Here is a 56023-nt window from a genome sequence, read left to right on the forward strand (position 1 = left end):
CAGCTGCTGCTGTACCCGATCCTCCGCATCACCTGGCCGGACGGGCGGCCGATCTTCCCCGGCCTCAGCGAGAAGCCGGAGAAGACCGCCGCGACCAAGATCCCGAAGAAGCTCGACGAGGCGCTGCCCGACCTTGAGAAGATCCTGGGAGGGCGCTGATGACCAGGCGGCTGACGATCAACCTGGTGGCCTTCGGCGTCCTCGCCGTGGTCATGGTCGTGTGGGCGTTCAACAACGTCGTCCGGTTCGACTTCATCGACCGGCCGTACCACATCACCGCGGAGTTCGAGTCCTCGCCGGGCCTGCACCCGAACTTCGAGGTCGACTACCTCGGGCTGCGGATCGGCAAGATCGACTCGGTGAGGCTGGAGAAGGACAAGGTCGTCGTCCGGCTGGACATCGACCGCGGGGTGAAGATCCCGCAGGGCGTCACCGCCGCCGCGGCGCGCAAGTCCGCGGTCGGCGAGCCGGTCGTCGAGCTGACGCCGGGCGCCGGGAAGGCGGACGCGCCGCCGATGCGGCCCGGCTCGGTCATCCCGGTGTCGCAGACGTCCGTCCCGCCGAAGTACGGCGACCTGTTCGGCGCGGTCATCGACTCGCTGAAGGCGATCAACCCCGACGACGCCAAGGTGCTCACCCATGAGCTGGCCGAGGGCTGGTCGGGCCGCGCGGACTCGCTCCGGCAGATCATCAACGGCGGCGACGACCTCACCAAGACGTTCGCGGAGAACACCGAGCTGCTCGACGGGCTGACCAAGGACCTCGGCCGGATCACCGAGGTGCTGAACCGGAACCGCGGGTCGCTCGGCGCCGGCATCGACAATCTGGCCGCGCTGACCGCGGCGCTCAGCCAGGTCCGCGGGCAGATCGCCGAGCTGCGCGACCGGGGCCCCGACCTGCTCGACACCGTCAACGGGCTGCTCGGCCGCACCGAGGCCGACTTCGGCTGCGCCGTCGACATGCTCGGCAACTGGGGCATCAGCAGGTACAACCCCGGCTATCTGAAGGACCTGAACAAGACGCTGGGGCGGGCGCCGGAGCTGAAGACCGTCCTCGACAACGTGATCGGGATCGACCAGGGCAAGCCCGTCCTGAACGTCGTCTTCCAGGTCACGCTGAACACCCCGGCGACGCTGGAGTACAAGTACCCGCTGCCGCAGCCGGCGGTGAACAAGGTCCCGACCTGCCCGGGCGGGCGGATGCCGGCGGTGACCAAGCAGAAGCCGTACCGGGCCAAGAACCCGGGCGAGACGATCCCGACGCACGACCCGGCGCTGGACCGGCAGGACGTGCAGGCCAGGAAGGCCGCGAACAACAGCGACGACTCTTCCGGCGGGCCGCCGGTGTGGCTAGTGTACGTTCCCCCGGTCATCGCCCTGCTGGTGCTGATCAGGGTCATGATGGGCTCGGTGCCCGTGGTGTCCCGCCTGGGCCGGCTGCGCCGGCGCAAAGACTGAGTCGGCCGCGCCGGCGCAAGGACTGAGCCAACCCGAGGAGCTACCGAAGTGACAGCCAAGACCGGCAAGGACCAGGCCGACCGGGCCGAGGAGGTCGAGGCGGTCCCGGCCGAGGAGCGGGCGGAGACCCAGGCGGAGAACGGGAAGGCGGCGGCGCGGCCGGCGCGGCCCGCCGCCAGGCGCAAGCGCCGGGTGCGGGTCATCGAGGTCATCGACGACGAAGATCTGGACGAGGTGCTGGAGGCCCTCGACGCCGAGGACGCGGCGGACGAGGAGGCGGACGAGGCCGCGGAGGAGCCCCCGGCCCGCCCGGCCGGGCCCGCTGCGAAGCCGGTCGTGAAGCCGGTCGCGAAGCCGGTCGCGAAGGCGGCTCCGCAGGCGGCTCCGCAGGCCGCGAAGCCGCGTCCGGCCCGCCTCGACCCCCCGGAGACGGCCGCCGACGAGGAGGCGCCGGCGAAGGCTCCGGCCTGGGTTCCCGCCGCGGCGGAGGGGCGGGGCTTCGCGCTCCCCCTCGTGCCGACGGTGGTGCTGGCCGTCCTGGTCGTCGTGCTGGCGGGCCTCGCGACCTGGCAGGGGACGACCGCTCACTCCCTGTCGTCGAAGCAGGACGAGCGCGAGGCCATCAGCAAGGTCGTCACCGACTACGGCAACGTCGCCTACAACTACAACGCCACGAACTACCAGACGCAGACCGACAAGGCGCTGAAGCTGATGGCCGGCGACCTGGAGGAGGACTACAAGAAGAACACGGTCCCCACCCTCGCCAGCGCCTTCCAGGCCGATTCCCAGGTTGCGCTGACCTCCAAGACCAACCAGGTGTTCGTCGGCAGCGTCAACGGCAGGTTCGCCACGGCGGTGGTCATGATGGACATGGCGCTGAAGACCAAGGACGGCGCCATCAACCAGCCGGCGACGCTGGTACGGCTGTCCCTGAGCAAGGTGGACGGCGAGTGGAAGATCACCCAGCAGTACCCGTCCGGCGTCAACGACCAGAACAAGAACCAGCGGCAGGGGCAGCTGCCGAGCGTCCCGAGCGGCGGCGCGTCGGAGACGCCGAAGCCGGGCAAGAGCGAGAAGCCGAAGAACTGACGTCCCGCGAGCGGCCCGCACGGAGGCGTGCGGGCCGACTCGGCGTCCTGCGCTAACGCGAGTAGTGCTCGACGACGAGCTGCTCGTCGCAGCGGACGGGGATCTCCCCGCGCTCGGGGATCCGGACGAGCCGCGCGGCGAGGGCGTCGTGCCGGACGTCCAGATAGGGCGGGACGGTCTCCGCGTGCCCGCCGGCCGCGGCGATCTGGAACGCGTCCATGCCGCGGCTGCGCTCGGCGATCGTGATGACGTCGCCGGGGCGGAGCCGGTAGGACGGGCGGTCGACGCGGCGGCCGTTCACCAGGACGTGCCGGTGCACGACGAACTGCCGCGCCTGGTAGACGGTGCGGGCGAACCCGGCGCGCAGGACGAGTGCGTCCAGCCGGCGCTCCAGGTCGGCGAGGAGCTCCTCGCCGGTCTTGCCGCCGGCCTTGGCGGCCCTGGCGAAGGCGTTGCGGAGCTGCGCCTCGCGGATGTTGTACTGCGCGCGGAGCCGCTGCTTCTCGCGGAGCCGCACCTTGTAGTCGCTCTCCTGCTTGCGGGCGCGGCCGTGCACGCCGGGCGGGTAGGGGCGGGCCTCGAAGTACTTGACGCTCTTCGGCGTCAGCGGGATGCCGAGGGCCCGCGACAACCGCACTTTGGGCCGGGGGTTGTTCATCACTCTCCTCAGTGGTTAGGTAAGGCTAAGTTAGGTAAGCCTAACCTTCAACGTCAAGGAGGCAGGGGTGCGGCGAGCGGAGACCACCGTGCGGGGACCGGGGGCGGCGGAACGGGCCAGGACCCTCGCGTACGGCATCGCGGACGGCGCGCTCGCCGTGCCGGGCGTCTCGGACACCCCCGTACCGGCGCACACCACCGGCCGCGGCGGCAGGCCGCTGCTGCTCGTCCCCTCGTCCGCGCCGGCCGCCGCGGCGGACGACGTCCCCGCCACCCTGCGGATCTCCGACGTCGCGCCCGTCCCGTTCGCCGACCGGCTGCGCGGCCGGGCCTGGCTGCACGGCTGGCTCTCCCGGGTGCCGGAGGCCGGGCTGCGCGCCGCCGCGCTGCGGCTCTCGCGCGTCCACCCGCGTCCCGAACTGCTCGGCGTGGGGGACGGCGAGTGGACGATCCTCGCCCTGGAGGTCGCCCAGGTCGAGATCGACGACGCGTGGGGGAGCGCCACCCTCGAACCGGAGGAGTACGCCGCCGCCGCGCCGGACCCGTTCGTCGCGATCGAGGCCGGCGTCCTCACCCACCTGGACTCGGCCCACCGCGACGAGCTGACCGCGCTGCTGCCGGACTCGGTCCCCGCCGGTCCCGTCCGGCCGCTGGCGCTCGACCGGTACGGGATGTGGGTACGCTGCACTCCGCCGGCCCCGGAACCGCCGTCCTCGTTCGACGTGCGCGTCGCGTTCGCCGAGCCGGTAAGTGATCTCCACGGTCTCCGCCGCGTCTGCCGGCGGCTGTTCGCCGACGCGGCCCGGGGCTGACCCGTACGTACGTAGGCCCCCGCACCCCGGCGCGGACCCGCAATTGGCGGTGATCTCCCGGATGGTGCGGAGGGGGTCCGCCGGGTGATGCTCGGGTCTCCGGCCGAGGGACGCCGAAACGGCCCCTCTGTCGGGACGATCCCGATCGCCGGCCGGCCCTCGCGGGGTGGGCGGGCCGGTGGCGGGAACCGTACCGGCAGGGGGCCGGCGCCCCCGGCCGGGCCGGTGGTCCGGCGCCGCGTAGCACCAGACGGGGGGCGTGGTCCGGGCCACTGGTCGCAATTGGCCGTTCCGGGTCCCCGAATCCCGCCGCAGGCTGGAGACATGACCGGACACCATCCGCAGACCCGGGCCGTCCATCCGCCGGTGATCGCTCCCGAGGGGAGCCGGCCGATGGCGGTCCCCATCTACCAGGGCCACCTGTTCGCCTTCGACGCCGCCGCCGACCTGGCCGCCGCCTTCTCCGGCCCGGACGAGGCGTTCTTCTACGCGCGCATGGGCAACCCGACCGTCCGCTCCCTGGAGCGGGCCGTCGCCGAACTCGAAGGCGGGGCCGGGGCGTTCGCCACCTCCTCCGGCATGGGCGCGATCAACGCGGTGCTGATGGCGATGCTCCGCGCCGGCGACCACGTCATCGCGCAGACCGCCCTCTACGGCGGCACCTACGCGCTGCTCAACGACCTCGCCGACCGCTGGGGCGTCGACGTCACGTTCGTCACGGGCGACGACCCCGCCGAGGTGCGGGACGCCCTGCGCCCCGACACCCGCATCCTCTACCTGGAGACGGTCGCCAACCCCACCACGCACGTGACGGATCTGCCCGCCTTCACCGAGGCCGTCCGCGGCGCGGACGTGCTGACCGTGGTCGACAACACCTTCGCGCCGCTGCTCTGCAAGCCGATCGAGCACGGCGCCGACGTCGTCGTCCACTCCACGACCAAGTACCTCAGCGGGCACGGCGACGTCATCGGGGGCATCGCCGTCTTCGCCGACCCCGACGTCCACCACCGGGTCTGGCACCACGCCCTCGACCTGGGCTGCACCGCCGACGCGTTCGCGGCGTGGCTGACCGTCCGCGGCATGGCGACCATGCCCATGCGCGTCGCCCGGCAGAGCGCCACGGCCCTCGACCTGGCGCGGCGCCTGGCCGGGCACCCGTCCGTCACCCGCGTCCACTACCCGGGCCTGCCCGGCCACCCGCAGCACGAGGTCGCCCGCCGGCTCCTCCCGGACGGCGCCGGCGGCGTCCTCGCCTTCGAGCTGGCCGGCGGGCGGGACGCGGGCCGGGTCTTCTCCGAGGCGGTCGAGCTGATCTCCCTGGGGCCGTCCCTGGGCAACATCGCCACCCTGGTCATGCACCCGGCGAGCACGTCCCACCGCCAGATGGACGCGGCCACCCTGGCCGCCGCCGGCATAGCCGAGGGCCTGGTCCGCCTCTCCGTCGGCCTGGAGGACCCGGACGACCTCTGGGCCGACATGACCCAGGCCCTGGACAAGGCGGCCTAGAGGTAGAAGCCCGTCGCCGCGGTCTCGGCGTTCTCGCTCCGCGGACGCTGCTCGCCCTTGCGCAGCGCGACCAGTTCGGCGAGGGTGGCGCCGTCGGACGCGACGTCCGCCGGCGGGACTCCGGAGCCGTCCAGCCAGGTGAGGGCCTCGTCGCGGGTGAGGCGGCCGACCTCGATCTGCGCCAGGCAGCGCCCGGGGCGGACGACGGCCGGGTGCAGCCTGGCGAGGTCCTCGTTGGTGGTGATCGCCACGAGGACGTCGCGGCCCTGGCCGAGCATTCCGTCGGTGAGGTTGAGCAGGCGGGACAGGCCCTGGCCGGTCGACTGCTTGGCCTCGCCGCGGATCAGCTCGTCGCAGTCCTCCAGGATGAGGAGCCGCCACCGGCGGTTCTCGTCCTCGTCGTCGCCGACCGCGACCTCCATGAGGTAGCTGGGGGTGCCGAAGAGGGCCTCCGGGTCGAGGACGCAGTCGGCCTGGCACCAGTCGCCCCACGCGCGGGCGAGGGCCCGCAGCGCGGTGGTCTTGCCGGTGCCGGGCGGGCCGTGCAGGAGCAGCAGCCGGCCCGCGACCTCGTCGCGGGTGAGGTTCATCACCGCGTCGAGCGCCTCGGCGACGGGCGCGGTGTAGTTGCGCCGGATGTCGTCCCACGAGTCGGCGGTGATCGCGCGCTCGCTGCGGACGGGGCCGTGCGAGCCCATGTGCCAGAAGCCCATCTCGACGCTGGTCTCGTCGGTCTTCGGCGGCTCGGTCGCGTCCTTGACGCACGCCTCCAGGACCGACTCGGCCAGCTCGTCGGTGACGGCGGACACCGCGACGTAGGCGATGCCGCTCTTCCAGCGGTTCGTCAGCAGCGTCCAGCCGTCGCCCTCGGCGAGCACCGATTCCTTGCCCTTCTCGCGCGCGACCCGCACGAGGCGGGCGCCGTCCGGGCGCAGCGGCGCGTCGGCCTTGACGTGCTCCAGCCGCGTCGACCGCGACCAGGGCTGCTCGCCGGACGCGAACGGGCGCAGCGACAGCACGTCCATCACGTCGGCGGGCGAGTTGTCGTCGGACAGGTTGAAGACCACGGGCAGCGCGGCGTCGGCCCCCGGCGCCTCCGGGGGTTCGATCAGATGCAGGACCTCGTGCGTCCTCTCCTGCGGCATGGTCATGCCCAGCATGATCACGCGCGGTGACGGACGCCGTCCAACGAATTACGCGCCGGACTCGCGGGCCGCCCTGCGCGCCTCGGCCTCTTCGAGGTCGAGCTTCTCGGCCTCCTCGGGGGTCGGCGCGGTGCCGCCGAGGTAGGCGGGCTGCCACCAGGTCTCGTCCGAGCGCGGCACCTCGGGGTACTCGCGCTGCGCCTTCTCCAGCAGCTCGGACATGCGCGCGCGCAGCTCCCGGGTGACCGCGTCGTAGTCGTCGCCGCGCTTGGGGTACATGGGCTCGCCGACGAGGATCGTGACCGGGACGTTCCGCTGCCACAGCCGGCGCTTGCGCCCCTTGGTCCACATGCGCTGCGGGCCCCAGATCGCGACCGGGATGAGCGGCACCTTGGCCGCGACCGCCATCCGCACCGCACCGCTCTTGATCTCCTTGACGGTGAACGACCGGCTGATCGTCGCCTCCGCGAACACCCCGACGATCTCGCCGCTCTTGAGCGCCTTCAGCGCGGCGGCGTAGGACGAGGCGCCCGCGTTCCGGTCGACCGGGATGTGGCGCATCCCACGCATCAGCGGCCCCGCGACCCGGTTGTCGAAGATCTCCTTCTTCGCCATGAACCGCACCAGCCGCTTGGCGGGGTGGGCGGCGAGGCCGGCGAAGATGAAGTCGAGGTAGCTCACGTGGTTGCTGACGAGCACCGCGCCACCGGTGCTGGGGATCTGGTCGGTCCCCTCCAGACGGAACTTGATGTTCAGGACCTTGAACACACCGACAGCCGTCTTGATCACCGGTGGGTACACGAGTTCGCGCATGTAGGCACCGTACTTGAGGCGCTCATGATCAGCGAGTGTGCGGCGGGGATCGCGATGGATCACACAACGGGCCCGAACTCTGAGAAGGTTGGGGGTGACGTGATCCGCCGACGGCTGAGGGAGGATGAGCTTTCATGGAACCGTTGGACGCGGCGGCGGACGTGCACGCGCTCATCCGCGACGTGCTGCCCGCCTTGGCGCCCAGCGCCTGGTTCGACCCAGGCACGTCGGAGGTGGTGCTGCCCGTCGGTCGGTCCGAGGCGCGGGCCTCCAGTTGGACGGTCCTGGAGCGGTGCGCCCGCGAGCCGCGCTCGGCATGGCCCCGCGTGGTGGACGAGTGGGTCCGCGAGGTCGGCGACCGCGCGTTCCTCGCGATCGGCGAGATGGAGCTGTTCGGCGACGTCAGGGAACTCTTGCGGCTGCGCATAGTGCCGAAGCTCGCGCCCCGCGACCGGGAGGGCCTCGTCGTCGTCCCCGCCGGCGACCACTTCGACGCGATGGTGATGATCGAGCACCCGCGGTACGGCGGCCCGCTCACCAAGGCCCGCGCCGGCCTGCTCGGCCTGCACAAGCTCGGCTACGTGATGACGAACACCCACGACCGGGAGCTGGCGGACGTCTCGGTCCACGACCAGCCGCTCCTGCCGGGCCGCAACGTCCGGGTCGTCGGCAAGCCCGGCAGCCGGTACGTGTCGGCGCTGCTCAGCGAGGTCGACCAGTTCCTCCCGTGGCCGAACGAGCACGGCGCCCTGGTCGGCGTCCCGTGCCACAGCACGCTGCTGCTGTACCCGATCACGTCCACGGCCGTCCGCGAGGTGCTCCCCGTGTTCGCGGACGTGGTGCGTGAGATGCACGACGCCGCCGACGACCCGTGCGCGCCGGGCGTCTACTGGAGCCACGGCGAGCGCCGCCTGACCCCGCTCCCCGCCGACGCCCCGACGGAGGGCACCGGCGAGTTCGCCACCCTCCTCCGCCACCTCCCCGAAGAGTAGAGCCCCACCACACCCCCCCGGACGAGCACGGTTCACCCCCTCTTGGACTGGCCCCGGAAGCCGGGCGCGGACCACGGGCATGCGCCAAGGGGGTTCCAGGAGGTCGCTCCATGAAACAAATGCCGACGCCTCTTGGACGAGAACAATTCACACGCTCTTGGACCAGACCCGAGCCGCAGCACCAACCGAAGCGACAGGCACGGGCAGGCACGCGGAGGGCGCTCTAGCGCCCGGAGCGGGCATGCCCGGCGACGCAGGCGACCGCAGCGACGCCACACACGCCCGTCACAGGCACGACAGACCGCAACAAAGGAGCGAGGATCGCCTGCGTCGCTAACGGGGGTTCCAGGGGGTCGCCCCCCTGGGAGTTAGCGTCGCCCCCCTGGGAGTTACGGCAGTTTCCAGTCCACCGGGGGCGCGCCCTGCTGTTCGAGGAGCTGGTTGGCTCGGGAGAAGGGGCGGGAGCCGAAGAAGCCGCGGTCGGCCGAGTAGGGGCTCGGGTGCGGTGACTCGATGCAGGGGACGCCGCCGAGCAGCGGTTTGAGGTTGCGGGCGTCGCGGCCCCACAGGATGGCGACGAGCGGGCGGCCGCGGGCGGCGAGCGCGCGGATGGCCTGCTCGGTCACTTCCTCCCAGCCTTTGTTGCGGTGCGAGCCGGGCTTGCCGGGCATGACGGTGAGTGATCTGTTGAGCAGGCAGACGCCGTTCTCGGCCCACGGGGTGAGGTCGCCGTTGGACGGTTCGGGGTGGCCGAGGTCGCTGCAGTATTCGCGGAAGATGTTGACGAGGCTCGCGGGCAGGGGCCGGACGTCGGGCGCCACGGAGAAGCTGAGGCCGACCGGGTGCCCGGGCGTCGGGTAGGGGTCCTGGCCGACGATGAGGACGCGGACGTCGTCGAACGGCTGGGTGAACGCGCGGAGGATGAGGTCGCCGGCGGGGAGGTAGCGGCGGCCGGCGGCGACTTCGGCGCGCAGCCAGTCGCCCGCGGCGGCGATCGTCCCGGCGACCGGCTGCAGCGCGGTGGCCCAGCCCGCTTCGACGATCTCCGAGAGTGGTCGTGCCGTCATGGCGCACCACCCTAGTCCGGTGATCACGTCTGCGCCGGTGGTTAGCCCCGTCAGTCCGCTTTGTGTAGTTTTCTGACCTCATGAGGCCGGTGATGGTGAAATTCTTGTCCAGCGGGGCCCAAAAACGCCGCATGAACTGGGTGAAACGCCCCGTTAAATCCCTGTTGCTTCCTTCTGGCCCGCGTTGACCTGCCGCCGCCCAGCGCATAACTCCTAGAGGCAGGGCAGGCGACAGGACGAGCGGACGGGACGAGAGCATGAGCCAGCTGAGCACCGTGGACGCGACATTCCTCCACGCCGAGACCGGTACCACCCGCGCCCACATCGCCGGGCTGGGCATCGTCGACGCCGGGTCGTGCCCCGGCGGCCGGCTCACCGTCCCGCTCGTCGCCGGGCTGGTCCGCGACCGCGCGCATCTCGCGGCGCGTCCGCTGCGGCAGCGGCTCGTCCAGGTGCCGCTCGGCCTGGACCACCCCTACTGGGAGGACGATCCGGACTTCGAGCCAGAACGGCACATCACCGAGATCGGGCTTCCCGCGCCGGGCACCGAACGCCAGCTCGCCGACATCGTCGGGATGCTGCACGAGCAGCCGCTCGACCTCACCCGCCCGCTCTGGGAGCTGGTGCTGATCCAGGGCCTGCACGGCGGGCTGACCGCCGTCTACGTGAAGGTGCACCACGCCGCGGTGGACGGCGTGATGGCCGCCGAGACGCTCGCCGCGCTGCTCGACCTGACGCCCGAGCCGCGGGACGTGCCCGCCGACGAGGAGGCCCCCGCCCGCGCCCCCGGCGTGCTCGACATGGTCGGGACCGGGCTGCTGCGGGCCGCGCTGCACCCCGTCCGGTCGGCGGTGTCGATGGCGCGCACCGCCCCCTACCTGGACGATGTGCCCGGCCTGTCGTCCATCCCGGGCATGGGGCTGGTGTCGGCGGCCGTGCAGGGCGCGCTGCGCCGCCCGGGGACGCCGCGGGCGCCCCGGATGAGCGCGCCGCCGACCCCGTTCAACCTGCCGATCGGCCGCCGCCGCTCCGTCGCCTTCGGTGAGCTGCCGCTCGCCGCGGTCAAGGAGATCCGGCGGGGCCTCGGCGGCAGCGTGAACGACGTCGTCATGGCGCTGTGCGCGACGGCGCTGCGGCAGTGGCTCGACAAGCGCGGCGACCTGCCGGACCGCCCGCTGGTCACGGCCGTCCCGGTGTCGCTGCGGCGCGGCGGCGCGGCGGCCGAGCCGGGCAACCAGCTCTCGCTCATGACGGCGCCGCTCGCCACGCACGTCCCGGACCCGGCCGAGCGGTACGCCGCCGTCCGGCGCGACATGGACGTCGCCAAGCGCCGGTTCACCCGCTCGTCGGGCGCCTGGGTGCGGGACGTGACCGGCCTGCTGCCCGCGCCGCTCGCCGGCGCGGTGACCAGGCTCGCGCTGCAGGCCGCGCCCGCCTTCTCGGTGCGCCCGGTCAACCTGATGATCTCGAACGTGCCCGGCCCGCAGATCCCGCTGTACCTGTGCGGGGCGAAGGTGCTCGGCTACTACCCGATCTCCGTCGTGACGGACGTGAGCGGCGGCCTGAACATCACCGTCTTCTCCTACGCCGGCAAGGTCCACGTCGGGATCGTGGCGTGCCGCGACCTCATCCCCGACCCGTCCGAGATCGTGGACCACCTCGTGGACGCGCTGGACGAGCTGAAGGCGCTCAGCCGCGAGTGAGGCCGAGGGCCTCCCGGTGCCGCCGCGCGAGCGCCAGCGCGGCGGCGCCCGCCGGCTGCACGGGCCGCGGGACGGGCCCGGCGAGCGGCGCCATGGACACCGTGCCCTCCTCGTTGACCGCGACCAGGCCGCCGAACAGGTCCCCGAACACGTCGTCGTCCATGACGACGGCCGTGAGGAGGTCGAGCGCGAACGTCAGCGGGTCGACGCCGAGCCCGAGGAAGTACGCCCGCAGCCGGCCCTCGTCGCGGGCGGCGGTCATCGCCCGGTGGAAGGGCCATTCCTCCTGGACGAAGCCGTCGCCGTAGTCCTCGCCCTTTCCGAGGAACTCCTCGGCGTACTCGCGGACCATGCACTGCCACAGGTCGGGCGCCTCGCCGCGGAGCGGCTGGAAGACGCCGACGGGCATCACCTGGTGGAGCCCGCCGGCGTGCGCGACCTTCGCCGGGTCGCGCCAGTGCAGGACGTACGAGCCGGACGCCGTCGCGGTCAGCGTCGTGACCGCGCACAGGGCGGGGCGGCGGGCGAGGTCGCACGGGTCGCCGATCCGGGTGCGCAGCGGCAGGCCCTCCGTCCCGGCGGCCAGCTCGTGCGCGACGCACTCGCCCACGTTCACGCCGTCGAAGTAGCGCGCGGGCCCGAACCGCAGGACGGGGAGTGCGACGTCGAGGAGCCGGTAGGACGGGCGGTCCTCGAAGACCTTCGGCGGCGCGAGCGCGGCCATGGCCTCGGCGTACGTCCGGTACCCGTCCGGGAGACCGCCGGCGGGGCCGGCGACGGCGGGCGGGGCGGGCCGCTCGTCCCATTCCAGCCGGAGGCCGGTGAGCGGGACCGGCGCGTCCGGCACCCAGCCGTCACGGCACAGCAGCGGCGTCCCCGCGACGCGCCCGGCGTCCGGATAGAGCGCGCTCGCCGCCTCTCCCAGCCGCGCCCGCTCTTCGTTCAGCGCCGCCCGCGCCGCGCGCCACGCCCGCTCGTCCACCCCGCCCAGCCTAGGCGCCCGGCGATCGCCGCTCGCCGGCTCAGGCGGCGGCGAGCTTGCGGGCGACGTCCTGCTCGATGAGGTCGGCGTTGACCATCGCGGCGGCCATCGAGCCGGCCGAGGCCGCCATGATGACCTGGCCGGCGGGGGAGACGACGTTGCCCGCGGCCCACACGCCCGGGACGCTGGTCCGGCCGGTCTCGTCCACCTTCACGAAGCCGCTGTCGGCGATCTCGGCGCCGAGGTCGGTCAGCGGGCCGTCCTTGGCCGCCCACTCCGGCGCGACGAAGACGGCGTCGCAGGGCAGCGTGGAGCCGTCCGCCAGCTCGAAGCCGGTGACGCGGTCGTTCTCGACGACGAGGCGCCGCGCCTCGCCCTCCACGACGCGGACGCCGCGCGCGTCCAGGCGGGCCGCGTCGTCGCCTGCCGGGGCCTTCGCCGCGAGGAACGTCACGTCCGGCGACCACTGCCGCAGCAGCGACGCCTGGTGGACGGAGTTCGGCGACGTCGCCAGCACGACGAGCCGCCGGTCGCGGACCTCCCACCCGTGGCAGTACGGGCACATCTGCACTTCGCGGCCCCACCGGTCCTGGAGGCCGGGAACGTCCGGCAGGACGTCGGCCACGCCCGTGGTGACCAGCAGCCGCCGGCCGCGCAGGACGGTCCCGTCCGCGAGCGTGAGGGCGAAGCCCTCCTCGGCGTCCCCGGCCGCGTGCTCGACGGTCCCGGAGATGATCTCGCCGCCGTAGCCGCGCACCTCGGTGCGGCCGATCTCCAGCAGGCGGGCGGGCGGCAGGCCGTCCCGGGTGAGGAAGCCCTGCATGTGCTCGGCCCGCGCGTTGCGGGGCTCGCCCGCGTCGACCACGGTGACGCGGCGGCGGGCGCGGGACAGGACGAGCGCGGCGCTCAGCCCGGCGGGCCCGCCCCCGATGATCAGTACGTCTCGTTCGATGTTCTCGGTCATGCCGCGAGGATGCGCGGCGGGTCCCGAGATTGACAAACTTCTTTGCCGAACCTGCAATTGGGGGATGGAGACGACCGAGCAGGTGCTCGCCGGAGTGGGCCCGCGGCTCCGGCGGCTCCGGCAGGAGCGCGACATCACCCTCACCGCGCTCGCCGAGGCCACCGGCATCTCGGTGAGCACGCTGTCGCGGCTGGAGTCGGGCAAGCGGCGGCCGAGCCTGGAGCTGCTGCTGCCGCTGGCGCAGGCCCACGGGGTGCCGCTGGACGAGCTGGTCGGCGCGCCCGCCGTCGGCGACCCGCGGATCAGGCCGCGCCCGCAGAAGATGGGCGACATGACCGTGCTGCCGCTGACCAGGCGCCCCGGCGGGGTGCAGGCGTTCAAGATGCTCGTCCCGGAGCGGCGGTGGACGAACGAGCCGCAGACCCACGAGGGCTACGACTGGCTGTACGTCCTGAACGGCCGGCTGCGCCTGCACCTGGCGGGCCGCGACATGATCCTGGAGCCGGGGGAGGCCGCCGAGTTCGACACCCGGCTGCCGCACTGGTTCGGCGGCGCGGGCGGGCCGGCCGAGGTGCTCAGCCTGTTCGGGCCGCAGGGGGAGCGGATGCACCTGCGGGCCAGGCCCCGGCGGAAGTGACATAAGTTGGGTGTCCGTGCAGACCGCCCAACCTCCCCAGGAATGCCCGGAACGCCGGCGCGCCGCGCCCGCCGCGTGGGCGCTGTGGGGCGTCGGCGTCCTCGCCTACGCGGTCGCGGTCCTGCACCGGACGTCCTTCGGCGTCGTCGGCCTGGACGCCGTCCGCCGGTTCGACGCGTCCGCCGGCATCCTCGCGTCCTTCACGGTCCTGCAGCTGCTCGTCTACGCGGGCCTGCAGATCCCCGTCGGCCTGCTGCTCGACCGGGTCGGCCCGCGCCGGATGGTCGCGGGCGGCGCGCTGCTCATGGCCGCCGGGCAAGCGCTCATGGCCGTGTCCACCGGCGTCGGCACGGCCGTCGCCGCCCGCGTGATGGTCGGCGCGGGCGACGCGATGACGTTCATCAGCGTCCTCGGCATCGTCGCGACCTGGTTCCCCGGCCGCTACGTCCCGGTCGTGACGCAGCTCACCGGGCAGCTCGGGCAGCTCGGCCAGGTGCTCAGCGCGATCCCGTTCGTCGCGCTGCTGCACGGCCCCGGCTGGGGCACGGCGTTCGGGTCGGCGGCGGCGCTCGGCGTGCTCATGGCCGTGCTGGCGGTCGCCGTGCTGCGCGACGGGCCGGGCCGCGCCGACGTCCCCACGCTGCGCGAGACGGGCACGAACCTGGTCGCGGCCTGGAAGCACCCCGGGACCCGCCTCGGCCTCTGGTCGCACTTCGTGACCCAGTTCTCGTCCAACACGTTCGCGCTGATGTGGGGCTACCCGTACCTGGTGTCGGGGCAGGGCATGGAACCGGCCGCCGCGTCCACGCTGCTGACGCTGTTCGTGCTGGTCAACGTCGTGTCCGGGCCGTTCATCGGGCGGCTCGTCGCCCGCTACCCGCTGCGCCGGTCGTGGCTCGTCCTCGGCATCGTCGGGATGAACGCCGCGGCGTGGGCGGCCGTCCTCGCCTGGCCGCCGCCCGCGCCCGCGTGGCTGCTGGTGCTGCTGATCCTGTGCGTCGCGCCCGGCGGCCCCGGCTCGATGATCGGCTTCGACTTCGCCCGGACGTTCAACCCGCCCGGACGGCAGGGCACCGCGACCGGCATCGTCAACGTGGGCGGCTTCATCGCCTCCCTCGTCACGATCCTGCTGATCGGGCTCGTCCTGGACGCCCTGTCGCCGCGCGGCGAGTTCACCCCCGAGGCGTTCCGCGCCGCGTGGACCGTCCAGATCGGGATCTGGGCGATCGGCGTCACGGGCGTCCTGCGGACCCGGACGCTGGCTCGCCGCCACATCGGCCTCGCCGCCGGCCGCGGCCGCCGGCGGGGCTGATCAGCTCCGCAGCTCCAGCGTGCAGCACTTCGGCCCGCCGCCCGCCTTGCGCAGCTCGGACAGGTCCACCGGGACGGGCTCGTACCCGCGGGCCTCCAGCGTCTTGATCAGCCCGGTCGCCTCGGTGTTGATGACGACGCTGCGCCCGTCGCACACCGCGTTCAGGCCCAGCACGGCCGCGTCCTCCTCGTCCGCGACGACGGCGTCGGGGAACAGCCGCTCCAGAACCGCGCGGCTGCCCGGCGAGAACGCGCCGGGGTAGTAGGCGACGTTGCCGCCGCCGAGCGGGAACAGCGCCGTGTCCAGGTGGTAGAAGCGCGGGTCGACGAGCCGGAGCGTCACGACCGGGCGCCCGAGGAACTCCTGCGCCTCCTGGTGGGCGGCCAGGTCCGTCCGGAACCCGGTGCCCGCCAGGATCACGTGGTCGAGCGTGAGGAAGTCGCCCTCGCCCTCGTTGGTGTGCCGGGCCTCCAGGACGTCCGGGAACCCGTTCTCCCGCATCCACTTCGCGTACGCGGGGCCCTCCGCCCGCCGCTCCGGATGGGCGAACTTCGCCCCGTAGACGCGTCCGCCGACCACCAGCGCGCCGTTCGCCGCGAACACCATGTCGGGCAGCCCCTCGATCGGGTCGATGAGGCTCACCTCGTGCCCGAGCTCCAGATACGCGGCGCGCAGCTCCTCCCACTGCTCGACGGCCCTCCCGGCGTCCGCCCCGGCCGCCGGGTCCATCCAGGGGTTGATCGCGTAGGTGACGGCGAAGTGCTCCGGACGGCACATCAGGAAGTGCCGCCGCGGCGCGGTCCGCTCGACGGTGCTCGGCCCCGTCGCCGGCATCACGGTCATACGTCTCTCCAGGGACATCCGAATGGGGGATCGACTGATCGGAAGCCTAGGAAGCAACGACCCGCAATCCAATTCGCCAACCTTGCTCTCACCTGGCACTTCGTTGCGTGTTTCGGCCGAGGAGGCATTGATCGTTGCGCGCTGGTCCCCGCCGTCGCGCGGGCGGCTCAGCCCCGGCCGAGGAGCGCGTCGAGCTGGAGCCGGAGGGCCAGCCGCACGCGGGGGGACGAGACGTCCACGGGCGCGACCTCCGCCATGCGGCGCAGGCGGTACCGCAGGGTGTTGGGGTGGACGCCGAGGGCCTGCGCGGTGCCCTTCGTGTCGCCGTAGTGGTCGAGCCAGGCGGCCAGCGTCGGGAGGAACGCCGTCCCGTGCGTCTCGTCGTGGGCCTTGAGCGCGGGCAGGGGGCCGCCCAGCAGGCCGGCGCCGGCTCCGACCGCCCGCCGGGCGCGTTCGACGACGACGGCGTCCCAGACGTCCTCCAGCAGGACGAGGCCGGGAGGCAGCCGGCCGGACGCGACGAGGGCGCCCACTTCGGCGGCCTCCGACCGGGACCGGGGCAGGTCGGCGGGGGAGTGCGCGGGGCCGCCCGCCGCCGCGTACAGACCGGGGTCGTGCGCGCGGACCTCGGCGAGGACGGTGCGCAGCCAGCGCATCGACCCGGCGTCCGGTTCCCGCCCGGCGCGGGGCGGGTCGGTCAGCACGGCGAGCAGCGCGCCGTCCAGGTCGGCGAGCAGCGGGCGGTGCCAGCCGAACCGGTGCGTGATCGCCTCCCACAGGTCGAGCCGCCCGGGGAGGTCGTCGCCGCCGCCGAGGACCGCGACGCGCCACGGGGGCTCGGCCGCGCCGGGGCGGACGCCGTCCCGGAGCGCGGCGCGGATCTGGTCGGCCGACACCCGGCGCGCGACGCCCGCCTCGGCGCGCAGCCGCAGCAGGTGCAGGGCCAGGACGGACGCGAGGTCCCTGAGCCGCCGGACCCGGTCCTGCGGGATCGGCGTCCGCGCCACCACCCAGATGGAGCCGAGCCACTCGCCCCCTGCGCGCACCGGGACGACGAGCCGCGGCAGCATGTCGTCCGGCCCGGCCGGGACGATGATCGGTTCGCTGGACCGGGCCAGCTTGCGGAACACCCCGCAGGCGCGCAGATGCGCGATGACCTGCGGCGGGACCCGGCGCCCCACGATGGTCGAGACGCGGGCGGGGTCGGTGGTGTCCTGGCGGCCCGAGTAGGCGAGGACGCGGGAGCGGGCGTCCTCCACCGTGACCGGGGCGTCGGCGATCTCGGCGGCGGTGTCGGCGAGCGCGAACAGGTCGTCGACGGCACCGGACGGGCGCGGCGCGTAGGCCCGGTCGATGGCGCCGCGCACCAGCCAGATCAGGTGCGTCCACGACGTGTCCGGCTGGAGTTCGACGAGCGCGGGCCGCAGGCTCCGCGCCACTTCGGCGACCTCCGGGTCGCGGGCGAGCGGGGCCCGCAGCACGACGCCGTCCGCCCCGGCCGCGTCGGCGCGCTCCAGCAGCGCCACGGCCTCCGCCGGGCCGGACACGCCGGCGCCGAGGACGATCTCGCCCGGCCGCCCCGCCGCCTCGCCCGGCTCGGCCAGCACGACGTCGTGCACCTGCCCGCCGCGCCCCGGCGTCACCAGCCGGAGCAGCCCCAGCGAGCCGACGAGGCCGGCCACATCGATCACGGTTCCAGTGTGGCCCACCGCTTGTGCCGTTCGCACGACGCGCGGCACGCCGATTGGGCGAACAGGACAGAGACTCCGGCGTCCCGGCGGCGCACCATCGAAGTATCCGCCGACGAGGGACGAGGAGAGGAGTCGCCATGGCTCTCGACGCAGCGCCGCGCCGAGTCGCCGTCGTGGGCGCCGGCATGGTCGGGCTGTCCACCGCATGGTTCCTGCAGGAGCACGGGGCCGACGTCACCGTGTTCGACCGCCGGGACGTCGCCGCGGGCGCGTCCTGGGGCAACGCCGGCTGGCTGACGCCGGGCCTGGCGACGCCGCTGCCCGAACCGGCCGTCCTCTCCTACGGCGTGAAGGCCGTGCTCAGCCCGTCGTCCCCGGTGTACGTCCCGCCGAGCGCGAACCCGCGCCTGCTCCGCTTCCTCGCCGGGTTCGCCCGCAACAGCACCGCGGCCCGGTGGCGGCGCGCGATGGAGTCGCTCGTGCCGATCAACGGCCGGGCGCTGCCGAGCTTCGACGCGCTGATCGAGGGCGGCGTCAAGGCGGAGACGAACGAGGCCCGGTCCTTCCTCGCCGCGTACCGGACGGCGGCGGAGCGCCGCGTCCTGCTGGAGGAGATCGAGCACATCCGCGCGGCCGGCCAGGAACTGGAGTACGAGGCCCTCACCGGGGACCAGGCCCGCGCCCTGGAGCCCGCCCTGTCGGACGAGATCGGCGCCGCGATCGTGCTGCGCGGCCAGCGGTTCATCGACCCGGGCGCGTTCGTGCACGCCCTCGCCGACTCCGTCCGCGACCGCGGCGGCAAGATCCGCACGGGCGCCGCCGTCACCGGCATCGGCCACCAGCGCGGCAGCGTCTCGGTCCGCACCACGGGCAGCGACTTCGAGAAGTTCGACACGGTCGTCCTGGCGAGCGGCGTGTGGCTCGGCGACCTCGCCCGGCAGTTCGGCGTGCGCTCCCTCGTCCAGGCGGGCCGCGGCTACAGCTTCAGCGTGCCGGTGGACCGCGTCCCGGACGGCCCGGTGTACTTCCCCGCGCAGCGGGTCGCCTGCACCCCGCTCGGCGACCGGCTGCGCGTGGCCGGGATGATGGAGTTCCGCAGCCCGGAGGCGCCGCTCGACCCGCGCCGGGTCGAGGCGATCGTCGAGGCCGCCCGCCCGCTGCTGCGCGGCGCCGACCTCGACTCCCGGCGGGACGAGTGGGTCGGCTCCCGCCCCTGCACCCGCGACGGCCTGCCGCTGATCGGCGCGACCCGCTCGCCGCGCGTCTTCGCCGCCGGCGGCCACGGCATGTGGGGCATCACCCTCGGCCCGGCGACCGGGCGGCTGCTCGCCGAGCAGATCGCCACCGGCCGCCGCCCGAGCGAGCTCGACCCGTTCGACCCGCTCCGCTGACCCTTCGACCCGCTCCGCTGACCGTTCGACCCGCTCCGCTGACCGTTCGACCCGCTCCGCTGATGACCTGCGGCTTCTGGGCGGTTATGACACTTTCGTCCGGACGGGCGGCACCGGCGCGCTACCGTCTCGGGGTGATCTAGGACCCCGAGACGGGAGGGACGCGCGATGGACCGGACGACCATGCCACTGACCCGGGCCCAGCGCGTCCTGGCCGCCACCGGCGGCCTGTTCTTCGCGGGCCTCGCCGCCCTGGGCGGCTACGGATCGTTCGCGTCCGTCCGGGACGTGGCCGAGCCCTGGTTCGGCGACCAGGCGTGGATCGTCCCGGCCGGAGTCGACCTCGGCATCCTCGCCCTGGTCTCGGTCGCGCTCCTGCTCGAATGGCTGGCGATGCCGATGCCGGCCCTGCGCTGGATGGCCTTCGCCTTCACCGCCGCGACCGTCTGGCTCAACGTCTCCGCGGCGCACGGCGACGTCACCGGCATGGTCATGCACGCCGCCATGCCCGTGTTGTTCATCACGTTCATCGAGGCCGTCCGGCACGCCATCCGCCGCCGCGCCGGGATCGCCGCCGGCACCGTCCGCGAAGGCGTCCCCGTCGCCCGCTGGCTGCTCGCGCCCCTCTCCACGTTCCGGCTGTGGCGCCGCATGGTCCTGTGGCAGATCACGTCCTACCCCGACGCCCTCCGCGCCGAGCAGCGCCGCCGCCACGCCCTCGCCCTCCTGGACGACCACTACGGCCGCAAATGGAAGTCGAAGGCCCCCGCCGACGTCGTCTGGATGCTCAGGGACGGCGTCATGCTCGACCAGGCCCTCGACCGTGTCACCGCGCTCACCGCCCCGCCCGAGCCCGCCGCGCCGCCGCGGCCCGCGCCGGCGAAACCCGCGCCGGCGGCGAAGCGGAAGAAGCCGCCCGTCCCCCGCAGCGTCGCGACCGACAACGAGGCCCGCGCCCTCGCCATCATCGACGCCGAACCGAACATCACCGGCGCCGAACTGGGCCGCCGCCTCAACATCAGCTCCCGCCAGGGCCAGCGCCTCCTCAGCCGGCTCTCCAGCCCGGCCCCGGCCTCCTGACCGTCACTTTTCCCCCGTCCCGTTCGTCTATGGCGTGAAACCGAAAGGGGAGATCATGCCGAAGTACGACTGGACAGCGATGTACGTGATGCACAACGCGCTGCGCCGCGAACTCGAGCAGCTGGCCAAGGTCGCGGCCCGCCCGGACGGCGAGGCTCGCCGCGTCCTGGCGGAGGCGCCGGGCTGGGACCTGTTCAAGACGGCCCTGCACATCCACCACACCGCCGAGGACGAGGCGCTGTGGCCCCCGATGCGCGAGGCCCTCGCCGACCGGCCGGACGGCCTGGCCCTGATGGACGCCATGGAGGCCGAGCACGCCGCCATCGACCCGGCGATCGAGGCGATCGACGCGGGCGCCGAACCCCTCGGCCCCCTCGCCGAGCGCCTGGCGGACGCCCTCACCGCCCACCTGAAGCACGAGGAGGAGGCCGCGCTCCCGCTGATCGACGAGGTCCTGCCGCCGGAGAGGTTCGCGGACTTCGGCCAGGTGCACGCGCGGAAGATCGGACCCGACGGCCCCCGCGTCATCCCCTGGCTCCTGGACGGCGCGGACCCGGACCTCGCCGCGAAGATGCTGGCCCTCCTCCCGGAGCAGGCCCGCGCCGCGTACGAAACCGCCTGGCGCCCCGCCTACGAGTCCCTCACCCTCTGGAACGTCGCCTGACGTCCGCGCGCGGCGCGCGCCGCGAGGCGCGCGCCGCCGGCGGGGTCAGAGGTTGATCATGTGGCCGGCCAGGCCGTGGACGGCCTCCTTCATGGCCTCGCCCAGGGTGGGGTGGGCGTGGACGTTGCGGGCCACCTCGTGGACCGTGAGGTCCCACTGCTGGGCCAGGGTCAGCTCGGGGAGGAGCTCGGTGACCTCGGGGCCGATCATGTGGGCGCCGAGGATCTCGCCGTACTTGGCGTCGCTGACGACCTTGACGAAGCCCTCGCCCTCGCCCATCCCGAGCGCCTTGCCGTTGGCGCTGTACGGGAACTTGGCGGTCTTGACGTCGAAGCCCTGCTCCTTGGCCTGCGCCTCGGTGTAGCCGAAGCTCGCGACCTGCGGCTGGCAGTAGGTGGCGCGGGGGATCATGATGTAGTCGAGTTCCATCGTCTCGGCGTCCGCGATGGTCTCGGCCGCGACGATGCCCATGGCCTCGGCGGCGTGCGCGAGCATCAGCTTCGCGGTGACGTCGCCGATGGCGTAGATGTGCGGGACGGACGTGCGGCAGCGGCCGTCCACGTCGATCGCGCCCCGGTCGGTCAGGGCCACGCCGGTCTTCTCCAGGCCGTAGCCCTCGACGTTCGGCTGGAAGCCGATCGCCTGGAGCACCTTGTCGGTCTCCAGGACCTGCTGGGCGCCGTCCTTGCCGGTGACGGTGACCTTGACCTTCTCGCCGGAGTCGTCGATCGCGTCCACGCGGGTGGAGGTGAGGACGTCCACGCCGAGCTTGCGGTACCGCTTGGCGAGCTCCTTGGAGACCTCGGCGTCCTCGTTCGGGACCATCCGGTCGAGGAACTCGACGATCGTGACCTTCACCCCGTAGTTGTGCAGCACGTAGGCGAACTCGACGCCGATCGCGCCCGCGCCGGCGATGACGATGCTCTCCGGCAGCTCCGAGCTGAGGATCTGCTCCTCGTAGGTGACGACCCGCTCCGACAGCGAGGTCCCCGGCAGCAGCTTGGTGTGCGCGCCCGCCGCGATGATGCAGTTGCCGAACGTCACCGTCTCCGACGAGCCGTCCCGCCGGGCGACCTGCAGGGTGTTCGGGTCGGTGAACGTGCCGCGCCCCTCATAGGACGTGATCTTGTTCTTCTTCATCAGGAACTGGACGCCCTTGACGAGCTTGTCCGACACCTGGCGGCTGCGCTGGAACGCGACGCCGTAGTCGAAGGACACCCGGCCCTCGACGTTGATCCCGAAGGTCTGCTGCTCCCGCGTGAAGATGTGCGCGAGCTCCGCGTTGCGCAGCAGCGCCTTCGACGGGATGCAGCCGACGTTGAGGCACACCCCGCCCCAGTACCGCTCCTCGATGATCGCCGTCTTCAACCCGAGCTGTGCCGACCGGATCGCGGCGACATATCCACCCGGGCCCGCGCCGAGGACTACGACGTCAAAGTGTTCGCTCATGCCTTGGACACTATTCGGCGCGGCGGCGTCCTCGCATCCCGGTCCGACCGGGCCGGCGCACGGGAGACCGCCGCACGCCCCGGCGTCACATAGAGTGAGTGTTTCGGACGGGCTTCCGCCGGTCAGTATCCGCGGGAGCCGTTTTCAAACGAGCGGACGGCGCGCCGTGCGGCGCGAGCCCCGACCGTCCCGGCCGGCGAGCCCGGCGGCGCACCTCGGACCAGCGGCGCCGCGGCGGTGGAACACGGCGCCGCGCGCCGGTCGTTGCCCACCCGAGCCGATGTGGAGGTGTCGCGGAGTGAGGATCCCCAAGCGCGTCAACGCCGTCCTGGACTGGATGGAAGAGCACTTTGTCGCGCTTGCCGTGCTGGTCGCGCTGGTGGTGGTCGCGCTGGTGGCCCTGCTGGCGCCGGCGGACGTCGGCTTCCCGGTCGCCGGTTTCGTCCTCGGGACGGCGGTGGGCGGGTTCCTCGTGCACGTCCGGCTGAGCCGCCGCCTCGCCCGCGCCCGCCGGGACGTCGACAACCTGCTGCGGGAGAACGGCGCCCTGCGGCACCGCAACACCGTCCTCGCCAGCGGCGTGATCACCCGCGAGTCGCAGGAGACGCAGGCGCTCGTGTCCATCCCCGAGGACGACCTGCTGGAGGACGAGCTGCTCGGCGACCCGCAGCGCACCGCCACCCTCGACGAGCTGCTCGACGGCGACCCGCAGACCACCGACGAGCTGCCCGGCGACGGGCCCACCACGGACCTCCCCGAGCTCCCGGACGGCGACCCGCAGCGCACCATCGTCCTCACCCCGGCCGAACCGGCCGCGGCCGAACCGGAGGACGCGGCGGACCGGGCGGACCCGGCGGACGAGGCCACCGGCGAGGACGACGCGGACACCGCCCGCCCCCACCGCCCCGCGAAGAGGAAGAGGACCAGGAAGGCGTAGCCGCACGCCTACACGGGGTCATCGCGAACGCGGAACCGGCGTTAGCTTCGCCGATCACCGGGCACAGCCACCCCGTGAACGACGACCCGGAGCGCGCCGCCCGCGGCGCGAGCGTGCCGGCGGACGCAGGCGGCGTCGGCGCCGTCCACAAGGCCGTGATCGCGTCCGCGATGGGGAACTGCATCGAATGGTTCGACTTCGGCGTGTTCAGCGCCGGGGTGATGACCGCGATCATCGGCACGAAGTTCTTCCCGGAGGGGGCCGCGGGCAGCGCGTCGCTGCGCTCCTTCGCCCTGATCGCGGCGGCGTTCCTGGCCCGCCCGTTCGGCGGGCTGTTCTTCGGGCCGCTGGGCGACAAGCTGGGCCGCAAGCGGGTGCTGGCGACCACGATCATCCTGATGTCCGGGTCGACGTTCGTGATCGGGATCCTGCCCGACTACGCCACGATCGGGATCGCGGCGCCGCTGGCGCTGCTCGCGGTCCGGCTGGTCCAGGGCTTCTCGACCGGCGGCGAGTACGGCGGCGCCGCCACGGTGATCGCCGAGTACGCGCCGACGCACCGGCGCGGCTTCTTCGGCAGCTTCCTGGAGTTCGGCACGCTGACCGGCTACATCCTGGGCGCCGGCCTCGTCTTCGTCATGGACCTCGCGCTCAGCGACAGCGCGATGCACTCCTGGGGCTGGCGCATCCCGTTCCTGATCGCGCTGCCGCTCGGCCTCGTCGGCCTCTACGTCCGGACCCGGATCGAGGACACCCCGGCCTTCCAGCAGCTGGAGGCGCAGGGCAAGAAGGCCCAGTCGCCGCTGAAGGAGACGCTGCAGCACTACTGGCGCACCATCGTGATGCTGATCGGCATCGTGTTCCTGCTGAACGTCGCGGACTACACGCTGCTCACGTTCATGCCGTCCTACCTGGTCGACTTCATCAAGATGGACGACGAGACGGCGCAGCTCATCACGATCGGCGTGGAGGCGGCGATGATGGTCGTCATCCTGCCGCTCGGCCACCTGTCGGACCTGATAGGCCGCAAGCCCCTGCTGCTGACGGCGGCGGTCGGCTACATCCTGCTGGGCTGGCCGGCGTTCGCGCTCATGCAGACCCGCAACGATCTCGGCGTCCTGGCCGGCTACGCGATCGTCGGCGGCCTGCTGGTGCTGATGCTGGCGGTGATCGGCGCGACGTTCCCCGCGATGTTCCCCACCAGGGTGCGGTACGGCGCGTTCGCGATCGGCTACAACATCTCGACGTCGCTGTTCGGCGGGACGGCGGCCGTGCTGGTCGGATCGCTGATCGACGTGACGGGCTCGAACTACGTCCCGGCGTACTACCTGATGCTCGCCGCGCTGGTGGCGCTGGCGCCGATCATCATGATCCCGGAGACGGCCGGGGTCCCGATCGAGCGGGTCGGGAACGAGCGCGCCCCGGAGCCGGCGGGTTCCGGGGCGGGATGACGCGCGTCGCGCGGGGTCAGCGGCCGAAGTGCCGGCGGGCCCAGCCCGCCAGCGAACCCGCGATCACCAGTGCGATGCCGGTCTCGATGGCCAGTGCCGTCCAGACTGCGGTCACCGGGAGCCTCCCCTCCGGTCCGCCGGGCCCGTCCTGATCCGGGCCCGTTGCTCGTTCCGTACAACACCAGGATGGGGTAGGTCTTTCCTTGCCGAAGCCCGCGAGCGCGGTGATGTCCCTCACGCGGCACCGCGCTGACCTGCGGCGAAACCCCACTTGTGAGTAAAGGTCGCGGTTCGTCCGCATGTGCCGTGCCCGGCCCGCCGGGGGGCAGGCGTCCGGTGCCCGCGGCCGGATTCGGGCAGTGGCGCGCGGGTGCGAGTTCTATGGCGTTCCGGCAATCTGATGGCTCATTGCGATGCGGCGATTACGTTCAGTAGCGTCACCGTTGGCCGGAAGACGGCCGTTCATGACGGACCTTCGACGAATCGGTGGTGTGGACGTGACCGAACAGCAGCAACAGCAGTTGAGCCTCGGTACCGCGGCGGCGCGCAATCTGGCGACCACGACCAAGTCCGTCCCGCAGATGCAGGGCATCACCTCCCGGTGGCTGCTGAAACTGCTGCCCTGGGTGCAGGCGGCCGGCGGTGCCTACCGCGTCAACCGGCGCCTCACCTACACCCTCGGCGACGGCCGGGTCACCTTCGTGACCACCGGCGCCGACGTCCGGGTCATCCCCCGCGAGCTGGGCGAGCTGCCCCCGCTGCGCGGCTACGACGACGACCTGACGCTGGACGCCATCGCCGGCCGGTTCACCCAGCAGGAGTACGAGCCCGGCGACGTCATCGTGGAGCGCGGCCGGCCGCTCGACCGGGTCATCCTGGTGGCGCACGGCAAGCTCACCAGGATCGGGGCCGGAGAGTACGGCGCCGAAGCCGTCCTCGGCACCCTCGCCGACGGCGACTTCTTCGGCGAGCAGGCCCTGCTCGCGCCCGAGGAGGGCGAGGAGCGGCCGACGTGGGAGCACACGGTCAAGGCCGTGACCGCGTGCACCGTCCTCAGCATGAACGACGCCGACTTCCAGGAGACGCTCGGCCAGTCCGCGTCCCTGCAGGCCCATCTGGACGAGTACCGGGCGAGCCCCGACCGGCCGAGCAACACGCACGGCGAGGCGGCGATCGAGGTGGCGTCCGGGCACGAGGGCGAACCGGTCCTGCCCGGGACGTTCGTCGACTACGAGGCGTCCCCCCGCGAGTACGAGCTGAGCGTCGCGCAGACCGTGCTGCGCGTCCACACCCGCGTGGCCGACCTCTACAACCAGCCGATGGACCAGGTCGAGCAGCAGCTCCGGCTGACCATCGAGGCGCTGCGCGAGCGCCAGGAGCACGAGCTCATCAACAACCGCGACTTCGGCCTCCTGCACAACGCCGACCTGTCCCAGCGCATCCACACCCGGTCCGGCCCGCCCACCCCGGACGACATGGACGACTTGCTCACCCTCGTGTGGAAGGAGCCCGCGTTCTTCCTCGCGCACCCGAAGGCGATCGCCGCGTTCGGCCGCGAGTGCAGCGCGCGCGGCGTCTACCCCGGCAGCGTCGACGTCGGCGGCCACAAGGTCCCCGGCTGGCGCGGCGTGCCGATCTTCCCGTGCAACAAGATCCCGGTGAGCCGGACCAAGACCAGCTCGATCCTGCTGATGCGGACCGGGGAGGCCGCGCAGGGCGTCATCGGGCTCCACCAGGTGGGGCTGCCCGACGAGTACCAGCCGGGCCTGTCCGTCCGCTTCATGGGCATCGATGAGAAGGCGCTCATCAACTACCTGGTCAGCGCGTACTACTCGGCGGCCGTCCTGGTTCCGGACGCCCTCGGCATGCTGGAGTCCGTCGAGATCGCGCACGGCGGTGCCGACGCGTGACGGAACCCACCACGGGCCAGACCGCGGAGAACGGCCCGGCCGGTCCGGCCGGGCCCACCGGGCGGCCGCGGCGGCTCGCCCTCGGCACCGGAGCCGCCCGCAACCTCGCCACGACGACCAAGTCCGTCCCGCAGATGCAGGGCATCACGCCGCGGTGGCTGCTGCGGCTGCTGCCCTGGGTGCAGGTGGACGCGGGCGCCTACCGGGTGAACCGGCGCCTCACCTACCAGGTCGGCGACGGCATCGTCACCTTCGTCAACGACGGCGCCGAGGTCCGCGTGGTGCCGCCGGAGCTGGCCGAGCTGCCGCCGCTGCGCGGCCTGGCCGACCCGGCGGTGCTGGAGGGCCTCGCCGCGCGGTTCGAGCAGCGCGAGTACGCGCCCGGCGAGACGATCGCGGCGGCGGGCCGGCCGCTCGACGGCGTCCACCTGATCGCGCACGGCAAGGTCGAGGAGGCCGCCCCGGGAAGGTACGGCGGCGAGGCGAGGGTCCGCATCCTCGCCGGCGGCCGGTTCTTCGGCGACCGCGTCCTGCTCGACGCCGTCGCCGAGCGGGACGGGGAGTGGCCGCACACCTTCCGCGCGCTGACCCCGTCCATCGTGCTGACGCTGCCCCGCGCGGCGGTCGAGGAGCTGGCCGAGCGGTCCGCGGCCCTGCGCGCCCACCTGGAGGAGTACCGCGACACGGCGGCACCGCCGCAGACCCGGCACGGCGAGGCGGCGATCGAGGTGGCGTCCGGGCACGACGGCGAACCCGTCCTGCCCGCCACGTTCGCCGACTACGAGACCTCGCCGCGCGAGTACGAGCTGAGCCTCGCCCAGACGCTGCTGCGCGTCCGCACCCGCGTCGCCGACCTCTACAACGGGCCGATGGACCAGGTCGAGCAGCAGCTCCGGCTCACCGTCGAGGCGCTGCGCGAGCGCCAGGAGCACGAGCTGGTCAACAACCGCGACTTCGGGCTGCTGCACAACGCCGACCTGCGGCAGCGCCTGCAGACCGCCGGGGGCCCGCCGACCCCCGCCGACATGGACGAGCTGCTGTCGCGGCGGCGCAAGTCCCGGTTCTTCCTCGCGCACCCCAAGACGATCGCCGCGTTCGGACGCGAGTGCACCCGGCGCGGGGTGTACCCGTCCTGCGTGGAGGTCGAGGGACGCCGCGTCCAGGCGTGGCGCGGCGTCCCCATCTACCCCTGCGACAAGATCCCGATCACCCCGGCCGGGACCAGCTCGATCCTGGTGCTGCGCACCGGCGAGGACGACCAGGGCGTCATCGGGCTGCGCCGCGCCGGGCTGCCGGACGAGGTGGAGCCGGGCCTGTCGGTCCGGTTCGCCGGCATCGACGAGAAGGCGCTCATCAACTACCTGGTCAGCGCGTACTACTCGGCCGCCGTGCTGGTCCCGGACGCGCTCGGCGTCCTGGAGAACGTCGAGACGGCCCGCTGAGGAAGAGGAGAGCCATGCCCGCCTGGAAGGACGACCCCGCCGTCGTCGCCTGCGACCACGGCGCCCGCGACCACGGTGCCCGCGACCACGGTGCCCGCGACCACGGTGCCCGCGACCACGGTGCCCGCCCGGCGGACGCCGTCCTGCGCTGGAGCCGGCGCCTGCTCGACCCCGCGCTGCGGGGGGCGGTCGACGCCATGCCGGACACGGCCCGCCGCATCGCCGCCTACCACTTCGGCTGGCGGGACGAGCGGGGCCGCCCGGCCTCCGGCCCGGCGGGCAAGGCGATCCGCCCCGCCCTCGCGCTGCTCGCCGCGGAGGCGGCCGGCGGGACGGCCGCCTCCGCCCTGCCGGCCGCCGTCGCGGTCGAGCTGGCGCACAACTTCTCGCTCCTGCACGACGACGTCATGGACGGGGACCCGACCCGCAGGCACCGCCCCACCGCCTGGACGGTGTTCGGCACGAACGCCGCGATCCTGGCCGGGGACGCGCTGCTCGCCGCCGCCTACGGGGCGCTCGCGGACGGCGACTCCCCGGCCGTCGCGCCCGGCGTCCGCGTCCTCGCGCGGGCCGTCGTCGACCTGGTCGAGGGCCAGTGCGCCGACCTGTCGTTCGAGGACCGCACCGACGTGACCCTCGACGCGTGCCTCACGATGGCGAACCGCAAGACCGGCGCGCTGATGGGCGCGGCCTGCGCCCTCGGCGCCCTCTACGGCGGCGCGGCCACCGCGGAGGCCGACCGCCTGCGCACCTTCGGTGAACGCTTCGGCCTGGCCTTCCAGCTCACCGACGACCTGCTCGGCATCTGGGGCGACCCCGCCGTCACCGGCAAACCCGTCCGCTCCGACCTGCACAACCGCAAGAAGTCCCTGCCCGTCGTGGCGGCGCTGACCTCCGCGACCCCGGCCGCCGCCGAACTCGCCGACCTCTACCGCCCGCGCGGCGAGCCGCTGTCCGCCGGCGACACCGCCCGAGCCGCCGCCCTCATCGAAGCGACCGGTGCGCGCGCCTGGGCCGCCGCCCACGCCGACACCCTGCTCGCCGAGGCCGAGGAATGCCTGACCGGCATGGCCCCGACCCCGTCCGCCGAACTCCTGACCCTGGCCCGCCTCACGACCCACCGCGACCACTGAGGTTCCGCGGCCTGCCCTCGACGGGTCCTAGCCCTTGATCTGGGTCCAGGCCTGGGCCCAGCGGGAGTAGTCGACGCAGTTGTTGCCGCGGTCGTCGCCGCAGTCCTCGACGGGGGTCTTCCAGAAGGCGAGGCGCCGGTAGAACTCGGGGTCGCCGACGTGGTACGTCGAGCAGAAGCCCTTGGCGGTGTAGCGGCACGCCTTCGGGTTGGCCGGGGCCTCGCCGAACCACTGCGCGACCTCCGCCTGCACCTTGGGAGTGGTGATCCAGTTCATCCACTTGTACATGCAGGTCGGATGCTGCGCCTTCGAGGAGACCATCCAGGTGTCGGACCATCCGGTCGCGCCCTCGGACGGGAGGGTGGTCGCGACGGGCGCCTTGTCCGCGAGGGCCAAGTTGGCGGTCACCTGCCACGCGGTGCCCGCGTAGTTGTAGCCGCTCTTGAACGACTGGAGCTCGTCCAGGTAGTTCGCCCAGTACTGGTTGACCATCGGGCGCTGCTGCTTGAGCAGGTCGACGGCCGCCTGGAACTGCTTCTCCTCCAGCTCGTACACGTCGGTGATCTTCAGGTCGGGGCGGTGCGCCTTCAGGTAGAGGGCCGCGTCCGCGATGTAGATGGGGGAGTCGTAGGAGACGACGTGCCCGGCGGCGGGGGAGTCCTTCTCCCACACGACGCTCCACGAGGTCGGACGTTGCGGGATCTTGTCCGTCCGGTACATGAGCATGTTGGCGCCGTAGCCGTGCGGGACGCCGTACATCGTGCCGTTGACCGAGTTGTACGGCTGGTTCTTCAGGTACTTGGCGATGTCGGCGTAGTTGGTGAGCAGCCCGGTGTTGACCGGCGCGACCAGCCCGCCGTAGATGAGCCGCAGGCTCGCGTCGCCGGACGCCGACACGCCGTCGTACCGGCCGGTCTTCATCAGCGCGACCATCGAGTCGGACGTGTCGGCGACCTTCGTGCGCACCTTGCAGCCGGTCGCCTTGGTGAACGGGGTGACCCAGTCGACGCTCTCGTCGCTGGAGCCGTCCTCGGCGTACCCCGTCCAGGCGACGAGGTCGAGCCGCCCTTCCGGAGCCCCGAGCTCCTGCATCATCGGGATGTCGGGCGGTGTGGCGGCGGACGCGGAGCCGCCGCTGCACCCGCCGGCCAGCGCCGCGGTCGCGGACAGCGCGCCGGCGGCCAGCACCGCCTTCGACCTGCGCGGGCGGGCCGGCGACCGGGCGTTCTTCGTCGCGTGGGGAGAACGAGCCATCACGCTGAGGCATCGTAGGGGTATTTTCGTCCGTCTGTGCACACAAAACGTGATGATCCGGAAACTGTCGACACACGGCGGCGCGCCGTCCTAGGCTCTCCTACCGTTCCCAGGCGACCCGTCCCCCACTCCGGTCCCGTCCGCCCCGCTAGCCGTCCGAACGAGTGAAAGTTCAGCCGCAGTGCCAAATCGAGGCCGCACCACCACGGACTCAGCCGCCGGCCACCGGCGGGTTCCCAAGGCAGCGCGATTCCGGTCCATCCGCTTCAAGGTCATCCTCATGGTCACCGTGTCGGTGGTCTCCCTCGGCGTGCTCTGGGCGTTCGCCGCGAGCATCGCGCTCGGCGAGGGGCTGAACCTCCGGCACGTCAAGACGGTCCAGGAGCACTACGCGTACCCGTCCGGCGCGCTCGGCAGCGCGCTGCAGGCGGAGCGGCGGCTGTCGATGGTGTACCTCGGCGGCCGCGCGGAGGGCGACCGCGCGTCGATGGAGTCCGGCCGGCTCGTCACCGACCGGCAGGCCGACCTGTTCCGCCGGCTCGCGAAGGACGCCGGCGCCCGCGCCGCCGCGCCGGAGAACGCCCGCAAGATCGCCGACAAGATCATCAGCGAGCTGGACGGCCTCGCCGCGCGGCGCCGCGCGATCGACGACGGCACCATCGACCGGGACCGCGCGTTCGCCGGCTACACCGCGCTGATCGGCGACGTCGGCGCGCTGCAGGGCTCGCTCGCCACGCTGGACAACTCCGAGGTCGCCAAGGACGCCCGCAACGAGGCGTCGCTGACCCGCGCCCGCGAGGTCCTCGCGCAGGAGGACGCGCTGCTCGCCGGCGCGCTCGCCGCCGGCCGCATGACCCCCGACGAGCACTCCCGGTTCGTCAAGCTCGTCGGCACGCAGCGCGCCCTCTACGGGTACGCGGCGGCCGAGCTGCGCTCCGCCGACCAGGCGTACTACCAGCGCGTCGTGACGATGCCGGAGTACGCCCGGCTGCGCACGCTGGAGGACCGGTTCGTCGGGTCCGCCCGGCTCGTCAAGAACAGCGCCGCGAACTCCGGGGTGCTGTGGAAGACCACCGCCGACTCCAACCTGACGCGGCTGCGCGGCCTCGAACTCTCCGTGGCCGCGGGCGCCGAGCAGCGCGCGGAGCCGATCGCGGACGGCATCATCACCCGCGTCGTCCTCGCGGGCGCGCTCGGGCTCGTCGCCGTCGTCGCGTCCCTCGTCCTCGCCGTGTGGGTCGCCCGGTCCGTCATCCGCGAGCTGGCCCGGCTGCGCCGCGAGGCGATCGACCTCGCCGACGTCCGGCTGCCCGGCGTGATCCGCCGGCTGCGCCGCGGCGAGGAGGTCGACGTGGCCGCCGAGGCGCCGCCGCTGGCGTTCGGGACCCGCGAGATCGACCAGGTCGGCGAGGCGTTCAACGCGGCCCGGCGCACCGCGATCCAGGGCGCGGTCGAGGAGGCGACGCTCCGCCGCAACGTCAGCGACGTGTTCGTGAACCTCGCCCGCCGCAGCCAGACGCTGCTGCACCGCCAGCTCAAGCTGCTGGACGCGATGGAGCGGCGCATCGAGACGCCCGACGACCTGGAGGACCTGTTCCGCGTCGACCACCTCGCCACCCGCATGCGGCGGCACGCCGAGGGCCTGATCATCCTTTCCGGGCAGGCGCCCGGCCGCGGCTGGCGCAGCCCCGTCGCGATCGTCGACATCGCCCGCGCCGCCGCGTCCGAGGTCGAGGACTACACCCGCGTCAACGTCGCGCCGATGACCCGCGCCGCGATCGTCGGGCCCGCCGTCGCCGACGTCATCCACCTGCTCGCCGAGCTGATCGAGAACGCGACCGCGTTCTCGCCGCCGCACACCACCGTCCAGGTGCAGGGGCAGGCCGTCTCGCACGGCTTCACGCTGGAGGTCGAGGACCGCGGCCTCAGCATGGACGAGGCGAGCCTCGCCGCCGCCAACGAGCGGCTCGCCACCGCCGCCGAGTTCGACCTGTCCGACAGCGCGCAGCTCGGCCTCTTCGTGGTCGGGCGGCTCGCGCGCCGGCACGGCATCAAGGTGACGCTGCGGACGTCCCCGTACGGCGGGATGACCGCGATCGTCCTGCTGCCCGAGGGCCTCGTCGTCCCGGACGAGGGCGACCAGGCGCGGAGCGGGCCCGCCCTCACCACCCGCCGCGCGGAGGACGCGCTGGTCCCCGTCGGCTCGGTCGTCGGCGGCCGGGAGCGCGGCGGATCGGTGCTGCGGCTCCCGGCCGGGCGGCACGCCGCCGCCGCGTCCCAGCCGGGCGACCCGCTCGTCCGGCCCGCCGAGGCGCCCGCCGGTGAGCCGGGGACCGGGCCGATCCCGGCGTTCCAGGACCCGGCCTCGGGGACCGGGCCCATCCCGGTGTTCGACGAGCCCGCCGCGGGCACCGGGCCCATCCCGGTGTTCGGGGAGGACACGCGGCCAGCGGAGACGCCGGCGCCGCGCTCCGCGCCGTCGCCGTGGGGCGACCCGCCCGCCCCGTCCGAGCCCGCCCCGTCGCCGTGGGGCGACCCGCCCCCGCCCGAGCCCGAGCCGCCGGCCGCCAAGCCGGGCGTGCCGCGCTCCCCGCGCGAGGTCCGGCGGCGCCCCCCGGGCGCGTCCGGGGCGGCCGACCGGCCGCCGCTGCCGAAACGCGTCCGGCAGGAGAACATGGCCGCCCAGCTGCGCGAGGACCCCACGGTCACGTCGCCGCGGCCCGCCGCGTCCCGGCCGAGCCGGTCGCCCGAGGAGCTGCGGTCGATGATGTCGTCCATCCAGCAGGGCACCCGGCGCGGCCGCGCCGAGTCCCTCGACAACGAGGAATCGTGACGGACCATGACCGGTCCTGGCAGCGAATGGCTCGATGACGAGGCCGGCCCGATCGTACGTTCGTACGCGCTGACCCGCGGGCGGGCGCGGCCCGCGGCCGGTGAGGGCTTCGACATGATCACGATAGTCTCGACCGCGGCGCGGCCCCGGTCGGGCTCGCCCGGCATCGGCCCCGAGCACCTCGACATCCTGGAGATGTGCGTGCAGCCGCAGCCGGTCGCCGAGATCGCCGCCCGGATGAAGCTGCCGCTGGTCGTCGTGCGGGTCCTGCTCGGCGACCTGCTGCACCACCGGCTCATCACCGCCACCCGTCCCCCACAGGAGAGCCCGCTCTCCAAGGAACGTCTGCTGAGGGAAGTGCTCCATGGTCTCCAAGCCCTCTGAGAACGCCGGCCCCGGCGAGGATTCCGCCCCGGCGGCGCCGGTCGCGGTGAAGATCCTCGTGGCCGGCGGCTTCGGGGTCGGCAAGACCACGCTCGTCGGCGCGGTCAGCGAGATCCGGCCGCTGCAGACCGAGGAACTGCTCACCGACCGGAGCGTCGGCGTGGACGACACCGAGGGCATCGAGCAGAAGACCACGACCACGGTCGCGATGGACTTCGGCCGCATCACGATCCGCGACGGCCTCGTCCTCTACCTGTTCGGGACGCCCGGCCAGGACCGCTTCTGGTTCATGTGGGACGAGCTGTCGTACGGCGCGCTCGGCGCCGTCGTCCTCGCCGACACCCGCCGGCTCGCCGACTGCTTCCCCGCCGTCGACTACTTCGAGAACCGCGGCCTGCCGTTCGTCATCGGCGTCAACTGCTTCGACGACGGCTACGACTACACGACCGAGGAGATCCGGGACGCGCTCGACCTGCGCCCGGACACCCCGGTCGTGCTGTGCGACGTCCGCGAGCGCGCGTCCGGCAAGGAGGTGCTGACGACGCTGGTGAAGCATCTCCTCAGCATCCACGAGGCGCAGAACCCGGCGGGCGCCACCGCGGGGTGATCACCGCGCGGTAGGCTTCCGGCGACATGAACCGGACACGCGCGCGTCTCTCCGACGGCCGCGAGATCGTCTACTACGACGAGGCGCCCGGGCGCGTGCCCGTGCCCGACCCGCGCGGGCTGCCGCCGACCGAGCCGGTCTGCGAGACGCGCCGCGACCCGCTGACCGGCGAGCACGTCACGATCACCGCGCACCGCAACACCCGGACGTTCCTGCCGCCCGCCGACCAGTGCCCGCTGTGCCCGGGCGGCCCCGCTTCGGAGATCCCGGACCCGTCCTACGAAGTCGTCGCGTTCGAGAACCGGTTCCCGTCGTTCGACGTGCGGACGCCGCCCGTCCCGCCGGAGATCGACGGGGTCCCCCGCGCCCGCGGCGCCGGGCGCTGCGAGGTCGTCTGCTTCACCGACGAGCACTCCGCGTCGATGGCGCAGCTGCCCGTCTCCCGCGTCCGGACGATCATCGACGCGTGGGCCGACCGCACCGCCGAGATCGCCGCGGTTCCCGGCGTCCGCCAGGTCTACGTGTTCGAGAACCGGGGCGTCGAGATCGGCGTGACCCTGCACCACCCGCACGGCCAGATCTACGGGTACCCGTTCATCACGCCGCGCACCGAGCGCATGCTGGCGGCGGCCGCCGCGAACCCGGACCTGTTCGGCGACGTCCTGGCGGCCGAGCGCGCCGGCGGCCGCGTCGTCCTGCCGGGCGAGCACTGGACGGCCTACGTGCCCGCCGCCGCCCGCTGGCCGGTCGAGGCGCACCTGATGCCGCACCGGCACGTCCCCGACTTCACCGCGCTGGACACCGCCGAGCGCGACGAGCTGGCCGTCCTCTACCGGGACCTGCTGCGCCGCTGCGACGCCCTCTACGGCACCCCGCTCCCGTACGTGGCGGGCTGGCACCAGGCCCCCGCCGGGACGGGCCTCCGCCTGCACCTGGAGCTGTTCTCCGTCCGCCGCGCCGCCGACAAGATCAAGTATCTGGCGGGCTCGGAGTCGGGCATGGCCGCCTGGATCAACGACGTCTCCCCGGAGGACATCGCCGGCCGCCTCCGCGCCGCGGGCTGATTACAGCTTCGCCGCGCCCCATCGCGTCACACCGCGGCCGAGTTTCCGCGAGTGCGTGGAACGCCGCAGCCGGGTGCCTTACGCTCCCACGCATGCCGGATACCGTGCTCGCGGAACCGCTGGCGGAAGGATCGTTCGACAGCGTCGCCGTCACCGCCGAAGGCGCGCCGCTGGCGTTCACCTCGCAGACGGCGCGGGGCGCGAACGCGGGCCAGCTGTGGGACCTGGCCGCCGGCGCGGCCCTCGGTGCGCCGATCCCCGACTTCCCCGCCGACCGCGCCGACTGGGCGTTCGGCGTCCCCGCGGGCTCGCCGACCGTCGCGTGGACGCACCGCGACCGCGTCCACGTCCAGGACCTCTCCACGGGCCACGAGCCGGTCTTCGACGGCCAGCCCGACCTCGTCGGCCTCGCCGTCCACCACGGCCGGGCCGCGGTCGTCACCGTCTTCGGCCCCGCGAGCGACGCCGAGGTCGTCGCGTGGGACGCGCTCACCGGCGAACGCCTGGCCGAGTTCACCCTCTGGCTGGGCCACCGCACGGCCATCGACCGCTGGATCCTGCACGCGACCCCGGCCACCGGCCCCCTCATCGGCCTGCCCGGCGACTCCGCCGTCAGCCTCCTGGACGTCGAACGCGGCGAGGAGATCGCCGCCCTGCCCGCCGACTACGCGGTGCTGACCCCGTCCCCGGACGGCCTGGTCCTCGTCCAGCCGACCCCGTCCGGCCTGCACGTCCGCGGCCTCGACGGCGACCGCCTCGCGACCCTCGACACCCCGGCCCCCTGCGACCGCGTGGCCGCCTCCCAGGTGGACGGCCGCCTCCTCGTCACGGCCGCCGTCCGCGACGACCCCGGCACCCTCCTGGCCTGGGACGCCGCGACCCCGGCCCCGTCCCACCGCCTGAAGGTCCCGTCCCCCGTCAACGACCTGGCCCTGGCCCCGGACGGCACCCTCCTGGCAGCCACCGACGAGGCCCTCTACACCACCCCCCTGTGCCCCTGACCCCCATCCCTCGCTGGGGGCCGACGTCGGTCACGTGGTCGAGGGCGGACAGGTCTCCGGGGGGCAGGCGGACGGCGTCAGGCGACGTGCTCCTTGTAGCGGGCCAGGGTCAGCGCCAGCGCCTCGGGGCCCGGCATCGCCCACAGCGCCTCGTTGAAGATCTCCACCTCGATCGGGCCGGTGTAGCCGGCCGCGTCCACGGCCTCGCGGAAGCGGCGCAGGTCGATGCGGCCGTCGCCGAGCATGCCGCGCCCCGTGAGGACGCCCTCGGGGAGCGGCGTCACCCAGTCGGCGACCTGGAACAGGGCGATGCGGCCGACCGCGCCCGCGCGGGCGATGCCGTCCCACACGTCCGGGTCCCACCACAGGTGGTAGGTGTCGATCATGACGCCCACCTGGGCGGACGGGAAGGGGGCGGCCATGTCGAGCGCCTGGCCGAGGGTGGAGACGACGCAGCGGTCGGAGCAGTACATCGGGTGCAGCGGCTCCAGCGCGAGCCGGACGCCGTGCTCGCCCGCGCAGGGCGCGATCTCGGCGAGGACGTCGGCGACGCGGGAGCGCGCGCCGTCCAGGTCGCGGGATCCGTCCGGGAGGCCGCCGCTCACCAGGCACAGGACTGGCGCGCCCAGTCCGGCCGCCTCCTCGATGGCGCGGCGGTTCTCGTCCACGGCGTCCGGCCGCTGGAAGAAGCCGCCCCGGCACAGGGACGTGACCTCCAGGCCGTGGTCGCGCATGAGCTGGGCGGTGCGGGCCAGGCCGTACTCGGCGACGGGCTCGCGCCACAGGCCGACGCCGGCCACCCCGGCCGCGGCGCAGCCCGCGGCCAGCTCGGGCATGGGCCAGTGCCGGGTCGTCCACTGGTTCAGGCTGAACCTCATCACGCGGCTCCCCATCACGCGGCTCCCCATCACACGGCTCCTTGGACGGTCAGCCAGGCGCGCATCCGGTGCGCCGCGAGCGCCGGGTCGGGGAAGAGGCCGGCGGCGTCGGCGAGCCGGAACAGGCGCACCATGTGCGGGACGGAACGCGCGGTCTCCAGCCCGCCGACCATGCGGAAGTGCCGCTGGTGGCCGGCCAGCCAGGCGAGGAAGACCACACCGGTCTTGTAGTAGTAGGTGGGCGCCTCGAACAGGTGGCGGGAGAGCGGCACCGTCGGGGCGAATATCTCCTCGTAGGACGAGAGGTCGCCGCAGTCCAGCGCGCGCAGCGCCGCCGCGGCGGCGGGCGCGATGGGGTCGAAGACGCCGAGCAGCGCATCGCTGTGCCCGGCGTCGTCGCCCCTGATCAGCTCCGGGTAGTTGAAGTCGTCGCCGGTGTAGAGGCGGACGCCGGGCGGGAGGCGGCGCCGGAACGCGATCTCGCGGTCGGCGTCCAGCAGTGAGATCTTCACGCCGTCGACGCGGGACGCGTGGTCGCCGATGAGCGCGAGGAGCGCGTCGGCGGCCGCGTCGAGGTCGGGGGAGCCCCAGTAGCCGTCCAGCGCCGGGTCGAACATCGGCCCCAGCCAGTGCAGGACGACGGGCCGCCCGGCCTGCGCCAGCAGCCGCCCGTACACCGCCGCGTAGTCGTCCGGGCCGCGCGCGGCGGCGGCGAGGTGGCGGCTCGCCATCAGGACCGGGACGGCGCCGACCGAGTCGATCACCGCGAGCTGCTCCTCGTAGGCGGCGGTGATGGCGCCGAGCGAGGCGGGGCCCGGCGGGAGCTGGTCGGTGCCGGCGCCGCAGACGATCCGGCCGCCGGTTGAAAGCGCTTCCCGGCCGCTCCGCACGATGAGCTCGCGGGTCGTCGCCCAGTCCAGTCCCATGCCGCGCTGCGCGGTGTCCATCGCCTCGGCGACGCCGAGCCCGTACGACCACAGGTGCCGGCGGAAGGCCAGCGTCGCGTCCCAGTCGAGCGAGTCGCCGCCGGCCACGACGTGCGCGGCGGCGTAGGCGGCCCGCGACGTGCTGGGCCCCGGCGGCGGCGCGTACGCGCGCGGCTCGCCCATGACGTGCGGCGCCGCCAGGCCCGGAAGTTCGATCTTCACAGCTCCGGGACCTCCAGCCGGCGGCCCTCGCGCCAGGCCCGCAGGCCCAGCTCGGCGAGCTGCACGCCGCGCGCCCCCGCGTAGAAGTCCCAGGGGAAGGGGGAATCATTGGCGACGTGCCGCAGGAACATCTCCCACTGCGCCTTGAACCCGTTGTCGAACTCGGCGTTGTCGGGGATCTCCTGCCACTGCGAGCGGAAGTCCTCGGTGGCGGGCAGGTCGGGGTTCCACACCGGTTTCGGCGTCATCGACCGGTGCTGGACGCGGCAGCGCCGCAGCCCGGCGACCGCCGAGCCCTCCGTCCCGTCCACCTGGAACTCCACCAGCTCGTCGCGGAACACCCGGGTCGCCCAGGACGAGTTGATCTGCGCGACGATCCCGCCGTCCAGCTCGAAGATCCCGTAGGCGGCGTCGTCCGCCGTCGCCTCGTACGGCTTGCCGTCCTCGTCCACCCGCTCGGGGATGTGCGTCGCCCCGAGCGCCTGCACCGACCGCACCGGCGCGATCGCGTCCAGCACGTACCGCCAGTGGCAGAACATGTCGAGGATGATGCCGCCGCCGTCCTCCGCCCGGTAGTTCCAGCTCGGCCGCTGCGCCTCCTGCCAGTCGCCCTCGAACACCCAGTAGCCGAACTCGCCGCGCACCGACAGGACGCGGCCGAAGAAGCCGCCGTCGATGAGCCGCTTCAGCTTGAGCAGGCCCGGCAGGAACAGCTTGTCCTGGACGACGCCGTGCCTGATGCCCGCCTCGTCCGCGAGCCGGGCCAGCGCCAGCGCGGTCTCCAGGTCGCCGGCGAGCGGCTTCTCGGTGTAGACGTGCTTGCCCGCCGCGATCGCCGCGCGGATCGCGTCCGCCCGCGCGCCGGTGACCTGCGCGTCGAAGTAGACGTCGGTCTCCGGGCGCGCGAGCGCCTCGGCCAGGTCGGTCGTCCAGGCGGTGAGCCCGTGCCGCTCGGCGAGGCCGCGCAGCTTGGCCTCGCTGCGCCCGACCAGCACCGGCTCCGGCCACAGCACGGTGCCGTCGGCCGTGCGCACCCCGCCCTGCTCGCGGATCGCGAGGATCGAGCGGAGGAGATGCTGGCGGTACCCCATGCGTCCGGTGACGCCGTTCATGACGATCCCGACGGACCTGCGTGCCATCCCGTTCCTCCCCAAACTGCCGTCGATGCGCGCCCCCGGAGGCCGTTCCGGACCGGGTGCTGGGAAAGCGCGTTCAGAAAGCGCTTTCTGAGGTACCGTAAGAGCGGCGCACGGTGCGGTCAAGAGGGAGTCCGCCGGGAACCCGCCGCGCCGGACGAGGGAGTGCGATGACCGAAGCGGCCGAGGAGCGGCGCGCGGACCGCGCCTACGTGACGCTGCAGGACGTCGCCCGCGATGCCGGCGTCTCGCTCGCCACCGCGTCCCGCGTCCTGAACGGGACCTCGCAGGTCCGCGCCGACCTGCGGGAACGGGTGCTCGCGTCGGCGGGTCGGCTCAGCTACACCCCGAACGCGCACGCGCAGGCGCTCGCCGGCTCGTCCAGCACGTCGGTCGGGGTCATCTGCCACGACGTCAGCGACCCCTACTTCGCCGGCGTCGCCCGCGGCGTGATGAGCGCCGCCGCCGAGCACGGGATGCTCGTGATGCTCGCCAGCACGTTCCGCGACCCGGCCCGCGAGATCGAGTACGTGGCGATGCTGCGCGCCCAGCGGGCCCGTGCGATCCTGCTCATCGGCTCCGGCTTCGAGGACCGCGGCTGGGAGCGCTCGATGGCCGCCGAGCTGGACCCCTACCAGCGCACCGGCGGCCGCGTCGCGGTCCTCAGCCGGCACCGCAGCCTCAAGGTGGACGCGGTCCTGCCGCAGAACCGGGAGGGCGCCGCCGCGCTGGCCCGCGCGCTGCTCGACCTCGGCCACCGCGACTTCGGCGTGCTGACCGGCCCGCTCGCGCTGACCACCGTGTCCGACCGGCTCGGCGGCTTCACCGACGCGCTCGCCGACGCGGGCGTCCGCATCCCGCCGGAGCACGTCGTCGAGGCGGCGTTCACCCGCGATGGCGGCTACGCGGCGGCGACCGAGCTGCTGCGCCGCCCCACCCGCCCGACCTGCGTGTTCGCCGTCACCGACGTGATGGCGATCGGCGCCCTGGCCGCGTTCCGCGACAACGGCGTCGCCGTGCCGGACGACGTCTCCCTCGCGGGCTTCGACGACATCCCGATCGTCCGCGACCTGACGCCGCCGCTCACCACCGTCGCGCTGCCGCTGAACGAGATGGGGGAGCGCGTCATGGGCCTGGCGATGCGCGAGCCGTCCCCCCGCCGCAGCCGCATCGAGCGCGTCGCCGGCGAGGTGGTCCTGCGCGCCAGCACGGCCCCGCCCCGCTGAAACGCGAAGAACCCGCCCGGATGGTCCGGACGGGTCTCGATCTATGTGCCGCCTATGTGCCGCTGGGTCAGCGCGCGGCGAGATCCTCCGTGGCGTCGGCCTCCGCGGGACGCTCGGCTTCGGCGTCCGCGGGCCGCTCCGGCCAGGAGTCGATCTTGGTGCGTCGGGGGTTCGCCAGGGCGTTGTCCATTGTTGCTGCTGTCCTCCCAAGTTCGAGCCGTGGCCCAATTACCCGATGTTCTCGGCCGCGAGGCCGCTTTCGCAAAATGGTCTAGACCGCGTCCCTCCCCCGATGGGACGCGACGCGACCGTTAACACCGCTAATGGATCATTCATTCCCGTGCGGGGAAACCCGGTGGCCCCGGCGGCGCCCGCCTGCCACCCTTCTCTTCCATGGACGCAGCCGAACTGATCCGCCTGCAGGACGCCGGGGCCCGCCTGAAGTTCCTGTTCTTCTGGGGTCACCGGACCCCCGGCCCCGGCTACCTCAGCCAGTGGTGGCCGTCCCCCTTCACCGTCGACGGCACGGCCTATGCGACCGCCGAGCACTACATGATGGCCGGGAAAGCCCGCCTCTTCGGCGACGAGGAAACGGCGGCCGCCATCATCGCCGCCGCCGATCCCCGCCGCGCCAAAGACCTCGGCCGCCGCGTCCGGAACTTCGACGAGCAAAGGTGGCGCGACAACCGTGTGGCGATTGTCACAAGGGGCAACGAGGCGAAGTTCGGCCAAAACAAAGAACTCCGCGACTACCTCCTCGGCACCGGCGACCGCGTCCTCGTCGAGGCGAGCCCCCTGGACCGCGTCTGGGGCATCGGCCTCGCCGCCGACGACCCCCGCGCCGGGCGGGTCGCGTCATGGCAGGGCGAGAACCTGCTGGGCTTCACCCTGATGACCGTCCGCGGCGCCCTCCGCTGACCACTCGCCTTCCGCATCTGGGCGCCGCGTCGCCGGGCGCGGGCGGAGCCGGTGGTCAGGGGGCGGCCGGGTCGCGCGAGCCGGCGCGGGTGAAGAGGTAGATGGCGGACGTGCCCAGGCCGGTCGGCTTGGGGATGAGCGGGCGGCGCTCGTCGTAGCGGTCGGATTCGCGGTGCCATTTGAGGATGCCGGCCATCCAGTCGCGGAGTTCGTCGACGTAGGCGGCCAGGGAGGCGCGGGCGGTGTCGTCCAGGCCGAGTTCGCCGGCCAGGGCGGGCAGCTCCCGGGTGGCCAGGTGCTCGAACTGGCGGCGCCGGGACGTGATGAGGTCGTTCACGATGGGCAGCGCCTCGTCGCGGCCGCAGCCGAAGAAGTTCTCGATGGCGAGGACGCCGTTGTTCAGCTCGCCCTCGTACTCGATCTCCTTCTGGTAGGAGAAGCAGTCGTTCAGGAGGCAGGCGACGTCCATCGCGGACGCGTCGATCTCGCGCAGGGTGCGGGTCGCGAAGACCTCCGCGGGGACCTCGTGGGAGTGCTCGATCCGGGAGAGGCTCATCGTCATCTCGGAGCCGAACGTGTGGCGCCGCATCTCGATGTAGTCGACGGGGTCGGGGACGCGCGACTGGAGGTGGTTGTTCAGCTCCCAGAGCCAGCTCTCGACCATGTGCTCGACGGACGCGCGGAACTCGCGGCGGCCCCGGTCGTCCATGGGCAGTGCGGTGCGCGGCCACAGGTCGGCCAGCGCGGCCTCGAAGGGGTTCTCCGGCGGGGGAGTGGCGCCGCAGTCCAGCGGCATGAAGGACGGGATGCGGGCGTTGAAGACCTTCGCGCCCGCCATGTCGCGGTCGCGGTTGAACACGGCGGGGAAGTAGTCGTCGCCGAAGGTGCCGAACGCCAGCCACTGGGTGGCGAGGTCGAGGGCCTCCGGGCTCGCGTCCGGGTCGAGGGAGGCGGCGCAGATCTCCAGCGCCATCCCGGTGAGCCGCTCGGCGCTCCACACCGGCACGGGCGTGCGGGGATGCGGGGAGAACATGCCCATCTCGCGGGCCCACAGGACGACGTTGCGGCCGGCGCGGTCGCGGTGCGGGTTGACGCGCGGCGGGTACGGGATGTCGAACTCCGGCAGCGGCGTCGGCCCCACCTTCTGGAACGGGACGTGCGGGCGGCTGATCCGCGCCGACCTCAGCAGCGCCGGGACGCGCGCGGCCGACATCCCGAGCGACTTCTCGTTCATGTAGCGGCTGGACCGCATGTGCCACTCGTGGCCGCCGGACTGCCAGTCCTGCAGGGCCTTCACATAGGCCGCGACGCTCGCCTGCTCGGACGGGTCGAGCGCGTGGTCGGCGAAGACGTGCGGCAGTTCGGTGAGGGCGGTGTTCTCGAACTGCCGCAGCCGCGAGGTCAGCAGGTCGTTGACCGTGTCGGCGGCGGCCTGCGGCCCCACCTTCAGGAAGTGCTCCATCACCAGGACGCAGTTGTTCACCTCGCCCTCGGACTCGGTCTCCCGCTGGTAGGAGAAGATGTCGTTCCGCAGGTGCACGCCGTCCGCGAAGGTGTCCTTGAGGACGCGCAGCGGCCGCGTGCCCACCACCCGCTCGGGGATCTCCACGCCGGCGGCGTGCTCCGCCAGGTCGGCCGACCAGGGCGCGCCGCCGACCTTGCGCCGCATCTCGATGTACTCGACCGGGTTCGGCAGCCGCCCGCTGCTGATGTTCGACAGCTCCCACAGCGACTCGCGCAGCAGGTTCAGGGTGCTGACGGAGAAGCGGTCGCGCCAGGCGCCGGACTTGGCCGGGACGGTCCGGCCCCAGAGGTCGGCGAGGCCGCGCTCGACGGCGTTCACCGGCTCCGGCGGGTCGAGCGACATGAACAGCGGCAGCCGGTCGAGGTAGGCGCGGGCGCCGTCCTGGTCGCGGGGCTTCTTGAAGACCTCCAGGAAGTGGTCGTCGAAGTAGAACACCCAGACGTACCAGTCGGTGACGAGGTCGAGTTCCGGCCCGTCGCAGTCGGGGTGCGTGTACGCGCAGAGGAGCGCGTAGTCCATCGCCGCGAGCGCCGCCTCGTCCCAGATGTCGGGGGTGCCGGGGTCCCGGTCGTCGTCCAGCATCTTCATCTCGCGCGCCCACGCCATGGTGTGCGTCCGCGCGCCCTCCAGATGCGGGTTCAGCCGGGCGGGGTACGGCACGTAGAAGTCGGGCAGCTCGAACGGTTGCATCGACCGGCCTCTCTGTCGGCTCCGAACGGGACGGGATCCGCTCGGCAACTTACAGCACTCGCAAAGTTACGAAGGGTGATAACTTCCTCTCCGGAATGCTTTGCCCGCCGGGGGGTAAGCCGGAGGTCATGACGGAGTCGAGCGAACCCGCGGAGGTCGGCGACTCGCTGGAGCAGAACCTCCTGCTCGCCCGGCGGGTGGTCGACGCCGCGCAGCAGGAGATGCTGGAGAAGGCCCGGCAGCGCGTCCCGGCGCTGCGGCTGGGCGCGATCGCCGGGGCCTTCGGGGTCCTCGCGACCGCCGCCACGTACCGGATGAACGTGCTGCTGCTGGAGAAGAAGCTGCCGCCCGAGCTGGCGTCCTTCGTCGCGGCCGCCGTCTACGGCGGCGGGGCGGGCGCCGCGGCGGTGGCCGCGTCCCGCAAGTGGAAGGGGCTGCCGGCGCCGCTGCCGACCGACACGGCGCGCCAGGTCGTGGAGATACTCTCCGACTCGGTCTGACCGGGTCCGGTGCCGTCCGGCGCGCTCCGGCCGCGCCCCCGCCGCCGCTGACTCACCTCGCCGCATCGGGGTAGGGGCGCGGCATGGACATGCCTATCCACGCCGACATCACGGTGCACGTGAACGGCGACGAGCACCGGCTGAGCGTCGACACCCGCGCGTCCCTGCTGGACGTCCTGCGCGAGGACCTCGGCCTGACGGGCTCCAAGAAGGGCTGCGACCACGGCCAGTGCGGCGCGTGCACCGTCCTGCTCGGCGGGCGCCGCGCGAACGCGTGCCTCGCGCTGGCCGTCGCCCACGACGGCGCCGAGATCACCACGGTCGAGGGCCTCGCGCGGGACGGGCGGCTCAGCCCCGTCCAGCGGGCCTTCGTCGAGAACGACGCCTTCCAGTGCGGATACTGCACGCCCGGCCAGCTGTGCTCCGCCACCGCCGTGCTGGACGAGGCCGCCCGCGGCTGGCCGAGCGCCGTCACCGGGGACATGGCCGCCGAACCTCCCCTGGACGACGCCGAGATCCGCGAGCGGATGAGCGGCAACCTGTGCCGCTGCGGCGCCTACACCGGGATCGTCGCCGCGCTGCGCGAGGCGGCCGGCGAGCCGGACGGGGCGGCCCGGGAAGGAGCGCGGGCATGAGGCCCTTCGCATACGCGCGGGCGGCGACGGCCGAGGACGCGATGGCCGAGCACGCGGCGGCCCGGGACGGCGACGACGCGCGCTACCTCGGCGGCGGGACGAACCTCGTGGACCTGATGCGGCTCGGGGTGGAGCAGCCCTCGAAGCTCGTCGACGTGACCCGCCTGCCCTACGACCGGATCGAGCGGGACCCGGACGGGACGCTAATCGTCGGCGCCGCCGTCACCAACAGCGCCCTCGCCGCCGACCGGACGGTGCGCGCGGAGTTCCCGATGCTGGCGAGGGCCGTCCTGTCGGGGGCGTCCGGCCAGCTCCGCAACCTCGCGACGGTCGGCGGCAACCTGCTGCAGCGCACCCGCTGCCCCTACTTCCAGGACGCGTCCAAGCCCTGCAACAAGCGGGACCCGGGAAGCGGCTGCCCGGCGCGCGACGGCGAGCACCGAAACCTGGCGATCCTCGGGCACTCGTCCGCGTGCGTCGCGACCCACCCGTCCGACATGGCGGTGGCGCTCGCGGCGCTGGACGCCTCGGTCCGCGTCCGCGGCCGCGGCGGGGAACGGACGATCATGCTGGACGACCTCTACCGGCTGCCCGGCGGCGATCCCCGGCGCGACACCACGCTCGACCGCGGCGACCTGATCATCGGGGTCGCCGTGCCGCCGCTGCGCATGCCGGCGGCGTACCGCAAGGTGCGCGAGCGGGCGTCGTTCGCGTTCGCGCTGGTCTCGGTGGCGGCGGCGCTGGACGTGCGCGGCGGCGTGGTCCAGGACGCCCGGCTCGCGCTCGGCGGCGTCGCCCACCGGCCGTGGCGGGCCCGCGCCGCCGAGGACGCGCTGCGCGGCGCCGCCGCGACCGGGGAGGCGTTCGCCCGCGCCGCCGACGCGGAGCTGGCGGCCGCCGAGCCGCTGCGCGACAACGGATACAAGGTGCCGCTCGCGCGCAACCTGGTCGTGCGGACGCTGACCGACCTGGCGGCCGAGGCGGAGGAGGGGGCATGACGAAACGGCTGGAGAGCCGCGAGAAGGTCACCGGGGCGGCGCGGTACGCCCACGAGTACCCGCTGCGGGACGCCGCGTACCTGTCGGCCGTGCAGGCGGACGCCGGGCGCGGCGAGATCGCGTCCGTGGACACCGCGGCGGCGCGCCGGCTTCCGGGCGTGCTCGCCGTGCTGTCCTGCGAGAACGCGCCCCGGCTCGCGGACCGCTCCGATGGCGAGCTGGCCGTCTTCCAGTCGCGGACGGTCTCCTACCGGGGCCAGTTCGTCGCGGCCGTGGTCGCCGAGACGCTCGAGACGGCGCAGGAGGCGGCGCGGCTCGTCCGCGTCGAGTACGCGGCGGAGGACCCGGACGTCCGGCTCCGCCCGGACCATCCCGGCCTCTACAAGCCCGAGCAGGTCAACGCCGGCCTCCCCGCCGACACCGAGTTCGGCGACCCCGACGGGGCCTTCGGCGCCGCGCACGTGCGGGTGGACGTCACCTACACGACCCCGGCGGAGCACAACAACCCCATGGAGCCGCACACCACCGCCGCCCAGTGGAACGAGGACGGATCCCTCACGCTCTACGAGTCCACCCAGGGGCCGTCAAGCCACCAGCGGACCCTCGCCCGCGTCCTCGGCCTGGACACCGGCCAGGTGCGGGTGGTGTCCACGCACGTCGGCGGCGGGTTCGGGGCCAAGGGCACGCCCCGGCCCAACGCCGTCCTGGCGGCGATGGCGGCGCGCGAGGTGGGACGGCCGGTCAAGTTCGCCGTGCCGCGTCGGCAGATGTTCGCGACGACCGGGTACCGCACCCCGACCATCCAGCGGATGCGGCTCGGCGCCGACGCCGACGGCCGGCTCACCGCGATCATGCACGACGTGGTCGAGCAGACCTCCACGGTCCGCGAGTTCGCCGAGCAGACCGCCGCGCCGACCCGGGTCATGTACCGGGCCGCGAACCGCCGCACGACGCACCGGGTCGTCCGGCTGGACGTCCCGACGCCGTCGTGGATGCGGGCGCCCGGCGAGACGCCCGGCATGTACGCGCTCGAATCGGCGATGGACGAACTGGCCGTCGCCGCCGGCATCGACCCCGTCGAGCTGCGCGTCCGCAACGACGCGGACCGGGAGCCCGAGAGCGGGCTGCCGTTCAGCTCCCGCAACCTCGTCGCCTGCCTGGAGGAGGGCGCCGCCCGGTTCGGCTGGGCCGGCCGCGACCCGGTGCCGGGGACGCGGCGCGCCGGCCGCAGGCTGCTCGGGACGGGCGTCGCCGCCGCCACCTACCCGGCCCGCCGCAACCCCGGCCGGGCGGCGGCGCGGGCCGAGCCGGACGGCACGTTCACGGTGCGGATCGCCGCGTCCGACATCGGCACCGGCGCCCGCACGGCGCTCGCGCTGATCGCCGCCGAGACGCTCAAGGCCGACCTCGGCCGGGTGCGGATGGAGGTCGGCGACAGCTCCTTCCCGAGGGCGTCCGTAGCGGGCGGGTCCAGCGGGACGGCCAGCTGGGGGACCGCCGTCGTGCGGGCCTGCGAGGCGCTGCTCGCACGCCTGAACGGCGCGGGCGCCGTCCCGCCGGAGGGGATCGAGGCGTCGGCGGACACCACCGGCGAGCTAGAGGCGGAGGAGGAGTACGCCCGGCACGGCTTCGGCGCCCACTTCGCCGAGGCCGAGGTCGACATGGACACCGGCGAGGTCCGCGTCTCCCGCATGCTCGGCGTGTTCGCCGTCGGCCGGATCATCAACCCGGTCACGGCCCGCTCCCAGTTCATCGGCGGCATGACCATGGGCATCGGCATGGCGCTGATGGAGGAGAGCGTCATGGACGAGCGGTTCGGCGACTACCTCAACCGCGACCTCGCCCAGTACCACGTCCCGTCCTGCGCCGACGTGCGCGACATCGACGCGGTCTGGGTGGAGGAGTCCGACCCGCACCTGAACCCGATGGGCTCGAAGGGCATCGGCGAGATCGGCATCGTGGGCGCCGCCGCGGCCGTCGGCAACGCCGTCGCGCACGCGTGCGGGGTGCGCGTCCGCGACCTGCCCATCACCCCGGCGAAGCTCCTCCCGCACCTGTGACCGGTGCAGCCCAGTGTGGAGCCGGAGATGACTGATTGAAAAGTTCACTATCAAGGTGATGGGCGTCACGCGGATGGGTATTGATCACGTGCTCGGGGGCGCTCCCTACCCGCGAGGTGATCGCCGTGTACCAGCAGGTCCTCGATCCCATCGCCGACTCGCTCGGCTGGAGTTCACTCGTCGCCGCGCTGCCGCTCGCCGTGCTGTTCGTCCTGCTGGGCGGCCTGCGCATGCGCGCGTGGCTGGCGTCCCTGATCGCCCTGGCCGTCTCGCTGGCCGTCGCGATCTGGGCGTACGGCATGCCCGCCGGGCAGGCGTTCCTGGCCGGCACCGAAGGCGCCGCGTTCGGCTTCTACCCGATCCTGTGGATCGTCATCAACGCGCTCTGGGTCTACAACATCACCGTCACCACCGGCCACTTCGACGTGCTCCGCCGGTCGTTCGCCCAGGTCAGCGACGACAGCCGGCTCCAGGCCGTGCTGATCGCGTTCTCGTTCGGCGCGCTGCTGGAGGCCCTCGCGGGCTTCGGCACGCCGGTGGCCGTCACGTCCGTCATGCTCATCGCGCTCGGCTTCCAGCCGCTCAAGGCCGCCGTCCTCGCGCTCACCGCGAACACCGCCCCGGTCGCGTTCGGGGCGATGGCGACGCCGATCCTCACCCTCGGCAAGGTCACCGGCGAGTCCAGCGACACGCTCGGCGCCATGGTCGGCCGGCAGACGCCGATCCTCGCGCTGTTCGTCCCGCTCGTCCTCGTCTTCATCGTGGACGGCAGGCGCGGCCTCCGCGAGACCTGGCCCACCGCCCTGTTCTGCGGCTTCGCGTTCGGCATCGCGCAGTACGTCACCGCGAACTTCATCTCGGTGCCGCTCGCCGACGTCGTCGCCTCCCTCGTCTCGGCCGCCGCGGTCGTCCTCGTCGTCCGGCTGCGGCCGCAGCGGGCGCTCGCCCGCCCCGCGCCGGTCGCGGGCGGCTCCGTCGACGAGCCCACGCCGGAGTTCGCCGCCCGCGTGGAGGACGGCGGCGAGGACGGCGGCGAGCGCGACTCGCGCGCCGAGATCGCCCGCGCCTACGCCCCCTACGCGATCATCATCGCGGTGTTCGTCATCTGCCAGATCGACCAGGTCAAGGAGCAGCTGGACAAGGCCACGCGCACGTTCTCCTGGCCCGGCCTCGACCTCACCGACCCGGCCGGCAAGCCGCTCGGCCTGCCGACGTTCAACTTCAACTACCTGACCACCCCCGGCACGCAGATGCTCGTCGCCGGGCTGATCACCATGGCCGTGCTCGGCGTCGGCTTCGGCAAGGCCCTGCGCGCCTACTGGACGACCCTCGTCCAGCTCAAGTGGGCGATCATCACGGTGATGGCCGTCCTCGCCCTCGCGTTCGTGATGAACGCGTCCGGGCAGACGGTCACGCTCGGCACCTGGATGGCCGGCGCGGGCGGCGTGTTCGCCGTGCTGTCCCCGATCCTCGGCTGGCTCGGCACCGCCGTGACCGGGTCGGACACCTCGTCCAACTCGCTGTTCGGCGCCCTGCAGGTCACCGCCGCGGACAAGGCCGACCTCTCGACCGTGCTGATGGCCGCCACGAACAGCTCCGGCGGCGTGCTCGGCAAGATGGTGTCGCCGCAGAACCTCGCCATCGCGGCCGCCGCCGTGGGGCTGGACGGCCGCGAGGGCGACATCTTCCGCCGCGTCGTCCTGTGGAGCCTGCTGTTCCTCGCCGGGATGTGCCTGCTGTCGGGCCTGCAGTCCACCGGCGTGCTCGGCTGGATGGTCCCGTGACCGGCGGGACCGGCGGGGGCTACTGCAGGTAGCCCTCCACCTCACCGGCGGGACGGACCTCGGCGTCGTCCGGGTTCTGTCCCGCCGCCAGCCGGGCCCGGCGCTGCCTCAGCAGGTCCCAGCACTGGTCGAGCGCCACCTCGAGCCGGCGCAGCCGGTCCCGGGCCTCGCCGTCGGTCGTCTCGGCGCGTTCGTGCGCCTGCCGCAGTGCGTGCTCCTCCTCGATGAACTCGTTGATCCGGTCCAGAATCGCCTTCTCGTCCATGAAATCCGCCCGGTGGGGTCCATAGGATGCCGACAGGTGAGAGCCTGACATATACGGGGCCGCCCGGGACAGCGGCGCCCCCGTCCAAGGGCGAGGTGCGCGTGACATGACGATCTGGCGGATCAGCGGCGGGGAGGGCGCTCCCGGCTCGGGGGAGCGCGCGGCTCCGCGCTACGACATCGTCGAGCTGGACACCGCGCTGCTGAACATCGCCGCCGCGTCCGGCTCGCCGTGGCTCCGGATGGCCGGCGAGATCGACGTCTCCAACGCTCCCGCCGTCGCCGCCGCGCTGCGGGACGCCCGCACCCGCCTCGCCGGGGACGTCCACGTCGACATGGCCGCGCTCGCCTTCATGGACGTCGCCGGGCTGCGCGTCTTCACCGTGGCGGCCCGCGAGATGCACGACCTCGGCCGCCTCATCGTCCTGCACACGGTCTCGCCGCATATCGACCGGCTCTTCCGCCTGATCGGCTGGCACGCCACCCCCGGCCTGACGATCCACTGCCGCCCGCACCGCTGACCCCGCACTGCTGACCCCCGCACTGCTGACCGGTTCAGGGCCGGTGCGCGAGCGTCATCGGAACACCATGTCCGCGCCTCGGCGCGGCAAACGATGGGGCCGGGGACGGTGTGTTCCCGCAGTATCCCGCTGGTGACCTGTTTGACCACAGAAACCACGGTTACGACGGGTTTTACAGCTCTCCGATTCCAGAGGGGGATCTCATGGCAAGGCGAAGAGAGCGTGCGGACTCGCCGATGTCCGGCGAACAGGCCGCACCCAGGACGCCTGCGGAGGGCGCCGCCACGGCGGCGCCGGGCCGTGGCGCCAATGAGCCCGGCGAGCACGCGCTTTGGGAGGACCGGACGCGCGTCTTCCTGCAGCCCCTCGCGGCACCGTCCATCCTCGGGCTGTTCGGATTCGCGGGCGCGACCATGATGGTCGGCGCCTGGCAGGCGGGCTGGTACGGCAACGCCGGCACCCCGCTCATCCTGTGGCCGTTCGTGCTGTTCTTCGGCGGCCTCGCGCAGTTCCTGGCGGGCATGTGGTCCTACCGGGCGCGCGACGGCCTCGCCACCGCGGTGCACGGCATGTGGGGCGCCTTCTGGCTCGGCTGGGGCGCGCTGTTCATGCTGGTCAGCATCGGCGCGGCGCCCGCCGCGCTGGCACCGACCCTCGGCACCGTCCGGGAGGGCTTCGCGTTCTGGTTCGTCCCGCTGGCGGTGATCACCGGGCTGTGCGCGCTCGCCGCACTCGGCGAGAACATGGTCCTGGCGCTGCTCCTGGCGTGCCTCGCCGTGGGCGCGGGCTTCACGTCGGCGGGCTTCTGGGCGCCGTCCAACTGGAGCCTGGACGTCGGCGGCTGGCTGTTCGTCGCCTCCGCGGTCATCGCCCTGTACGCGGCGGCGGCGATGATGATGGAGAACACTTTCGGACGGACCATCCTGCCCACCGGCAAGTACCGCGTGGCCGGCAACATCCCGGGCGGCCGCGGCGTGCGGCCGCTGGAGTACAAGCACGGAGAGCCGGGGGTGAAGATCGGACAGTGATCTCCGGCGTTTCGCCTTGACATTCCCGTTGCCTTATCCTGGGCCGATCCATGCAGAGTCGTCCCGGAGGGGGAGCGGGAATGTCATCGGCGGTCCGGCGGACGTGGCGGCGCCTCGTCCAGACCTACACCATGCTGTGCGCGCGTGACGACGCCGCGAAGCACGGTGTGACCATCCCGGACGGTATCTGGGCCTGCGTGCGCTGCCAGCAGCCGCACCTGGAACTGTCCGCGCTCCACCACCACCTCCGCACCGAGCATCCCGGCGCGGCCGCCGGCTGAGCGGCCCGGCCGCGCCCGCATCCTTCCCGCGCTGAGCGCGGAGCGGCACCGGACGTGCGCGTCCGGTGTCTTCTGCTGTTTCCGGGTGCTGTGTTTCCGGGTGCTGTTTCGGACCGGACCGATACCGCCGTGGCCGGAGTCGGCGTCCCGCCTTATTGGCAGGGTGCTAATAGCGTGTTACAAGTAACTCACCACTTATTGGGTCGGGGGCCTGGCACCTGGAGGGTCGCCGTGACGACACGCAGAAGGTTCCTCAGAGACGCGGGAGTGGTGGGCGCCGCCACCGCCGGGGCGATGGCCATGGGGCCGATCCCCGCGCGTGCGGCGAGCGGGCGGCGGGTCGCCGTCCTCGGCGCCGGCGTGGCCGGCCTCACCGCGGCGCACGAGCTGATCGAGCGGGGCTTCGAGGTCGAGGTGTACGAGCGCACCGCCCTCGGCGGCAAGGCCCGCAGCATCTTCCCGCCGGGCACCGGGACGGGCGGCAGGCTCGACCTGCCGGGCGAGCACGGGTTCCGCTTCTTCCCGGGTTTCTACTTCAACCTCACCGACAACATGCGCCGCACACCGTTCCCGGGCAACTCCAAGGGCACCTGGGACAACCTCGTCCGCGCCGACGCGTACATGATGTCGAGGCAGGGGCGCCCCGACCTCACCATCCCGTTCCCCTTCCCGCTGCCGCCGCACTCGTCGATCTACGACGTCAACAGCTTCCTCGCCACGATCACGTCCGGGCTCCAGACGGTCGCGAGGCTGTCGGTGACCGAGGCCGCGTTCGCCGCGCAGAAGCTGCTCGTCTACGTCACCAGCTGCGACGAGCGCAAGCTCGGGCAGTGGGAGAACATCACCTGGGCCGACTACATCCGCGCCGACTGGTTCTCCGACGAGTACAACAAGTTCATCGCCGACGGGACGATCCGCAACCTCGCCGCGACCAAGTCCAAGGACGCGAGCACCCACTCCATCGCGATGGTCGGCGAGGCCACCGTGTGGAGCATCCTCGGGCTCGGCAACGAGCCGGGCGGGTCGGTCGACCGGGTGCTGAACGGGTCGTCGTCGGAGATGTGGCTCGACCCGTGGATCGCGCACCTGCGCGACCTCGGCGTCAAGTTCAACGTGGGGTACGAGGTCGACTCGCTCACGGTCTCCAACGGCAAGATCACGTCCGCGGGCGTCAAGGGCAAGTCCGCCATCTCCGCCGACTGGTTCATCGTCGCGATGCCGTGCGAGCGGGTCACCGGCCTGCTGAGCGACGCCGTCCTGAAGGCCGACCCGTCGCTGGCCGGCATCAAGGGCCTGCGCACCGACTGGATGACCGGGCTGCAGTTCTTCCTCAAGAAGAAGCTGCCGCTCGCCCCGGGCCACGTGAACTACGGCGACTCGACGTGGGCGGTCACGTCGATCAGCCAGGAGCAGTTCTGGAAGCGGGACTTCTCCACCTACGGCGACGGGACCGTCAAGGACTGCCTGTCGTCGATCATCTCCGACTGGTTCACCCCGGGCACGTTCAACAAGAAGCGGGCCGTGGACTGCACGCCCGGCGAGATCGCCGCCGAGACCTGGAAGCAGATCAAGGCGCACCTCAACGACAGCGGGGAGACGCTGCTCACCGACGCCGACCTGCACTCCTGGTTCCTCGACCCGGCGATCGTCCCGAACGGGAGCGGCGGCGTCACCAACGAGACCCCGCTGTTCATCCAGCAGCCCGGGTCGTGGAAGCTGCGCCCGGCGTCCAAGACGAAGATCCCGAACCTGTTCCTGGCCGGGGACTGGGTGAAGACCCCGATCAACGTCACCACCATGGAGGGCGCCAACCAGGGCGGCCGGCAGGCGGTCAACGCCCTGCTGGACGCGGCCGGCTCGAACGCCGACCGGTGCGACGTCCACCAGCTGTACGAGCAGCCGCTGTGGGTGCCGTTCAAGCTCAAGGACAAGCTCCGCTACGCGCTGCGGCTGCCGCATGAGTTCGACATCCTCGACCCGCGGTGGCCCGGCCGGTGACCTTACGGAAGGGCGCGGCGCGCGATCAGCGCCGCGTGCAGTAACTGCAGGTCGCCCGGCCGGGCGGGGTCGAGCCCGGTCAGCGCGCTGATGCGGCGGACGCGGTACGCCACGGTGTTCGGGTGCACGTGCAGCGCCGCGCCCGTCGCCCGGCGGTCGAGGTCGCAGGCCAGGTAGCGCTCCAGCGTGCGCAGCAGCTCGGGCTTGCGGTCGAGCGGCGCGAGCAGCGCGGCGAGCCCGGGGAGCGCGCCGCTCGGCCGGCTGAGCTGGTAGTCCAGCAGGACGTCCGCGAGCCGGTACAGGCCGGGCGGGCGGCCCGCCCGGCGGACCAGGTCCATGATCTCGGCGGTCTGCGCGACGGCGGCGGGGATCCCGGCCGGGCCGGTGATCTCCGCCGCCGCCGTGACCGGGACGTCGGCGCACTTCGCCGCCCGCGCGACCAGGTCGTGCAGGACGTCCCAGCCCGCGGAGTAGGGCAGCAGGGCCGTCCCGCCGGAGGAGTCCAGGGCGGTGAAGGCGGGCTCGTCGGCGACCTCGTCCAGCACGGTCCGGATCCGGCGGATCTTGCGCCGGGCCGCGATCCGGGCGCGCTGGCCCGCGCCCGCCTCGTCCGGGTGCGGGGCGAACGCCAGCGCCAGGACCGCGTAGCGGGGCGCCGGGCGGTGCCCCGCGGTCTCCCCGGTCATCAGCGCGGTCATCAGGGCGTGCCGCCCGCCGTGCTCCTGGCTGTCGAGGATCTGCCGCACCTCCAGGTAGGCGGCGCTGACCGACGAGATCAGCAGCCGCTGGAAGTCCAGGAAGTAGCCGAGCGCCTCCTGGAACGCGGGCAGGTCGGCCGGCTCCGCGCCCGCGGCCAGCTCGTCCCACGCCATCGCCGCGCCGATCTGGTAGGCGGTGAGGATCGCGTCCAGCGGCACGCCCTCCTCCGCCCGCAGCGCCGCCGAGTCGCGCTGCCTGCCGAACTCCTCCGGCCCGGCGGGGCGGCGCCGCTCCAGCACGTCCGCGAACTGCCGGAGGCTGTGCTGGACGATCCCGGCGATGTCCCCGGCGACCTCCTCCTGCGGCAGCTCCGCGTAGACGGGCAGCTCGGCGAGCAGCCGCGCGACGACGCGCCGGGTCAGCTGCGGGGCGCGGGCCCGCAGATGGGCCGCCAGCGGCCGCCCCGCCATGCGCAGCGCCGCGCCGTTCAGTGCCGCGCCGCCCCTCGCCGTGCCGCCCCCCGCCGTGCCGCCCCCCACCGTGTCGCCCTTCGCCGTGCTGCCCCCCGCCGTGTTGTCCCGCGTCACAACGGCTCCCGCAAGAGTCTGTTTTCACGCCAATTGAACGGTCTGTCCAGATTCTGGACGATCACGGCGACATCGTCCATGACGCCGGGAGTTGGCATGAAGCGTCTGTTGTACGGCATGGTCGGCGCACTCGTCCTCGCGGGCTCGGCACTCGCCGCGACCCCCGCCCACGCGGCCACGGTGGAGTACGTCGCGCTGGGCGACTCGATGGCCTCCGGGCCGCTCATCCCGAACATCACCGGACCGATCGGCTGCGGACGCTCCACCCACAACTACGCCCACGAGCTCGCGGACGCGCTCGGCGCCGACCTGCACGACGTCACCTGCAGCGGCGCCCGGACCAAGCACATGACCGAACCGCAGAGCACCAGCGTCGCCGGCGTCGACACCGGCACCGTCCCGCCCCAGTTCGACGCCCTCACCGCGTCCACGACCCTCGTCACCCTCACCATCGGCGGCAACGACGTCGGGCTCGTCGGCGTCGCCGAGGACTGCGTCAACCTCGACCCCACCGCCACCCCCTGCAAGGGCGAGTTCGAGGACGAGGTCGCCCAGAAGACCCGCGACCTCGGCCCGCGCATGAGCGCCGTCCTGGACGGCATCCGCGCACGCTCCCCGAAGGCGCGCATCGTCGTGACCGGATACGGCCTCTACATCAAGCAGAACGGCTGCTGGCCCATCCAGCCCGTCCTGCCGACCGACGCGAACTTCCTGCAGGGCGCCGTCAACGCCATGAACGCCGTCATCCGCGAACAGGCCCTCGCCCACGGCGCCACCTACATCGACCTGGTCACCCCCTCGGCCGGCCACGACGCCTGCCAGTCCGCGTCCCGCCGCTGGATCGAGGGCTACGTCCCCCTCAACGCCGCCGCCCCCC

General features: G+C 73.2%; 51 protein-coding genes (2 of these 51 running past the window's edge). 34 read left to right on the forward strand and 17 right to left on the reverse strand.

The features are described 5' to 3' along the window. The 3 genes in view from ABTW95_RS01625 to ABTW95_RS01635 are tightly spaced (at most 48 nt apart) and all read left to right on the forward strand, a layout consistent with a single transcriptional unit that may run on beyond the window. Positions 1 to 159, forward strand: the final stretch of a protein-coding gene (locus ABTW95_RS01625) for an MCE family protein (protein ID WP_500223599.1). The gene continues 570 nt to the left of window position 1, outside the view; 159 of the gene's 729 nt are visible here — the last part of the coding sequence; the start codon falls outside the window, past its left edge; its stop codon occupies positions 157 to 159. Beyond that, a complete protein-coding gene (locus ABTW95_RS01630) occupies positions 159 to 1457 on the forward strand; it encodes an MCE family protein (RefSeq protein WP_396450411.1) in 1299 nt (432 codons plus the stop codon). The genes ABTW95_RS01625 and ABTW95_RS01630 overlap by 1 nt, the downstream gene beginning before the upstream one ends. Positions 1458 to 1505: 48 nt before the next feature. Next, complete coding sequence (locus ABTW95_RS01635) at positions 1506 to 2546, forward strand: hypothetical protein (protein ID WP_500223601.1); 1041 nt, start codon at positions 1506 to 1508, stop codon at positions 2544 to 2546. Positions 2547 to 2598: 52 nt separating this feature from the next. Here ABTW95_RS01635 and rpsD read toward each other — a convergent pair whose 3' ends face one another. Beyond that, positions 2599 to 3204, reverse strand: a complete 606-nt coding sequence (rpsD, locus tag ABTW95_RS01640) for a 30S ribosomal protein S4 (protein ID WP_396450407.1) — start codon at positions 3202 to 3204, stop codon at positions 2599 to 2601. A gap of 67 nt (positions 3205 to 3271) precedes the next feature. Here rpsD and ABTW95_RS01645 point away from each other — a divergent pair, with 67 nt between their 5' ends. Both ABTW95_RS01645 and ABTW95_RS01650 read left to right on the forward strand, forming a co-directional pair. Continuing rightward, positions 3272 to 4015, forward strand: coding sequence for a DUF2470 domain-containing protein (locus ABTW95_RS01645; RefSeq protein ID WP_500223604.1), 744 nt, complete (start codon positions 3272 to 3274; stop codon positions 4013 to 4015). Between the two features lie 324 nt (positions 4016 to 4339). Beyond that, the gene (locus ABTW95_RS01650; RefSeq protein ID WP_500223606.1) at positions 4340 to 5521 is read left to right on the forward strand and encodes a trans-sulfuration enzyme family protein; all 1182 of its coding nucleotides are present in this window, start codon (positions 4340 to 4342) and stop codon (positions 5519 to 5521) included. On the opposite strand, the gene ABTW95_RS01655 is transcribed toward ABTW95_RS01650, so the two are convergent. Then, on the reverse strand, positions 5518 to 6672 hold the full coding sequence (locus ABTW95_RS01655) for a DUF5925 domain-containing protein (protein WP_396450402.1): 1155 nt from the start codon (positions 6670 to 6672) through the stop codon (positions 5518 to 5520). The two genes, ABTW95_RS01650 and ABTW95_RS01655, sit on opposite strands and share 4 nt — an antisense overlap. A 42-nt stretch (positions 6673 to 6714) precedes the next feature. Next, positions 6715 to 7479 carry a lysophospholipid acyltransferase family protein gene (locus tag ABTW95_RS01660; RefSeq protein WP_396450401.1) on the reverse strand — a complete coding sequence of 255 codons (765 nt, stop codon included), beginning with the start codon at positions 7477 to 7479 and terminating at the stop codon, positions 6715 to 6717. Between the two features lie 134 nt (positions 7480 to 7613). Between ABTW95_RS01660 and ABTW95_RS01665 the strand changes: the two genes are divergently transcribed. Then, positions 7614 to 8471: a hypothetical protein gene (locus ABTW95_RS01665; RefSeq protein ID WP_396450399.1), complete on the forward strand. Its 858-nt coding sequence runs from the start codon at positions 7614 to 7616 to the stop codon at positions 8469 to 8471. Positions 8472 to 8860: 389 nt separating this feature from the next. Here the strand turns inward: ABTW95_RS01665 and ABTW95_RS01670 are convergent, their stop codons facing one another. Next, the gene (locus ABTW95_RS01670) at positions 8861 to 9538 is read right to left on the reverse strand and encodes a uracil-DNA glycosylase (RefSeq protein WP_396447590.1); all 678 of its coding nucleotides are present in this window, start codon (positions 9536 to 9538) and stop codon (positions 8861 to 8863) included. A 257-nt stretch (positions 9539 to 9795) separates the two neighbouring features. Between ABTW95_RS01670 and ABTW95_RS01675 the strand changes: the two genes are divergently transcribed. Beyond that, complete coding sequence (locus tag ABTW95_RS01675) at positions 9796 to 11241, forward strand: WS/DGAT/MGAT family O-acyltransferase (RefSeq protein ID WP_396447589.1); 1446 nt, start codon at positions 9796 to 9798, stop codon at positions 11239 to 11241. Here ABTW95_RS01675 and ABTW95_RS01680 read toward each other — a convergent pair. Both ABTW95_RS01680 and ABTW95_RS01685 read right to left on the reverse strand, forming a co-directional pair. Then, positions 11228 to 12223 carry a hypothetical protein gene (locus tag ABTW95_RS01680; protein WP_396447588.1) on the reverse strand — a complete coding sequence of 332 codons (996 nt, stop codon included), beginning with the start codon at positions 12221 to 12223 and terminating at the stop codon, positions 11228 to 11230. The two genes, ABTW95_RS01675 and ABTW95_RS01680, sit on opposite strands and share 14 nt — an antisense overlap. Positions 12224 to 12263: 40 nt before the next feature. Then, positions 12264 to 13187: an NAD(P)/FAD-dependent oxidoreductase gene (locus ABTW95_RS01685; protein WP_500223609.1), complete on the reverse strand. Its 924-nt coding sequence runs from the start codon at positions 13185 to 13187 to the stop codon at positions 12264 to 12266. Between the two features lie 64 nt (positions 13188 to 13251). Here ABTW95_RS01685 and ABTW95_RS01690 point away from each other — a divergent pair, with 64 nt between their 5' ends. Both ABTW95_RS01690 and ABTW95_RS01695 read left to right on the forward strand, forming a co-directional pair. Next, positions 13252 to 13824, forward strand: a complete 573-nt coding sequence (locus ABTW95_RS01690) for a helix-turn-helix domain-containing protein (protein ID WP_396447586.1) — start codon at positions 13252 to 13254, stop codon at positions 13822 to 13824. A gap of 16 nt (positions 13825 to 13840) precedes the next feature. Beyond that, positions 13841 to 15136, forward strand: coding sequence for an MFS transporter (locus ABTW95_RS01695; protein ID WP_500223612.1), 1296 nt, complete (start codon positions 13841 to 13843; stop codon positions 15134 to 15136). Here ABTW95_RS01695 and ddaH read toward each other — a convergent pair whose 3' ends face one another. Next, positions 15137 to 15979 (reverse strand): dimethylargininase, encoded by an 843-nt coding sequence (gene ddaH / locus ABTW95_RS01700; RefSeq protein ID WP_500223614.1) that lies wholly within the window; start codon positions 15977 to 15979, stop codon positions 15137 to 15139. A 167-nt stretch (positions 15980 to 16146) separates the two neighbouring features. Then, entirely contained in the window at positions 16147 to 17670 is a 1524-nt protein-coding gene (locus tag ABTW95_RS01705; RefSeq protein ID WP_500223616.1) for a PucR family transcriptional regulator, read from the reverse strand. 23 nt (positions 17671 to 17693) lie between these two features. Here ABTW95_RS01705 and ABTW95_RS01710 point away from each other — a divergent pair, with 23 nt between their 5' ends. The 3 genes from ABTW95_RS01710 (at position 17694) to ABTW95_RS01720 (ending at position 20805) form a co-directional block, all read left to right on the forward strand. Further along, entirely contained in the window at positions 17694 to 19061 is a 1368-nt protein-coding gene (locus tag ABTW95_RS01710; RefSeq protein ID WP_396447581.1) for an NAD(P)/FAD-dependent oxidoreductase, read from the forward strand. 183 nt (positions 19062 to 19244) lie between these two features. Then, the gene (locus ABTW95_RS01715) at positions 19245 to 20141 is read left to right on the forward strand and encodes a DUF2637 domain-containing protein (protein ID WP_396447580.1); all 897 of its coding nucleotides are present in this window, start codon (positions 19245 to 19247) and stop codon (positions 20139 to 20141) included. A 55-nt stretch (positions 20142 to 20196) separates the two neighbouring features. After that, positions 20197 to 20805, forward strand: coding sequence for a hemerythrin domain-containing protein (locus ABTW95_RS01720; RefSeq protein WP_396447579.1), 609 nt, complete (start codon positions 20197 to 20199; stop codon positions 20803 to 20805). Between the two features lie 45 nt (positions 20806 to 20850). Here the strand turns inward: ABTW95_RS01720 and lpdA are convergent, their stop codons facing one another. Next, the gene (lpdA, locus tag ABTW95_RS01725) at positions 20851 to 22254 is read right to left on the reverse strand and encodes a dihydrolipoyl dehydrogenase (RefSeq protein WP_396447578.1); all 1404 of its coding nucleotides are present in this window, start codon (positions 22252 to 22254) and stop codon (positions 20851 to 20853) included. A gap of 298 nt (positions 22255 to 22552) precedes the next feature. Between lpdA and ABTW95_RS01730 the strand changes: the two genes are divergently transcribed. The 5 genes from ABTW95_RS01730 to ABTW95_RS01750 all read left to right on the forward strand — a co-directional run bounded on the left by ABTW95_RS01730 (position 22553) and on the right by ABTW95_RS01750 (position 29127). Then, the gene (locus ABTW95_RS01730) at positions 22553 to 23191 is read left to right on the forward strand and encodes a hypothetical protein (RefSeq protein WP_396454737.1); all 639 of its coding nucleotides are present in this window, start codon (positions 22553 to 22555) and stop codon (positions 23189 to 23191) included. 74 nt (positions 23192 to 23265) lie between these two features. Next, entirely contained in the window at positions 23266 to 24642 is a 1377-nt protein-coding gene (locus ABTW95_RS01735; RefSeq protein WP_396447575.1) for an MFS transporter, read from the forward strand. A gap of 464 nt (positions 24643 to 25106) precedes the next feature. After that, positions 25107 to 26552, forward strand: coding sequence for a family 2B encapsulin nanocompartment shell protein (locus ABTW95_RS01740; RefSeq protein WP_500223620.1), 1446 nt, complete (start codon positions 25107 to 25109; stop codon positions 26550 to 26552). Then, on the forward strand, positions 26549 to 27994 hold the full coding sequence (locus ABTW95_RS01745) for a family 2B encapsulin nanocompartment shell protein (RefSeq protein ID WP_500223622.1): 1446 nt from the start codon (positions 26549 to 26551) through the stop codon (positions 27992 to 27994). The genes ABTW95_RS01740 and ABTW95_RS01745 overlap by 4 nt, the downstream gene beginning before the upstream one ends. Positions 27995 to 28008: 14 nt before the next feature. After that, positions 28009 to 29127: a family 2 encapsulin nanocompartment cargo protein polyprenyl transferase gene (locus ABTW95_RS01750; protein WP_500223624.1), complete on the forward strand. Its 1119-nt coding sequence runs from the start codon at positions 28009 to 28011 to the stop codon at positions 29125 to 29127. Positions 29128 to 29154: 27 nt separating this feature from the next. Here the strand turns inward: ABTW95_RS01750 and ABTW95_RS01755 are convergent, their stop codons facing one another. Beyond that, positions 29155 to 30381, reverse strand: a complete 1227-nt coding sequence (locus ABTW95_RS01755; protein ID WP_500223625.1) for an ABC transporter substrate-binding protein — start codon at positions 30379 to 30381, stop codon at positions 29155 to 29157. 280 nt (positions 30382 to 30661) lie between these two features. On the opposite strand from ABTW95_RS01755, the gene ABTW95_RS01760 reads away from it, so the two are divergent. The 5 genes from ABTW95_RS01760 to ABTW95_RS01780 all read left to right on the forward strand — a co-directional run bounded on the left by ABTW95_RS01760 (position 30662) and on the right by ABTW95_RS01780 (position 36270). After that, positions 30662 to 33214 (forward strand): sensor histidine kinase, encoded by a 2553-nt coding sequence (locus ABTW95_RS01760; protein ID WP_500223627.1) that lies wholly within the window; start codon positions 30662 to 30664, stop codon positions 33212 to 33214. A 6-nt stretch (positions 33215 to 33220) separates the two neighbouring features. After that, entirely contained in the window at positions 33221 to 33598 is a 378-nt protein-coding gene (locus tag ABTW95_RS01765) for a DUF742 domain-containing protein (protein WP_396447570.1), read from the forward strand. Further along, positions 33579 to 34205 (forward strand): GTP-binding protein, encoded by a 627-nt coding sequence (locus tag ABTW95_RS01770; RefSeq protein WP_396447569.1) that lies wholly within the window; start codon positions 33579 to 33581, stop codon positions 34203 to 34205. The genes ABTW95_RS01765 and ABTW95_RS01770 overlap by 20 nt, the downstream gene beginning before the upstream one ends. 26 nt (positions 34206 to 34231) lie before the next feature. Further along, positions 34232 to 35269, forward strand: a complete 1038-nt coding sequence (gene galT / locus ABTW95_RS01775) for a galactose-1-phosphate uridylyltransferase (protein ID WP_396447568.1) — start codon at positions 34232 to 34234, stop codon at positions 35267 to 35269. Between the two features lie 92 nt (positions 35270 to 35361). Further along, positions 35362 to 36270: a WD40 repeat domain-containing protein gene (locus ABTW95_RS01780; RefSeq protein ID WP_396447567.1), complete on the forward strand. Its 909-nt coding sequence runs from the start codon at positions 35362 to 35364 to the stop codon at positions 36268 to 36270. Between the two features lie 77 nt (positions 36271 to 36347). Here the strand turns inward: ABTW95_RS01780 and ABTW95_RS01785 are convergent, their stop codons facing one another. From ABTW95_RS01785 to ABTW95_RS01795, 3 genes are read right to left on the reverse strand one after another with little or no spacing between them, the layout of a single operon-like run. Next, positions 36348 to 37148, reverse strand: a complete 801-nt coding sequence (locus ABTW95_RS01785) for a sugar phosphate isomerase/epimerase family protein (RefSeq protein ID WP_500223630.1) — start codon at positions 37146 to 37148, stop codon at positions 36348 to 36350. A gap of 29 nt (positions 37149 to 37177) precedes the next feature. Then, on the reverse strand, positions 37178 to 38257 hold the full coding sequence (locus ABTW95_RS01790) for a dihydrodipicolinate synthase family protein (RefSeq protein WP_396447591.1): 1080 nt from the start codon (positions 38255 to 38257) through the stop codon (positions 37178 to 37180). 35 nt (positions 38258 to 38292) lie between these two features. Then, positions 38293 to 39435, reverse strand: coding sequence for a Gfo/Idh/MocA family protein (locus tag ABTW95_RS01795; protein WP_396447566.1), 1143 nt, complete (start codon positions 39433 to 39435; stop codon positions 38293 to 38295). Positions 39436 to 39602: 167 nt separating this feature from the next. Here ABTW95_RS01795 and ABTW95_RS01800 point away from each other — a divergent pair, with 167 nt between their 5' ends. Next, positions 39603 to 40658: a LacI family DNA-binding transcriptional regulator gene (locus ABTW95_RS01800; protein WP_396447565.1), complete on the forward strand. Its 1056-nt coding sequence runs from the start codon at positions 39603 to 39605 to the stop codon at positions 40656 to 40658. A gap of 67 nt (positions 40659 to 40725) precedes the next feature. On the opposite strand, the gene ABTW95_RS01805 is transcribed toward ABTW95_RS01800, so the two are convergent. Further along, positions 40726 to 40848, reverse strand: a complete 123-nt coding sequence (locus ABTW95_RS01805) for a hypothetical protein (RefSeq protein ID WP_396447563.1) — start codon at positions 40846 to 40848, stop codon at positions 40726 to 40728. Between the two features lie 203 nt (positions 40849 to 41051). Here ABTW95_RS01805 and ybiA point away from each other — a divergent pair, with 203 nt between their 5' ends. Next, positions 41052 to 41576, forward strand: a complete 525-nt coding sequence (gene ybiA, locus ABTW95_RS01810) for a riboflavin biosynthesis intermediates N-glycosidase (RefSeq protein WP_396447562.1) — start codon at positions 41052 to 41054, stop codon at positions 41574 to 41576. A gap of 55 nt (positions 41577 to 41631) precedes the next feature. Here ybiA and ABTW95_RS01815 read toward each other — a convergent pair whose 3' ends face one another. Beyond that, the gene (locus ABTW95_RS01815; protein WP_500223633.1) at positions 41632 to 43791 is read right to left on the reverse strand and encodes a terpene synthase family protein; all 2160 of its coding nucleotides are present in this window, start codon (positions 43789 to 43791) and stop codon (positions 41632 to 41634) included. Between the two features lie 128 nt (positions 43792 to 43919). Between ABTW95_RS01815 and ABTW95_RS01820 the strand changes: the two genes are divergently transcribed. From ABTW95_RS01820 to ABTW95_RS01840, 5 genes are all read left to right on the forward strand, one after another. Continuing rightward, positions 43920 to 44291: a phage holin family protein gene (locus tag ABTW95_RS01820; protein WP_396447560.1), complete on the forward strand. Its 372-nt coding sequence runs from the start codon at positions 43920 to 43922 to the stop codon at positions 44289 to 44291. Between the two features lie 83 nt (positions 44292 to 44374). Continuing rightward, positions 44375 to 44926, forward strand: a complete 552-nt coding sequence (locus ABTW95_RS01825; protein WP_396447559.1) for a 2Fe-2S iron-sulfur cluster-binding protein — start codon at positions 44375 to 44377, stop codon at positions 44924 to 44926. Continuing rightward, positions 44923 to 45924, forward strand: a complete 1002-nt coding sequence (locus ABTW95_RS01830) for an FAD binding domain-containing protein (RefSeq protein WP_500223635.1) — start codon at positions 44923 to 44925, stop codon at positions 45922 to 45924. The genes ABTW95_RS01825 and ABTW95_RS01830 overlap by 4 nt, the downstream gene beginning before the upstream one ends. Continuing rightward, positions 45921 to 47984 (forward strand): xanthine dehydrogenase family protein molybdopterin-binding subunit, encoded by a 2064-nt coding sequence (locus ABTW95_RS01835; RefSeq protein WP_500223637.1) that lies wholly within the window; start codon positions 45921 to 45923, stop codon positions 47982 to 47984. Before ABTW95_RS01830 ends, ABTW95_RS01835 begins: the two co-directional genes overlap by 4 nt. 125 nt (positions 47985 to 48109) lie before the next feature. After that, positions 48110 to 49768: an L-lactate permease gene (locus ABTW95_RS01840; RefSeq protein WP_396447555.1), complete on the forward strand. Its 1659-nt coding sequence runs from the start codon at positions 48110 to 48112 to the stop codon at positions 49766 to 49768. A gap of 19 nt (positions 49769 to 49787) precedes the next feature. Here ABTW95_RS01840 and ABTW95_RS01845 read toward each other — a convergent pair whose 3' ends face one another. Beyond that, positions 49788 to 50033 (reverse strand): DUF2630 family protein, encoded by a 246-nt coding sequence (locus tag ABTW95_RS01845; protein WP_396447553.1) that lies wholly within the window; start codon positions 50031 to 50033, stop codon positions 49788 to 49790. A gap of 106 nt (positions 50034 to 50139) precedes the next feature. On the opposite strand from ABTW95_RS01845, the gene ABTW95_RS01850 reads away from it, so the two are divergent. The 4 genes from ABTW95_RS01850 to ABTW95_RS01865 all read left to right on the forward strand — a co-directional run bounded on the left by ABTW95_RS01850 (position 50140) and on the right by ABTW95_RS01865 (position 53860). Beyond that, on the forward strand, positions 50140 to 50553 hold the full coding sequence (locus ABTW95_RS01850; RefSeq protein WP_396447552.1) for an STAS domain-containing protein: 414 nt from the start codon (positions 50140 to 50142) through the stop codon (positions 50551 to 50553). 203 nt (positions 50554 to 50756) lie between these two features. Continuing rightward, positions 50757 to 51581 (forward strand): acetate uptake transporter family protein, encoded by an 825-nt coding sequence (locus tag ABTW95_RS01855; RefSeq protein WP_500223640.1) that lies wholly within the window; start codon positions 50757 to 50759, stop codon positions 51579 to 51581. A gap of 80 nt (positions 51582 to 51661) precedes the next feature. Further along, a complete protein-coding gene (locus tag ABTW95_RS01860) occupies positions 51662 to 51862 on the forward strand; it encodes a hypothetical protein (protein ID WP_396447550.1) in 201 nt (66 codons plus the stop codon). A 231-nt stretch (positions 51863 to 52093) separates the two neighbouring features. Beyond that, a complete protein-coding gene (locus ABTW95_RS01865; protein ID WP_500223642.1) occupies positions 52094 to 53860 on the forward strand; it encodes a hydroxysqualene dehydroxylase in 1767 nt (588 codons plus the stop codon). Between the two features lie 2 nt (positions 53861 to 53862). Here ABTW95_RS01865 and ABTW95_RS01870 read toward each other — a convergent pair whose 3' ends face one another. Next, a complete protein-coding gene (locus ABTW95_RS01870) occupies positions 53863 to 55146 on the reverse strand; it encodes a PucR family transcriptional regulator (RefSeq protein ID WP_500223644.1) in 1284 nt (427 codons plus the stop codon). Positions 55147 to 55242: 96 nt separating this feature from the next. On the opposite strand from ABTW95_RS01870, the gene ABTW95_RS01875 reads away from it, so the two are divergent. Further along, positions 55243 to 56023, forward strand: partial view of an SGNH/GDSL hydrolase family protein gene (locus tag ABTW95_RS01875; protein WP_396447547.1) — the 5' portion only. It continues 65 nt past the right edge of the window; the window shows 781 of its 846 coding nt (coding positions 1–781); its start codon is at positions 55243 to 55245; its stop codon lies beyond the right edge, outside the window.

The sequence above is a fragment of the Spirillospora sp. NPDC127506 genome (genome assembly GCF_040302145.1).
GTDB lineage: Bacteria > Actinomycetota > Actinomycetes > Streptosporangiales > Streptosporangiaceae > Spirillospora.

Coding starts and splice junctions, on each gene's coding strand:
- ABTW95_RS01630 (WP_396450411.1), top strand. CDS start 159: ATGACCAGGCGGCTGACGATCAACCTGGTGGCCTTCGGCGTCCTCGCC.
- rpsD (WP_396450407.1), bottom strand. CDS start 3,204: ATGAACAACCCCCGGCCCAAAGTGCGGTTGTCGCGGGCCCTCGGCATC.
- ABTW95_RS01650 (WP_500223606.1), top strand. CDS start 4,340: ATGACCGGACACCATCCGCAGACCCGGGCCGTCCATCCGCCGGTGATC.
- ABTW95_RS01655 (WP_396450402.1), bottom strand. CDS start 6,672: ATGACCATGCCGCAGGAGAGGACGCACGAGGTCCTGCATCTGATCGAA.
- ABTW95_RS01660 (WP_396450401.1), bottom strand. CDS start 7,479: ATGCGCGAACTCGTGTACCCACCGGTGATCAAGACGGCTGTCGGTGTG.
- ABTW95_RS01665 (WP_396450399.1), top strand. CDS start 7,614: ATGGAACCGTTGGACGCGGCGGCGGACGTGCACGCGCTCATCCGCGAC.
- ABTW95_RS01670 (WP_396447590.1), bottom strand. CDS start 9,538: ATGACGGCACGACCACTCTCGGAGATCGTCGAAGCGGGCTGGGCCACC.
- ABTW95_RS01675 (WP_396447589.1), top strand. CDS start 9,796: ATGAGCCAGCTGAGCACCGTGGACGCGACATTCCTCCACGCCGAGACC.
- ABTW95_RS01685 (WP_500223609.1), bottom strand. CDS start 13,187: ATGACCGAGAACATCGAACGAGACGTACTGATCATCGGGGGCGGGCCC.
- ABTW95_RS01690 (WP_396447586.1), top strand. CDS start 13,252: ATGGAGACGACCGAGCAGGTGCTCGCCGGAGTGGGCCCGCGGCTCCGG.
- ddaH (WP_500223614.1), bottom strand. CDS start 15,979: ATGACCGTGATGCCGGCGACGGGGCCGAGCACCGTCGAGCGGACCGCG.
- ABTW95_RS01715 (WP_396447580.1), top strand. CDS start 19,245: ATGCCACTGACCCGGGCCCAGCGCGTCCTGGCCGCCACCGGCGGCCTG.
- ABTW95_RS01720 (WP_396447579.1), top strand. CDS start 20,197: ATGCCGAAGTACGACTGGACAGCGATGTACGTGATGCACAACGCGCTG.
- lpdA (WP_396447578.1), bottom strand. CDS start 22,254: ATGAGCGAACACTTTGACGTCGTAGTCCTCGGCGCGGGCCCGGGTGGA.
- ABTW95_RS01740 (WP_500223620.1), top strand. CDS start 25,107: ATGACGGACCTTCGACGAATCGGTGGTGTGGACGTGACCGAACAGCAG.
- ABTW95_RS01750 (WP_500223624.1), top strand. CDS start 28,009: ATGCCCGCCTGGAAGGACGACCCCGCCGTCGTCGCCTGCGACCACGGC.
- ABTW95_RS01755 (WP_500223625.1), bottom strand. CDS start 30,381: ATGGCTCGTTCTCCCCACGCGACGAAGAACGCCCGGTCGCCGGCCCGC.
- ABTW95_RS01760 (WP_500223627.1), top strand. CDS start 30,662: ATGGTCACCGTGTCGGTGGTCTCCCTCGGCGTGCTCTGGGCGTTCGCC.
- ABTW95_RS01765 (WP_396447570.1), top strand. CDS start 33,221: ATGACCGGTCCTGGCAGCGAATGGCTCGATGACGAGGCCGGCCCGATC.
- ABTW95_RS01770 (WP_396447569.1), top strand. CDS start 33,579: ATGGTCTCCAAGCCCTCTGAGAACGCCGGCCCCGGCGAGGATTCCGCC.
- galT (WP_396447568.1), top strand. CDS start 34,232: ATGAACCGGACACGCGCGCGTCTCTCCGACGGCCGCGAGATCGTCTAC.
- ABTW95_RS01780 (WP_396447567.1), top strand. CDS start 35,362: ATGCCGGATACCGTGCTCGCGGAACCGCTGGCGGAAGGATCGTTCGAC.
- ABTW95_RS01785 (WP_500223630.1), bottom strand. CDS start 37,148: ATGAGGTTCAGCCTGAACCAGTGGACGACCCGGCACTGGCCCATGCCC.
- ABTW95_RS01790 (WP_396447591.1), bottom strand. CDS start 38,257: ATGGGCGAGCCGCGCGCGTACGCGCCGCCGCCGGGGCCCAGCACGTCG.
- ABTW95_RS01795 (WP_396447566.1), bottom strand. CDS start 39,435: ATGGCACGCAGGTCCGTCGGGATCGTCATGAACGGCGTCACCGGACGC.
- ABTW95_RS01800 (WP_396447565.1), top strand. CDS start 39,603: ATGACCGAAGCGGCCGAGGAGCGGCGCGCGGACCGCGCCTACGTGACG.
- ABTW95_RS01805 (WP_396447563.1), bottom strand. CDS start 40,848: ATGGACAACGCCCTGGCGAACCCCCGACGCACCAAGATCGACTCCTGG.
- ybiA (WP_396447562.1), top strand. CDS start 41,052: ATGGACGCAGCCGAACTGATCCGCCTGCAGGACGCCGGGGCCCGCCTG.
- ABTW95_RS01815 (WP_500223633.1), bottom strand. CDS start 43,791: ATGCAACCGTTCGAGCTGCCCGACTTCTACGTGCCGTACCCCGCCCGG.
- ABTW95_RS01820 (WP_396447560.1), top strand. CDS start 43,920: ATGACGGAGTCGAGCGAACCCGCGGAGGTCGGCGACTCGCTGGAGCAG.
- ABTW95_RS01825 (WP_396447559.1), top strand. CDS start 44,375: ATGGACATGCCTATCCACGCCGACATCACGGTGCACGTGAACGGCGAC.
- ABTW95_RS01830 (WP_500223635.1), top strand. CDS start 44,923: ATGAGGCCCTTCGCATACGCGCGGGCGGCGACGGCCGAGGACGCGATG.
- ABTW95_RS01835 (WP_500223637.1), top strand. CDS start 45,921: ATGACGAAACGGCTGGAGAGCCGCGAGAAGGTCACCGGGGCGGCGCGG.
- ABTW95_RS01845 (WP_396447553.1), bottom strand. CDS start 50,033: ATGGACGAGAAGGCGATTCTGGACCGGATCAACGAGTTCATCGAGGAG.
- ABTW95_RS01850 (WP_396447552.1), top strand. CDS start 50,140: ATGACGATCTGGCGGATCAGCGGCGGGGAGGGCGCTCCCGGCTCGGGG.
- ABTW95_RS01855 (WP_500223640.1), top strand. CDS start 50,757: ATGGCAAGGCGAAGAGAGCGTGCGGACTCGCCGATGTCCGGCGAACAG.
- ABTW95_RS01860 (WP_396447550.1), top strand. CDS start 51,662: ATGTCATCGGCGGTCCGGCGGACGTGGCGGCGCCTCGTCCAGACCTAC.